Below are 54,936 nucleotides of genomic sequence, written 5' to 3' on the forward strand. Positions count from 1 at the left end.
GTGGCCGATCCCGCTCGCCGGGGCCCGTGGCCGTCGACGCACGTCCTGCGCGACACCCTGTCGCTGTCGGCGCGGGGCACCCGGATCGGGAACAAGGTGTGCCACCGCGCCGATCCGGCGGTGACGGTCGGCGTCGGCAACCACAGCGCGACCGGTGCCCTGGGCGAGCTCGCCCCCGAGCGGCCGCTGACGATCCTGCACGTGCCCGACCGCGGGCTGGCGCAGTTCACCCGCAAAGTCGCCAACGCGGGAGCCGCGTTCGCCGCCAACACCCGCCTGGACCCGGGCATCGGCTGGCACATGCGCGAGGACTACCGGCTCCTGCTCGACGGCGAACTGGCGCGAACCTGGGCCCGGCGCCAGCCGGACGCGGCCGCCGTCAGCGCCGGGCTGGCCGACGGAACCCTGGTCCGCGACAGCCGGCTCACCGACCGGCTGACCGCACTGCTGCCGACCGCGGTCGTCCCCGCCGCCCTGAAGGACGTCCTGCGCGAACCGTAGCGCCGGCGAGCGCGACCGCCGCCGGGACTGACCTCGGAAAAGCTTGGTTCGCCCGCCGGGTGGGTATTCCTGGCGGCATGGGTGCCTGGGGCAAGCGGCTCGTCGCGTTGGCTGTGGCAGTGGTGGTCCTCGCCGCCGCCGTCCTCGTCGGATCGGCCGTACACCTGTTACCCCAACTGCGGAACCCGTTCGCCGAACACACCGAAGAGCACTCCGGTCCGGTGCTGCTGCAGTCGATCGTCGAGCTTTCGCGCTACGAGGCCGCCAGCGGGTCGTTCCAGGTGGTCGTCGACATCACGACCAGTTCGATCCTGCCCAGTTTCCTCGCGGGCAGCCAGACCCTGTTCATCGGTGTCGGCAAGGACAACGCCTTCGTCGACTTCTCGCGGCTGAAGGGAGACGCGGTCAAGGTCTCCGAAGACCGCCAGTCCGCCACGGTCACCCTGGGGCACGCGCAGCTGGAGCCGGCGACCCTGGACGTGCACGAATCCCGCGTCTACGCGCAACAGCAGGGCCTGTTCACCAAGATCAACGAGTTCCTCGGCGGAAACCCGAACTCCCAGCAGGCCCTGTACGAACTGGCCCAGAAGGAAATCCAGGGCGCGGCCGCGAAGAGCCCGCTGATCGCCGACGCGGAGCGCAACACCCGGACGATGCTGACCGGCCTGCTGCAGTCGCTCGGCTTCAAGAACGTCACCGTGAACTACGCCGACGGCGCCACCGGCCCCTAGGGGTACAGCGCCCGGACCTCCGCGGGATCCGGTCCCTCCGGTCCGATCAGCACGACTGCGTCGTCGAAGCCGGCCTCCGCGTAGCGGTGCAGCACCTCGCGCGCGGGGCCGAGACTGTCCTTTCCGGACAGGGGGACGGCGCACACGACCGCCCGGCGGCCGCCGGCCGCGCGGAACCGTTCGTGGGCGGCGATGATCTGGTCCGCGCCGCGGCGGTACGCGGAGGCCAGCCAGCCGTCGAACTCGCGGGCGGCCCGCTCGACGTTGGCGCCCCACGAGCCGAGCAGCATCGGCGGCCGGCCGGACGCCGGGGGCGGCGCGAGGTCGGCGTGCTCGTCCCGCCCGTGCTCGAGCAGGTCCCGCAGCCGCGGCAGGTTCGCGCGGAAGGTCCGGAAGCGCTCGGCGTGGTCCCGGTCGAAGACGCCGTAGTCAAGGTCGGTCGAGCCGGGGCTGACGCCGAGGGTCAACCGGTCGCCGCACACGGACACGAGCGACAGCACCCGGTGCGCGAGGTCGGCCGGGTGGTGGAGCGGGACCTGCACGGTGGCCGTGCCCAGTTCGACGCCCTCGGTCGCCGTCGCGGCGACCGCCAAGGTGACGAACGGGTCCGGCACCAGAAAGCCGCGCCCGACGATCTGGGGCGTCCACAGGCTTTCGAACCCTTCGCCCGCAAGGCGCCGGGCCCATTCGGCGAGCGCGATCGGCGGGCCCGGGGCCAGGCGGGCGAGCGTCGCTCCCAGGCGCACGTCAGCGGGCCCGGCCCGCGGCGAACCGGGCGTACCAGCGCAGCGCGTCCGGGTCGTCGACGGAGGCGAGGTTCACGGCCTTCTCCAGTTCCCTGCCGGTCAGCAGTCCGTGTAGCGAGGTTAGCAGAGAGAACGGTCGGTATCTCGACACTGGCCCGAACCGGGCCGTGCGGGGCGACCGGGCTCACGCCGAAAACGCTTGCGACGACCATGCGCCGTCGGATTAAGCTGGCCGCGTGCCTCTCACCGTCCGTTTCGCCCGTGGCCGCCGGCCGCGTGGCTGCCAGGCGCCCGCGCGGCGCGTGCGCGGGCGGCGGGTGCGGTACGCGATCGGCTCCGAGGCGGGCCAGGTCGACGGGATGCGATGGCACCGTGCGCCGCGCGTCGCGTGGGGTCGCTGAGGGATCTTCTCCCCGGTGAGCCCGCGGGGTCGTGCGCTCCGGTGATCCCCGACCAGCCACGAACCACCCGGGACGTCCCGGGTCAGGAGCACATTCACCATGAACTTCTTCTTCCCGGCCGCGCCGGGGCCCTTTCCCGACGCCAAGGGGTACTTCGGTGCCTTCGGCGGCCAGTTCGTCCCGCAGGCGCTCGTCGCCGCGGTCGAGGAGGTCGCCGCCGAATACCGGCGGGCGAAAGCGGATCCCGCCTTCGCCGCCCGGTTCGACGACCTGCTCGCCCACTACGTCGGCCGCCCCAGCGCGCTCACCGAGGTGCCGCGCTTCGCCAAGCACGCCGGGGGCGCCCGCGTGTTCCTCAAGCGCGAGGACCTGAACCACACCGGCTCCCACAAGGTGAACAACGCGCTCGGCCAGGCCCTGCTGGCCGTGCGCATGGGCAAGTCCCGCGTCATCGCCGAGACCGGCGCGGGCTCGCACGGCGTGGCGACGGCCACCGCCTGCGCGCTCACCGGGCTCGCCTGCACCGTCTACATGGGAGAGACGGACATGCGCCGCCAGGCGGTCAACGTCGCCCGGATGGACCTGCTCGGCGCCCGGGTCGTCCCGGTGACGTCGGGGTCCCGCACCCTCAAGGACGCCATCAACGAGACCTTCCGCGACTGGGTCGCCCACGTCGAGGACACGCACTACCTGTTCGGCACGGTCGCCGGGCCGCACCCCTTCCCCGCCATGATCCGCGACTTCCAGCGCGTCATCGGCGTGGAGGCCCGCCGTCAGCTCCTCGAGCGGACCGGGCGGCTGCCCGACGCCGCGATCGCCTGCGTGGGCGGCGGGTCGAACGCGATCGGGCTGTTCCACGCCTTCCTCGACGACCCCGGCGTCCGCCTGATCGGCTGTGAAGCCGCGGGCCGCGGCGTCCGCAGCGGGCAGCACGCGGCGTCGCTCTCGGCGGGCGAGCCCGGTGTCCTGCACGGCTCCCGCTCCTACGTCCTGCAGGACGACGAGGGCCAGATCCAGGAGGCCTGGTCGATCTCGGCCGGGCTCGACTACCCCGGCGTCGGCCCGGAACACGCGCACCTGCACGACTCCGGCCGGGCCGAGTACCGCCCGGTCACCGACGACGAGGCGATGGCCGCGTTCCGCCTGCTCGCCTCGACCGAAGGCATCGTCCCGGCGATCGAAAGCGCGCACGCGCTGGCCGGGGCACTGCGGGTCGGCACCGAGCTCGGCCCGGACGCCGTCCTCCTGGTGAACCTGTCCGGCCGCGGGGACAAGGACCTCGACACCGCCGCTGTCCACTTCGGACCGGAGGGCGCGCGATGAGCCTGCTGACCGAAGCCTTCGAAACAGCCAAGAAGGACGGCCGGGCCGCGCTGATCGCCTACCTGCCGGCCGGGTTCCCCACCGTCGACGGCGGGATCGCGGCGCTCCGGGCGGTCCTCGACGCCGGTGCGGACATCGTCGAAGTCGGCCTGCCGCACAGTGATCCGGTGCTGGACGGCCCGGTCATCCAGACCGCCGACGACATCGCGCTGCGCGGCGGCGTCCGGATCGCGGACGTCCTGCGCACGGTCCGCGAGGTCCACGACGCGACGGGCAAGCCGGTGCTGGTGATGTCCTACTGGAACCCGGTGTCCCGCTACGGCGCCGAGCGGTTCGCGCGCGAGCTGGCCGCGGCCGGCGGCTCGGGCTGCGTGCTGCCGGACCTGCCGGTGGCGGAGTCCGCGGCCTGGCGGCGGCACGCGGCGGCGCACGAGCTGGCCACGGTGTTCGTGGTCGCGCCGAGCAGCACCGACGCCCAGCTGGCGGAAACCGCCGCGGCCGGCACCGGGTTCGTCTACGCGTCGGCGCTGATGGGCGTCACCGGCACGCGCGAGGCGGTGGACGAGGCCGCCGCCGTCCTCACGCGCCGGCTCCGCGCGGTCACCGCGCTGCCGGTGTGCGTCGGCATGGGGATCTCGGACGCCCGGCAGGCCGCCGAGGTGGCCGCGTTCGCCGACGGCGTGATCGTCGGTTCGGCCCTGGTCGAGACCCTGCTCGGCGCGCGCGACCAGGCCGCGTTCGAACGGCTCACGGCCCAGCTCGCGGCCGGGGTGCGCACCCCCACGGCTACGAGGCGATCAGTTCCGCGAAGCGCTCCGGGCTGACGTTCCCGCCGCTGAGGATCACGCCGACGCGCCCGGACGCGGCCACCTGGCCGCTGATCAGCGCGGCCAGGCCGGTCGCGCCGCTGGGCTCGAGGACGAGCTTGAGGCGTTCGAACGCGAACCGCATCGCCTCGCGCACGGCGTCGTCGGACACCAGCGCGATGTCGTCGACCAGGTTCCGGTTGATCGAGAAGGTCAGCTCGCCCGGGATCGACGCGGCCTGGCCGTCGGCGATGGTCCGCGGCACGGGGATCGCAACGCGTACGCCGGCGTCGAGGGACCGCTTGGTGTCGTCGCCCTCTTGGGGTTCGACGCCGACGACGCGGATGCCGGGCTGGACCGCCTTCGCCGCGGTCGAACTGCCCGCGATGAGGCCTCCGCCGCCGACCGGCACGGCCAGGGTGTCCAGCGGCCCGGCGTCTTCGAGCAGTTCCAGCGCCGCGGTGCCCTGGCCGGCGATGACGTGCGGGTGCTCGTACGGCGGGATCAGGGCCAGGCCCCGGTCGGCGGCCAGCGCCTCGCCGAGCGCGACCCGGTCGCCGGTGTAGCGGTCGTACGTGACGATCTCGGCGCCGTACCCCCTGGTCGCGTCCACTTTGGACTTCGGGGTGTCCTCGGGGACGAGGATGACCGCGCTGCTGCCGAGCTCGCGGGCGGCGAGCGCGACGGCCTGGGCGTGGTTGCCCGACGAGTACGCCGCGATCCCCTTGGCCAGTTGCTCCGGCGAGAGCCGGGAGGCGGCGTTGTACGCGCCGCGGAACTTGAAGGCGCCGATGCGCTGGAGGTTTTCGCACTTCAGCAGGACTTCGGCGCCGACGAGGTCGTCGAGCGTGCGGGAGCGCACCACCGGGGTCCGGTGGGCGACGCCGGCCAGCCGGGCGGCGGCGTCGCGGATGTCGGCGAGGGTCACGGGCGGGGTCATGCTTCTCCTGGGGCTCGGACGTCGGCGAGGTAGGTGTAGGCGGAGGCGCGGGAGATGCCGATACGGGCGGCGACCTGCGGCACCGCGCCCCGGATGGCGAACACGCCGCGCCGGTGCAGGCTGCGGAAGAGGTCGAGGCGTTCGTCGCGGCTCAGCGCGGCCCACGGCTTGTTCAGGCGCAGCTGGTGTTCGTCGACGATCGCGTCCACGACGGCCTCGACGTCGTCGCCGAAGGTCGTGGTCGGTGTCTCGGCGGCCGTGCCGACGTCGGCGAGCTCGCCGACGAGGGTCCGCAGCTGCCCCAGGGCCGTCACGTCGAGGTTCACGCAGAGGGCGCCGAACACCGAGCCGCCGCTGTCGCGCACCAGCATGGTCGAGGACTTGACGAGCTTCCCGGACGCGGTGCGGGTGACGTAGTTCAGCTGGTCCTCGGCGTCGTCCCCCCGCGCCAGCAGGCCCATGCCGATCTCGCTCATCGACCCGCCGACGCTGCGTTCGGTGACCGACCCGGCGATCGCCACCACCGACGTCTCGGGCCGGCGGAAGTCGTGGACGACGACTTCGCAGAAGGAGCCGAGGGTCGCCGCGATACCGTCGGCGACGGGAGCCAGCGCGGCGAGAATGGCGTCTCGCTCAGACATCGCGCACCCGGCCAAGGGCGTCACCACTGCTCACCAGACAGATTGTATAGCGCCTGGACGAAGAGTCCAGATGACGCGCGTCACCTCGCTTGCCGACTAGGTGACGAGTCCGGTGCACACCGTCTGCCGTCGGTACTCCGCCGGCGTCAAACCCGTCTCCTGTTTGAAAACATGCCCGAAGTGGGACGCACTGGAAAACCCCCACCGAGCCCCGATCGCCGCCGCCGGGACGTGCCTCAGCACGGGGTCGGCCAGGTCGGACCGGCACCGCTCGAGGCGCCGCTCGCGGATGTGGCGGGACACCGTGCTGCCCGTCCGCTCGAACAACGCGTGCAAGGCGCGCGGCGAGAGGAAGTGGGCGGCGGCGATCGGGCCGGGGCCGAGGGCCGCGTCGGTCAGGTGGGCGTCGATGTGGTCGAGGATCCGGTCGAGCAGCTCCTCGTGCGGGGGCCGGGCCGGGACGTGGTGGCCGAGCTCGGCGCGCAGCATCGTGCCGACCAGCGTCATCAGGGACCGGACGGCGGTGGGCCCGTGCACGCCGAGGGATTCGAGGTTGCGGTTGACGCTGAGCACCGCGCTCCACACCGTGTCGGTGAGGCCCGGCGCGCACGCGAACGGCCTCGCCGTGATCTCGGCCAGCGGGTCCTCCTGCCGGGGTGAGATCGCGGTCTTGGGAAAGCGGATGCAGGTGGAGCGGTAGCCGTCGCCGACGGTCAGCGCGGCCGGCTTGCCCGAGTCGTAGAGCGCGAACAGGCCCGGCTCGAGACGGGCGACGCGGCCGTCCTGCGCGATGCGGATCTCGCCGGCCAGCTGCAGGGTGAGCACGTAGAACCCGGCGTCGGCGGGCCGGATCGTCCGGTGGTCGCGGTAGGCGGCGTGCCGGCCGGAGGCCATGTCGACGAAGCTGACCCCGTGCAGGCGCCGGTCCCGGACCCGGCCGGTGAACTCCTCCGGCCGGTCGCAGTCGAATTCGAAGCTCAGCACGCTGCGCCGGACGGCGTCGGCCCAGGACGTGAACGCGATCGGGCGCGGTGCCACGCCGTCGAACTGCTCCGTCAGTGCGGTGAATGACGTCATCGTCGGCTCCACGGTCGGTCCGGCCCACGGTACCAACCGCGCGCTGGTTCGACAGGGTCGTGCGCGCTCGCGCCACCCGCGAAGGCGCGGTATTCCTAGAGTCGGGCCCGGCGGACATCTCAGTGTGGAGGAGCCACCATGACCTTTGTGCAAGGTTCGCACCACGTGACGCTTTCCGTGGCGGACGCGCAGGAAGACGTCGACTTCCACGTCAAGATCCTCGGGATGCGCTTCATCAAGCGCACGGTCCTGTTCGACGGCTCGCTGCCGATCTACCACCTGTACTACTCCAACGCCGCGGGCGACCCCTCGAGCGTCGTGACGACCTTTCCCTGGGCGCAGGCCGGGTTCTTCGGCAAGCGCGGCACGAACCAGGCGCGGGAGGTCCTGCTGTCGGTTCCCGGCCACTCGCTGGACTTCTGGCACGGCCGGCTGAGCGAGCACGGCGTCGAGGTCGCCGACGTCGAGCGGTTCGGCCGGCGCCGGCTCGCGTTCCGGCACCCGTCGGGCATCGAGTACTTCTTCGTCGGCAACGACGGCGACGAGCGCGTCGGCCACCCCGGCCACGGCGTACCGCAGGAGCACGCGATCCACGGCATCCACGGCGTGGGCGTGCACATGGCCACCCCCGACCGGATGGTCGAGTTCGCCGGCGAGTCCTTCTTCGCCCAGGACGGTCTCGCCGAGGAGGGCGACGTCCTCGGGCTGCGGATCGGCGACGCCAAGCACGGCAACCACCTCGAGATCACCGTCAACCGCACCGACGACCAGGGCACCTGGTCCTACGGCGCCGGGACCTACCACCACTTCGCGTGGAACGTGGCCACCCTGGAGAACCAGGACGCGGTGAAGTTCGAGATCGAAGGACGCGGCTACACCGACATCTCGGAGCTGAAGGACCGCAAGTACTTCAAGAGCGTCTACGTGCGCACCCCGAGCGGCGCGCTGTTCGAGCTCGCGGTGACCCACGCCGACGGCGGCTGGACCTGCGACGAGTCCCCGCACGAGCTCGGCAAGCGCTTCCAGCTGCCCGAGCAGTTCGAGCACCGCCGCGAGGAGATCCTGGGCCGGCTGGAACCGATCGACATCTGAGCCGGCCGCGATGGCCGCACCGCACGTCGCCCGGCGGGCACGAGATCCCCGGCCGGATCCGGGCCAAGTGGGGAGGGACCGCATGAACCAGCTGCACGTCAGCGCCGAGTTCGACGCGCTCATGGCGCGGCTCGACGCGATCACGCCCGTCATCGAGGCCACCGCCGAGGAGGGCGAGGCCCTCGGCCGCGTCCCCGACGAAGCCGCCGAGGCCCTGCACGGGACCGGCGTGTTCAGGGTCGGCATCCCCCGCGAGCTCGGCGGCTACGAGTTCTCCCCTCGCCAGGTCATCGCCACGATCGCCAAACTGTCCTATGCGGACGCTTCGGTGGGCTGGGCCGTCATGGCCCTGCAGATGGTCACCGGCACCACGGCCGCCTACCTGGGACCGGAGGCCGCCGCGGACCTCTACCCCGACGCCGGCGCCGGCGGGCACGCGCTCATCGCCGGGCAGGGCACCAAGCTCGGCACGGCCGTCCGGGTCGAGGGCGGCTACCGCATCAGCGGGCACTGGCACTTCGCGTCCGGGATTTCGATGGCGACCCACATCCACACCGCCGCGTTCTGCGCGGAGATGGGCGAGGCGCTGGTCTTCACGCTGCCCAAGGCCCAGGCGCGGCTGATCGACAACTGGGACGTCATGGGCCTGCGCGCGACCAGCAGCCACGACTACGTGTGCGAGGACCTGTTCGTGCCGGAGAGCCACGTGTACGGCATCGCCACCACGGAAACCCGGCACGGCGGCGCGCTCTACCGCATGGGACTGGCCAACCTGGCCGGGATCTGCCACACGGGCTGGGCCCTCGGCGTCGGCCGCCGGCTGCTCGACGAGCTGAAGGCGCTGGCGGCCGAGAAGACCGGCCGTCCGAACGCGACAGTGGACACCCAGCAGTTCTCCGCGGAGTACGCCCAGGCCGAAGCGAAACTGCGCGCGGCACGCGCGTGGGCGGCGGAGGTCTGGGCGGACTGCGAAGCCACCCTGGACCGCGGCGACCCGATGGACACCGAGCAGGAGACGCTGACCCGCCTGATGCTGAACAACGCCACGTGGTCGGTGCACGCGGTGGGCCAGACCGTCTACAAGTGGGCGGGGACGGCGGCCCTGCGGCACGGCACCCTGCAGCGGTTCTTCCGCGACCTGCACGCCGGCACCCAGCACGTCACCTCCGGCCCGCTCGTGCTGCAGAACTGCGGCAAGCTGCTCAGCGGCCTCGCGCCCGGTGCGCGCTGGGTGTTCCTCGACCTCGACGAGCACGCGGCCGTCCGGTGACTCCCGCGCTCGTCGAATGGGGCCTCCCGGCGGACGAGGCCGGGCTGGCGGTGCTCGCCGTGCACGGCCGCGGCCAGGACCCGGCGTTCATGCGGACGACCGCCGAGCGGCTGGGCCCGGTGCCGGTGCGGTTCTTCGCACCGCAAGCCCCGGGCACCACGTGGTACCCGCTCTCGTTCCTGGAACCGGTCGAACGCAACCAACCCGCCCTCGGCCGGTCGCTGCGGACCGTGGCAGCGTGCCTGGACCGGTTGGCCGAGGCCGGTTTCGGCCGCGAACGGGTGGTGCTGTGGGGGTTCTCGCAGGGCGCCTGCCTGCTGGCGCACCTGATGCTCACGGCGCCGCGCCCGGTCGCCGGGCTGGTGCTGTTCACCGGGGGCTACGCGGGCACGGCAGCCCCACCCGTGCCGGACACCCCGGTCCTGCACGGAGTTCCGGCCGTCCTGCGAAGCATCTCTGACGACCCGTGGGTGCCCCGGCACCGGGTCGAGGAGACCGCCGTACTGCTGCGCCGGGCCGGGGCGAAGGTGGATCTGCGCATCGCCCCGGGCACCGAACACGTCATCACCGACGAGGCCTGCGCGGCGGCGGCCGCCCTCCTCACCGCGGTGGCGTCGGGCCGGGATCCGAGCCCACCAGGTGCCCGGGGGCGTACCGCAGGTAGCGCCCGGTCCCGGCGGCCGCGTTGAGCCGTTCGGGTTCGGCGACGTCGCCCCAGCGGCCGGTCGAGATACGGGCCTCGAGGGCGTGCAGCGCGGCGATCGTCTCCGAGGCCTGGAAGGCGCAGTGCCCGGTGCCCTCGACGAACGCCTGCCGCAGCAGGTGCCCGTCGCCCACGCGCCGCGCGTACCAGTTTTCCTGCTCCACGGGCACGAGCTGGTCGGCGATGGTGTGGACGTTCAGCTCGGGCGCCCGCAGGCGCCCGGTCGGCACGGACGTCCGGGCGAGCGTGGCCACCGCACCCGGATCGGCCGTGATGTCCGCGTCCCGGGTCAGCTTCGCCAGGTCGGCGTCGAGGTTCAGCCCCGCGTGCCGGTAGAGGTCCCGGACCTGCGGGAGGTGACTGCTGCGGGCGAGCAGGGCCCGGTAGTCGGTGCCGCGGGTGGCCGCGCTGTTCCCGCCCGCGGCCAGCTCGACCTGGTGCCGGCCCGTCATGACGAAGCCGAGCACGAACCCCGTGAGCGTCTGTTCCTGTTGTGCCTCCTGGGTTTCGTAGTCCCGGGGTGCCGGTGGTGCGGCGCCGGTGTACCAGGTGGACACGTTCATCAGCGCGGCGGCGAGAGCGATCCGCGCCCGGCCGGCGGGCGTGGCCTGGGCGTCGCTCGTCACCTTCGCCAAGGTCGCGGCCGCCGCGGCGGCTTCGTCCTGGCTGCCGTAGCGGACCAGCTTGACCGGCTGCCCGGGCGCGAGCAGGTGCGAGAGCGCGTATTCGCCGTGGAGCTGGTAGTCGTCGAGGTTCAGCGCACCCGCGACCAGCCCGCAGGTCGTGAGCGCGCCGTCGATGCGGTCGTGGCGGTCCTCGGCCTCCCGCGCGCTCACGAGCCCGCCCATCGACGTCCCCCACGCGATGGTGCGTTTCGCCGTTCCGATCCGGGCCTCGAGTTCGCCCAGCGCCGCGAACTGGTCCCCGGCCGCGGACTCCAGCGCCCACCAGGACGGCCCCGAGTAGGACGAGCCGACGAGCGCGTAGCCCTCGGAGAGGAGGGCCGCCGCCGTGGCCCCGTCCGGCGCGTCCTGCGCGACGAGCGGGCCGAAACCGTGGCTGTAGAGGATGATCGTGCCGTTCCACGCCGCCGGGACGTCCGCGACCCAGGTCGCGCCGTCGGGCAGCTGTCCGCTGTGGTGTCCCGCGTCGGCGGCTTCCGCGGGAGAGGCGAGGCCCGCCGCCAAGAGCGTCGCGACCGCCACCGGGATCAGGCGCTTCACCGGTCCGCTCCCACGGCCCGGGTCACGGACGGATCCGCCAGGTCGACCTGGTTGCTCTCGCGCAGGGCGAGCACGCACAGCACGGTGACGAGGCAGCAGGCCGCGATCACCGCGGAGATCACGCCCGTGCCGGCGCCGGCGATCGCCGCGAACACGACGGGAGCGACCCCCGCGCCCAGCCCGGCGATCTGGTAGCCGAGCGACGCGCCCGTGTAGCGCGTGCGGGTGCCGAACAACTCGGTGCACAGCGCGGCCAGTGGCCCGTACATCGCCGGGTGGGCGACCGACTGGCCCAGCACTACCGCGAGCGTCAGCAGCACGGGCGAGCCGCTGTCGATCATGGGGAACAGCAGGAACGCGACCACGCCGGTGGCGATCGCCCCGGCGATGACGACGGGCCTGCGCCCGACGCGGTCGGACAGCGCCGAGTAGCCGATGATGCCGATCACCGCGCCGACCGAGGACACCGTGATCGCGTTGAGCACGGTCTGGCGCGAGAAGCCCGCGTGCACGGCGTAGGAAAGGACGTACGTCGTGAGGGTGCCCTGCGCGACGAAGGCCCCGAAGCCGACGCCGATCGCCAGCAGCAGGTTCTTGGGGTGGCGGCGCAGGACCTCCAGCAACGGCGTGCCGGAGCGCTCGCGGGAGGCCGCGAACACCGGCGTCTCGTCGACCTTCAGCCGGATGAACAGGCCGATCGCCAGGAGCACGACGCTGAGCAGGAACGGCACCCGCCAGCCCCACGCGAGGAACTGCGCGTCGGTGGTCACCGCGCCCATCAGTGTCAGCAGCAGCGTGGAGACCACCATCCCGCTGGGCGCCCCGGCGTTGGTGAAGCTCGCCCACAGCCCGCGACGGCTGGTCGCGTGCTCGGCCGACATCAGCACCGCGCCGCCCCACTCGCCGCCGACGGCGACGCCCTGCAGCACGCGCAGCACGACGAGCAGGACCGGGGCCCAGACGCCGATCTGCGCGTAAGTGGGCAGAACGCCGATCAGCGTGCTCGCGATGCCCATCATCGACATCGTGATCACGAGCATCCGCTTGCGGCCCAGCAGGTCACCGAAGTGCCCGAAGACGATCCCGCCGATCGGGCGGGCCAGGTAGCCGGTGGTGAACGTGCCCAGACTGGCGACCGTGCCGGCCACCGGGTCCAGGTTCGAGAAGAAGACCTTGTTGAACACCACCGCCGAGGCGGTGGCGTAGAGCAGGAAGTCGTAGTACTCGATCACGCTGCCGAAGTAGCTGGACAGCACCGCGCGGCGCAGCTGCGCCCGCGGTCGGAGGTTGTCTGCCATCGCGCCCCTGCCTCGTCGCCGACTGCGCGTGACCCGCGCCACGCCGCGACGAACGTTAAGCACCTTGATGACTGCCGTCAACAGTCTGCCCAACATGGATCAGGCTTATGCTCGCGGAGTGACCGATCTGGCCGTGCCGGCCGCCGCCGAAGGCATCAGCGCCGATACCCCGCGCCCCCAGACGCTGCTGCTCACGTTCCTCGGCGGCCACATCCTCGACCGCGGGATCCACGTCGCGACCGCCAGCGTGCTCGACGTGCTCGAGCGCGTCGGGGTCTCCGAGCACGCCACCCGTTCGACGCTGAGCCGCATGGCCCGCCGCGACCTGCTGCACCGGGTGCGCCGCGGCCGCCACGTCTACGTCGGCCTCACCGACCGGTCACGGGCGATCCTGCACGACGGCGAGCGGCGCATCTGGCGAGCCGGAGCGGTCGAGCGGCACTGGGACGGCACGTGGACACTGCTCGGGTTTTCGATGCCGGAGTCGTGGCAGCGCCAGCGCCACGCCCTGCGCTCCCGGTTGCTGTGGGCGGGTTTCGGCAGCCTGCAGGGCGGGCTGTGGATCGCCCCGGGCCAGGTCGACACGGTCCCCCTGCTCGACGGCCTCGGCGCCGACGGGCACGTCCGGGTCTTCCAGGCCCGCGCGCTCCCGCCCACCGAAGTCGCCGGGATCGTCCGGGAAGCCTGGGACATCGACCAGCTGGCCGGGCACTACCGCGCGTTCCTGGCCCGCTGGCAGGACCCCGAAAGCCAGGCGCCGGACAGCCTCGCCCGCGACCTGCTCCTCGAGTCCGACTGGCTGCGGACCATCCGCACCGACCCCCGCCTCCCCCGCGAGCACCTGCCCGCCGCCTGGCCCGCCGAACCGGCGCAGGAGCTGTTCTACGCCCTCAGCACGGAACTGAAGCCGGCCGCCCGGGCGATCGCCGCGGACATCCTCGACACGATCACCGACAAGCAGGCCGAAGAAGCGCACTGAACCGGTCCCCGGTGATCGGGCAAGGCCGGTTCCTCTTCCTACCCTCACGCACGACGGGATCTTGCCGCCGGGCTCGACGGTGCGTTATTCACAACCTGGAATTCTCCGAGTCGCAGAGGAGCTGCTCGTGAAGAAGGTGCTCGCCGTCGTGGCCGTGGTCCTGCTCGCTCTCGGAGGTCTGGCCGCGCCCGCCGCCGGCGCCGGCGCCGGGGGCAAGAAAGGCGTCAGCGTCAATCCCTATCCCGAGGCCGGGACCGCACTCGGCGATGTCGGGGCCCGGTGGTTCTACGACTGGGCGGCCGATCCGCAGGGCATCGCCCCCGCCAACGGGGCGGAGTTCGTGCCCATGATCTGGGGCCAGGGTTCCGTCAACCAGGACCAGCTCGGCCGCGCGAAAGCGTCGGGCAGCACCCTGCTCGGCTTCAACGAACCCGACATGGCCGGCCAGGCGAACATGTCCGTCGAGACCGCGCTCGCTCTGTGGCCCCAGTTGCAGGACACCGGGATGCGGCTCGGCGCCCCGGCCGTCGCCTATGGCGCGGACGTCGCCGGCGGGTGGCTCGACCGGTTCCTGAGCGGTGCCGCCGCGCGCGGCTACCGGGTCGACTTCATCCCGCTGCACTGGTACGGCGGGGACTTCTCGAGCGCGGCCACCGGGCAGCTGCAGTCCTACCTGCAGAAGGTGCACGACCGCTACCACCTCCCGATCTGGCTGACCGAATACGCGCTCACCGACTTCTCCGGCTCGACACCGCGTTACCCGACTTCGGCCCAGCAGACCGACTTCGTCACGAAGTCCACCGCGATGCTCGAAGGACTTTCGTTCGTCGAGCGGTACGCCTGGTTCTCGCTGTCGACGTCGACGGCACCGACCGGGCTCTACACCGGTGCGACGCCGAACGCGAGCGGCGTCGCCTACCGCGCAGCGGCTCTCACGGCCAAGGCCGCGGCCGACCACACCGTCACCTTCGTGAACCGGTCCGGGCAGAAGCTGTGGCTCGGTAGTTCGGTGAACGCCGACGGCTCGGCCGACTTCACCAGCCTCCCAGCCCTCGAAGACGGGCAGTCCGCGACGGTCACGATCCCCGAGTCGGCCGATCCCGGCCACTGGCGCGGGAAGTTCTTCGGCAGGCAGGGCTGCACCGGGACGTCCGGCCAGGACTTCCACTGCGCCGTCGGCGACTGCGGCGCCTTCGCCGACCACTGCACCACCGGCGAACAGCCCGCCAGCCTCGCCGAGTTCAACTTCGACACCGGCGACAGCCTGGCCCCCTGGTACGACGTCAGCTACGTCAACGCCTTCTCGGTGCCGATCACCATCGAACCCGTCGACGCGAGCGTCCCGCCGGGCTCGACGTCGTGCGGCACCGCCGGCTGCCCCGAGGACCTGCTGCCCGCCTGCCCCGCCGCCTATGTCGTCCACGGCCCGGACGGCGCGCCGGTCAGCTGCGTCAACCCCGACCGCGACGCGCCGACCGACTACAGCGACACGATCAAGTCCCACTGCCCCAAGGCCTACGCGTGGTCCAAACAGGACACCGAGCCCGGCAACCAGACGATGTACCAGTGCGGCTCCTGCCGCGGCTTCACCGTCACGTTCCACTAGCCCGGCAGCAGCAGCTCGTCGGGGTCCAGCCCCCGGTCGATGCCGTGCGGGGTGACGGTCTGGCCCGGCTCGAGAGCCAGCTTCCGCCGGTCGAGGGTCACGTCGACGACGTCCGGCTCGAACGACACGAACCCGGACACCCGCCCGACCTCGGGCCACGCTTCGGGGTACGACCAGGCGGCGCGCTTGCCCGCGCCGACGTCGAAGTAGCCGGCAAGTCCCTTGTACGGGCAGAAAGTCTCGCCCTCCACCGGCGCCAGCGCCGTCATGTCGATGTCTTCGCGCGGCACGTACCAGCGGGGCGCGAAGCCGGACTCGTAGAGCACGACCGGCCGCCGGGTCTCGGCGACGACGCGGTCACCCTCGCGCACCACGAGGTGACGTGAGGTCTGCCGGATGTCGATGCGGTGGTACGGGTCGGCGGCGTGCCCGACGATCCGCTCGTCCTCCTCGTAGAACGCGTCCATCGCCCGCCAGGCGAAGGCGACGCGGTCGCGCAGGACGTCCGCGTGGCCGGGGAGGCCGGGGTAGCGCCAGGCCGCGCGCGGCGCCTGCCGGCCCCCCGCCCGGACGGTGAACCATTCGGCGGGCCCCAGGTCGCGGTGGGTCGTCGTGCGGCCCTCGGCGTCGAGCACGCCTTCGCGGACGTCGGCGAGCGGGAAGTACGCCACCGGGTAGCGCCCGGGCTCGTGCAGGAGGACGACGTCCTCGCTGTCGGCCACCCACTCGCCGCCGAACCGCACGCGCATCCGCCGTCGCAGCGGCTCGGCGAACAGGAGCCGCTCGGGCAGCGGCTGCTCGGCCAGGAAGTGCCCCACCGCCCGCGTGGCCAGGGGTCCTTGCTGCCAGGCCAGTCCCATGACACTCTCCTAACCCTTATGACTTTGTTTGATGGTTAGACATGGAAGCACCCGTGCTATAACCTGTCAAGGACGAGTTGGGAGGTTAGGTTCACGATGACCGACGAGACACTGCTGCTGGACCTGCTGAACACGACGCCGGTGCGCGACGGCACCCCGGAGGACGACCTGGCCGACGAGCGGTCCGGCCGCGCGTGGCTGGCCGCCCACGGCCAGCCGGCCACCGAGGACGAGCACCGCGCACTGCTCGAGGCGCGGGCCGTGCTGCAGGGGATCGTGCGGGGCGACGACGTGCCCGCGTCGGCCGCCCGGTTCGTCGACGCCGTGAGCTACCGGGCGTCCTTCGGCGAAGACGGCGTCGAGTGGGTCCTCGACGTCCCGCCGGGCCGCTCCGCCGCCGCGCGGGCCGTGCTCGCCTGGGACGCGCTCGCCAAGTCGAGCCCCGGCCGGCTGCGCCCGTGCGCCAACCCGGAGTGCCGGCTGTTCCTCATCGACCACAGCAAGCCGAACAGCGCCCGCTGGTGCTCGATGGCGGTCTGCGGCAACCGCATGAAGGCCCGGCGGCACTACCAGCGTTCTCGCACCACGGCGGAGTGAAGGGGACGACCATGGCGCGCTTGGTGTCGCTCAACGTCGGACTGCCGAAGGACGTGGCCTGGCAGGGCCGGACCGTCCACACCGGAATCTTCAAGTACCCCGTCGACGGCAGGCGGCTGGTCCGCCGGCTCAACGTCGACGGCGACGGCCAGGGCGACCTGGGCGGGCACGGCGGCGAGAACCGCGCGGTGCTCGTCTACCAGCGCCGGTCCTACGAGTACTGGCGGGACTTCCTCGGCCGCGACGACCTCGAGAACGGCCAGTTCGGCGAGAACTTCACCGTCGACGGCCTGCCCGACGACGAGGTGCACATCGGCGACCGGTACCGCATCGGCGACGCCGAATTCGAGGTCACCCAGCCGCGCGTCACGTGCTTCCGCGTCGGGATGCGCCTGGGCGAGCCGCGGATGCCGTCCCTGCTCGTCGCGCACCACCGGCCGGGCTTCTACCTGCGCGTCATCACCGAAGGCCACGTCCGGGCGGGCGACGAGATCGTCCGCACCCGCCGCGGCCGGCACGAAATGAGCGTCGCGGACATCGACGCGCTCCTCTACCTGCCGGACCGCGACCAGGCCGCGCTCCGCAAGGCCGTCGACATCCCCGCGCTCAGCCCCGGCTGGCAGTCGTCGTTCCGCGACCTCCTCGCCTCGCGGCCCGCCGCCGCACCGACCGGGTGGCGCGGCTTCCGGCCGCTGCGCGTGGTCCGGACGGTGCCCGAAAGCCCGGCCGTGACGTCGATCCACCTGGCCGCCGACGACGGCGCGCCACTCCCCCGGCCCGAGCCCGGGCAGTACCTGACCCTGCGCGTCCCCGGCGCCGGTGACCCCGCTCCTGTCCGGAGCTATTCGCTGTCGGCGGCGCCGTCCGAGCACGAGTACCGCATCAGCGTCAAGCGACGGTGTCGTCAGCAGCTACCTCGCCACGCGGCTGACCGCGGGCGCGGTCGTCGACGTCGCGGCCCCGCGCGGCGACTTCGTCCTGGCCGACGGCGACCGCCCGGTGGTGCTGCTGTCCGCGGGCATCGGCATCACGCCGGTGCTGGCGATGCTGCACGCGCTCGCCGCGAGCCGGTCACGGCGGGACGTCCGGTGGGTGCACACCGTCCGCAACGCCGAGGAGCAAGCGTTTGCGGCCGAGGCGCACGAGCTGGTGGCCGGCCTGCCGCACGGCCGCGAACACGTCGGCTACACCGCCGAAACCGGCCGCCTGACGCTCGCCACGTTGTCCACTTTGGACCTTCCGGCCGACGGGGACGCGTACCTCTGCGGCCCGGACGCGTTCCTGACCGCGATGCGCGAAGCCCTGGTTGCCCTGGGCTTCGACCCGGCGCGCGTCCACAGTGAACTGTTCGGCGGGGTGTCCGCGATCAACCCCGGGCTCACCGGCGTCGTCCGCAAGAAACCGCACGCCCCGGACGGCGCGGAGGGGACGGGACCGGCGGTCACGTTCGCCCGCAGCGGCCTCACCGTGCCGTGGAGCGAGCGCTACCCCACCCTCCTGGAGTTCGCCGAGGCGTGCGACGTGCCGACGCGCTGGTCGTGCCGGACCGGCGTCTGCCACACGTGCGTGACCCCGGTGCTTTCGGGCCGGGTGGAGTACGCCCCCGACCCGCTCGAGCCCCCGGCGGCGGGCGAGGCACTGGTGTGCTGCGCCCGCCCCGGAGAGGACGTCGTCCTGGACCTCTGACTCAGCCGAGATCCAGCCGCATCAGCCACCGCACCCGCCGATCGGCGCGCGCACCGGTCGGCCGGATCCGCGCGAACCCGGCGGCTTCGAACAACGTCGTCGTCCCGACGTGCGCCGCGCTGGAGCTGATCCGCTCGCCCTCGGTGTCGACCGGGAAGCCCTCCACGGCGGGCGCGCCGCACGACCGCGCGTACTCGACGGCCCCGGCCAGCAAGGCCGCCGACACCCCGCGGCGGCGGTGCGACGCCTTCACCACGAAGCACACCACGCTCCACACGGGCAGGTCGTCGAGCGGCGGCATCGTGCGCGAGCGCTTCAGTCGCTCCATCCGCGACCGCGGCGACACCCCGCACCAGCCGACCGGCGTGTCCCCGTCGTAGGCCAGCACGCCCGGCGCCGGCTGCTCCGCACAGAGCCCCCGAACCCGGTCGGCCCGCGCTTCGCCGCGCAACGCGCTGTATTCGGCCGAGGTGATCCGGTAGGCGAGGCACCAGCACGCGCGCTCGTTCCCGCTGGGGTTGAGCAGCGCGGCGACGTCTTCGAAGCGCGAAGCAGGGCGGACCGAGACCATGGGCTCACTCTAGGGCGCCCACCCAGGCGATTTGTCGACCCAGGTCAAACCCGGCCCGCGACCCGTCGAAGAGAACGCGAGACCCGGCCGATTTCCCTGCTCCCTGCTGGGCCTCGCGACCATCACGTGCCTCGCCGGGACCTTCGCGCTGCTGCTCTACTTCGTCCCGGCCAACTCGGCGATGCTCGCTCCCGGGTTCCCGGCCGCCGAGGTCGCCACGGCACTCACGACCTGGAACGCGGTGAACCGGGTGCGGACCGGGCTCGCCGTCGCGGGCGCCGGATTCGCCGTCGTCGCCCGACTCCGGTCGGATGTCCCCGGCGATCACCCGGCCTACCCTGGAACCGGCTGACCGGGACCGGACCGGGCGGAGGGGTCGTGGAGCTGGAACTGCGCCACCTGCGCGCGCTCGTGGCCGTCGCGGACACGCGCAGCCTGACGCGCGCGGCCCGCGTGCTGCACGTTTCGCAGCCCGCGTTGTCCGGGCTCCTGCGCCGCGTCGAGCGCACCGTCGGCGGGACACTGTTCGTCCGCTCCCCCACCGGGTGCGAGCCCACGCGGCTCGGCGCGGACGTCGTCGCCGAGGCGCGGACCGTGCTGGCCGGTGTGTCCGCGCTGACCGAGCGCATCGCCGAACGGCGCGAGCCCACCGGGCCGCTGCGCGTCGGCGGGTACTGCGGCTTCCTGCACCTCGCGCTGTCGCGGTGGCTGCGCGACCGGCCGTGGAGCCACGGCGTGAGCGTGCACGAAGACCAGGACGAGACCGCCACCCTCGCCCGGCTCGCCACGGGCGAGCTCGACCTGGCGCTGGTCTACCTCCCGCCGTTGCCGGGCCCCGTGGTCCCGGACGGCATCGCGAGCCTCGTGGTGCACCCGCGGGAGCCGGTGTTCGTGATCCTGGCCCCCGACCACCCGCTGGCGTCGGGGAAATCGGTCCCGTTCGCCGGCCTCGGCGAGCACCCGTGGGCCGACGACCCGCCGGGCACCACGCGCTGGTCGGCCTACCTGCAGCGGGTTTGCCGCCGCCACGGCGTCGCGCTCGACCAGCCGCACCGGCCGCAGTGCCTGGCGACGCTGCTGGACCTGGTGCGCGCGGGGATGGCGGTCGCGCCGGCCCTGGCCACCCGCGAGGACCGGCCCGCGAGCATCGCCGTGCGCGCGCTCGAAGGCGCGCCCCTCTGGCAGGAGCTGCGGCTCTGCTACCGGCCCGGCACGCCGGTGGCGGCGCACGCCGAGGAAATCCACGCCGCCGTCGTCGCCAGTTACGCGAGCCGGGAGGGCTGCAGTGCCGCGTTCGACGACTGGTGGCGCGAACGCGGCCGCGAGCTGCTCACACGGTGACCCGCCAGTGCGAGTTCGGCGACGGGACCTCGAACCGCAGCGTCGGGCAGTCGTAGTCGGCGGGCCGCGGGTTCGCGGTCGGGCGCAACGGCGAGTTCGTCGGCGAGGCGTCGACCCAGTGCCCGGCGACGCGCAGCTTCAACGAGCTGGACTCGAACACCGCGCCACGCGCGTCGGAGCAGTAGTAGGCGTTGCCCGTCGCGGGGTTGCGCGTCGAGTACAGCTCGAAGATGTCCCAGCCTTCGTTCAGCGAGCTCTGGTCGCTGCCGCTCTGCGTGAACAGCGTGTCCCACGCGCCGGTCTTGACGTTGTACAGCGAAGCCGTCCAGCTGGTGCCGGTCGTCTTGACCTCCTGCACGGTGTAGGCCGGGTGCCCGCCGACCGTGCTGGTGTAGGTGGCCAGGAAAGCGCTGTCGATCGGCACGACCTTGGCCGGTGACACCGAACGGCACCAGTCCCAGGCCCAGACCTGCGCCGCCTCGCCCAGCCCGTAGGCGGTCACGACCTCGACGCACGAATGACCGGTGGGCTTCATCGTGGGCGCGTAGACGACGTCGTCGCGGTTGGAGAGCCGCAGGTTCGGCGTGACGCTCTGGGTGACGACCAGCCCGTCCGCGCTCGTGGCGAGCTGGGGTTCCGGTCCCCAGAACGTGTGCCGCTGCGCCGCCGCCTTCGCTTGGCGCTGCTGGAGGAACCGGTCGGCCATCGGCCCGGCGGCCGCCTTCGCGGCGGCGCCGGTCAGGCCGGGCACGGTGCCCGTCGCGGACGCCGGCGCGGCGACCGCGATCGTCGTCACGAAGGCGCAACAGAGAACGGCAAGCAGTTTCCGCATCGGCGCATCTCCTCGTCCTGAGCGGACGGGAGCCGCCCGCGGGACCCGGATGCTAGGCCGAGCTTTCCGTTGCGCGGCACCGACTTTCGGCGGGGCTGGACCGGTCTGGGCCGGTCGCCGCGGGTATGCGATCCGCCGCGCGGCGGTGTTATGCCGCCGTTGCGGCTAGCGGTCGGTGCCGCCGCACCCGGCGTCCGCCGGTCCCAGCCGCCTGACCGGGACGATGCGCGTCAACGCCACCGGCACCGGCGGGCCGGATCCGCTCAGCACCGTGGTATAGACCGTTATACGCGTGAGCTGAACGAGGGGCACCGTCGCGCAGCGGGGCGCCGTCGCCGCGACGAGCGCGACGGGGTCGTGGTCAGTTCAATGGCGCTGCCCCGCAGGGCAGCCGGCGCCTCCGATGCAGTGGGCGTAGAGCAGTCCGGTGACCCCCACCACGGCCAGTCGCACCGGAACCTTCGTCGAGCCGGACTTCTTCCTCGGAATGTGAACCGCCCCCTCGCCCATTCACATCAGTTGGTGAACTCGGCCGCGATCGTAAACTGAGGTGACCGAATCGGTCAACTGACGTGAACCGGCGGCCACGGACCGGCCTCATCGCAGCTAGACTCCGGTCATGCCGGAGGAGATCGCCGCGGGGACGCTCTCCGCGAAGCTGAACCACCTGTTCGGCGTCGTGCGGCCCGCCGACGGCGACGAGTACACCTTCGACGAGGTCGCCGAGTCGATCCGCGCCCAGGGCGGGCCGACCATCTCCGCGACCTACCTCTGGCAGCTGCGCAAAGGCCTCCGCGACAACCCGACGAAGCGGCATCTGGAAGCACTCGCGGGCTTCTTCGGCGTCCCGCCGGCGTACTTCTTCGACGACGCCGAAGCCGAGCGCATCGACGCCGAGCTCACGCTGCTCAGCGCGTTGCGCGACGCGCCGGTCCGCCAGATCGCCCTTCGCGCGCGCGGATTGTCGGCGAAGAGCCTGGAAGCGATCAGCGACATGGTCGACCGCGTCCGCGAGCTCGAAGGTCTCCCCGAACCGGCGGGTGAAGCGGACCGATGAGCTTCCGCGGGCGACGGCAGCTGCGGCACCGCTTCGCCGCGGCTCTGCGCGACCTGCACCTGCCGGCCACGTTCGACGTCCCGGCGCTGTGCGCGGCCCTGGGCGAGCGCCGCGGCCGCCCGATCCGCCTGCTGCCGCTGCCGGGGCTGTCGGAGGTGTGCGGGCTGTGGATCGCCACGGACACCACGGACCTGATCGCGTACGAGCAGCACACGAGCGCGCCCCACCAGGACCACATCGTGCTGCACGAGATCGGCCACCTGCTGTGCGACCACTACCCGGTATCGCTCACGCCGGCGGAGCAGATGCGCCTGCTGCTGCCGAGCCTGTCCCCGGAAATGGTCCGCCGCGTACTGGGCCGCGCGGGGTACTCGAGCGTGGAGGAGCGCGAGGCGGAGTTCTTCGCATCGCTGTTGGGCCAGCGAGCAGGCCTGACCCCGAAAGGCGACTCGGTCACGGACCGCCTGCGATCAGCCCTGGGCGACGGCGGCGACCATGGGTGACCTGATCCGCCGCTACGGCCCGGCCGTCCTGGCGTGGGCCCTCCTCATCGCCCTCCGCCCCGGCCCGGCCCCCGGTCGTCGGCTCGTGCGGTGCTGCGTCCTCGGCCTCGCCGTCTCGCAAACCGCGCTGACCCCGGCCGTCCGCGGCTTCACCCGGGCGGCCGGTGCGACCAACGTCGAACTCCTCGTCGCCCACCTCGCCATGGTCGTCGCGGTCTGGGCCGGTACTCAGGTCCTGCTTCGCCTGCACGGAAGCGAAAAGCGAGCCCGACGGCACACGGCGTGGACCGTCGCGGCGGCCGCCACGATGACCGTACTGTTCGTCCTGGCGCCCGACATGATGCCGCAGTCTCCGCTGGTCATGGAGTACTGCATCGCCTACGCCGTCGCACTGCTGCCCGAGTTCGCCGTGATCGGGCAGCTGTGCCTGCAGGACGCCCGCAAGGCCCCGGACCGCATCCTGCGCGCCGGGCTCGGCCTGGTCGTCGCCGGAGTCGTCGCCGCGGCCGCCTACATGGTGTGCCGGACCGTCGTCGCGATGACCGCCCGGCTGCCGTTCGGCTTCGACTCCGGCCGGGGTTTCCTGCTGAGCAAGGCGTTGCCGACGAGCGCGCACCTGCTCGTGCTCGTCGGCGTCGGCGTGCCCGCCGCGGCCGGGTGGCTGCGGCGCTACCGGCAGTACCGCCGCCTCGGCCCGCTCTGGCTCGCCCTCTACCGCGCCGAGCCCGGAATCGCGCTGGAACCGCCGCGCACCACCGTGTTGCCCACCCGGCTGCAGCTCTACCGGCGCGTCATCGAGATCCGCGACGGCCTGCTCGCCATCCGCCCCTACCGCAGCGGGTCCGGCTCCGGCGAGGCGCAGGAGGCCGCCGAGATCGCCGCCGCACTGCACGCCAAAGCGCAAGGGCAGCAACCGCTTTCGCCTGACACGACCGTCCACGGTGGACAGGACCTCGGCAGCGACACCGAGTACCTCTGCCGCGTCGCCGACGCCTACCGCGAACTCACCAGGACCGCGCCGGCCCTGCGCTGAGCCCGCTCGGCCTCGGTCCAGGCACGCTGTCGAGCCGGAGCCGTGGGCAGGCGCCTCAGGGACGGGGAAAGACGGTGCCGTCGAACAGCTTCCGGGCGGTGCGGATCACGGTCGACCGGCGGACGCGGGCCCCGTCGAACTCGATCGCCACGGCGAGCTTGCCGCTCGGGTGCTCGATCTGGACGGGCCCGCCGCCGGCTTCGAGCAGCTCGTGCCCGACGGCGCCGTCGAGCAGCAAGGCCGTGACGACGCTGACGCCGCCGAGGACGCCGATCGACGGGTGCGGCTTGACGGGGATGAACGTCCGGGTGCAGATCGCGCCGCCGTCGCCAGGCGCCGCGACGAGAGTGGTCTTCGGGATCGACGAGCCGCGCACGTCGCCGAGGCCCATCAGCTTCCCGGCCTCGACGCGCAGCGCGTCGATCCGCTCGGCGAGCGCGGAACCGGCCAGCTCTTCGACCGGCTCGTACCCGGTGATGCCGAGGTCTTCCGCGCGCGCCACGACCACCGGCATGCCGTTGTCCACACAGGACACGGCGATCCCGCCGACGTCGTCGCGGACGTTGCCGGTGGGCAGCAGGCTGCCGCACACGGACCCTTCGGTTTCGGTGAAGTCGAGCTCGACGGGGGCGGCGGTGCCGGGCACGCCCGAGATGGCCGTGTCCCCGCTGTAGTCGACCTCGCCGCCGGGCGTGGCGAAGGTCGAGACGGCGACGGTGCCGGTGTTGAGCAGCCGAACGCGCACGGTGGTGCGCTCCGGCCCGGCGGGCACGAGCCCGCGTTCGACGGCGAACTGCCCGACGCCGGCCAGGAGGTTGCCGCAGGTCTGACGGTCGGAGACGGTCGCCTCCTCGACGCCGAGCTGCAGGAAGAGGTAGTCGACGTCGTGGCCGGGATCGTCCGCTTTGGACACGACGGCGACCTTGCTGGTGACGGGCTGCGCCCCGCCGAGGCCGTCGAGCTGGCGCGGGTCCGGGGTGCCCATGATCCGCATCAGCAGATCGTCGCGCGCGGCCGGGTCTCCGGGGAGGTCGCCGGCGAGGAAGTAGGCGCCCTTCGACGTCCCCCCGCGCATGAGCATGCAGCGCACGCCGGTCATGCCTGCTCCTTTTCGTACTCTTCGGCGGTCAGGTACCGGACGCCGAGCGCTTCGAGCTTTTCGCGGAGCCCGTACCGATCCAGGCCGAGCTGACCCTGCGCGAACGCTTCCCTTGCGGCGGCTTCCTTTTCGAGCCGGGCCTTCGAGGCCTCGAGTCCGATTCGGACATCTTCACGGCGCACCCGCATGACGCCGTCGTCGTCGGCGAGAACGGCGTCGCCGGGCCGGATCAGCTGCCCCCCGATGACGACGGGCACGTTGACGGCGCCGGCGGTCGCCTTGACGGTGCCCTGCGCACTGACGGCGGCGGACCACACGGGAAAACCGAGGGCCCGCAGGTCGGCGACGTCCCGGACGCCGGTGTCGATGACGAGCCCCCGGACACCGCGGTACTTCAGGGCGGTGGCGAAGAGCTCGCCGAAAAGCCCGTCCCGGCAGGGCGAAGTGGTGGTGACGACGAGGACATCGCCTTCCCGGCACTGCTCGACGGCCGCGTGGATCATGAGGTTGTCCCCGGGCCAGCAGAGCACGGTGACGGCGGTGCCGCCGATCCGCGCCCCGTCCTGGATCGGCCGCAGGTCCGGCCCGAGCAGCCCGGAGCGCCCGAGAGCTTCGTGAACGGTGGCAACGCCGTAGTCGGCCAGCCGAGTCACCTGCTCGAGCTCGGCACGCGGCGGATCAGTGACGATGACGGGCTTCATACCGGATACGGTACGGTTCGGTCGACGAAATTGTCAACAATTTTGGTGCGCAAGCTTGCGGTCAAGTGGGCGCGAGGAGGCGAACGTTCCGCAGTGTCAGCCACGCCACCCCAGTCAGGCGCGAACCCTCCGCAGCATCGGCCACGCCACCCAGCCAGCCGCGAACTCCCCGCAGCATCGGCCAGGCCAGCCAGCCAGCCACGCGCGATTCCTCCACGGCACGAGCCACGCCACCCCAGTCAGGCGCGAACTCCCCGCAGCATCGGCCACGCCACCCAGCCAGCCACGCGCGGCTCCTCCGCGGCACGAGCCAGGCCGCCCAGCGAGGCGCGGCCCCTCGGCGGCGTCAGCCATTCCACTCCGCGTCAAGGGCGCAGGTGCGAGACCTCCGCAGCGTCGGCCGCCTTGAGGGCTTCGATCACGCTCGCCAAGTGCACCCGCGCGGCCTCGGCGGCTCGATCGGGGTCGTTCGCGCAGATCGCGTCGATGATCGCCAGATGCTCCGGGAGCGAGACCTGCGGGCGCCCCGGTCGCATCGCGAGGCGGAACTGGTGCCGCACGCTCTGGCCCCGCAGCCGCTCCAGGACCTGCGCCGCCGTCTGCTGGCCGCTGATCTCGCGGACGCGGCGGTGCAGCCGCTGGTTGAGGCCCGAGTACCCGACGACGTCCCCGCCGGCGACCGCCTGCTGCATCAGCTCACCGAGCTCCTTCAGCTCGCCGACCTCGGCGTCGGAGACGCGCTCCGCCGCCTTCGCCGCGCACAGCGACTCCAGCATCATGCGGACCTCGGAGATCTCGACGGCCTCCTCCAGCGACACCGCGCGCACCCGCGCGCCGCGGTTCTGCACCCGCTCGACCAGGCCTTCGTTGGTCAGCTCGATCAGCGCGGCCCGCACGGTCGCGCGGCTCGCGGCGAACTGGGCCGACAGGTCCGCCTCCACCAGCCGCTGGTTGGGCACGAACTCGCCGCGGACGATGGCGTCCCGGATGGCCGCCACCACCGAACGCTCCCCCGGCTGCCGGTCCGCAGCACTTTCGGTCATACCCCGACTCCGTTGGTAGGAAAAACGCCGTTTGTTGACAATTTTGTCGAGCACATCGTGTACTCGATCGTAGCTTGTAGAGAGGATTTTGCTATGTCCGGAACCATCGCGGTACTGGGACTGGGCGAGGCGGGCAGCGCGCTCGCCCGCGACCTGGCCGCCGCGGGAGCCACCGTCCGCGGCTACGACCCGCTAGTTCCCGCCACCCGCGGCGCGGTTGCCGACGCGCGCAATGCCACGGATGCGAGCACCGAACGCACCGCGGCGGACACCGCCAAACCCGGCACAACCGGCAACACCGGAGCGGACACCGCCAAACCTGGCGCGACCGGCAACACTGGAGCGACTTCCGCAGCAGGCACCGCCAAACCCGGCGCGACAGGCAACACGGAAGCGACTGCCGAGCCTGCCACCTGGGACATCGTGCTCACCGGCTCCGAAGCCGAGGCCGCCGATGGCGCCGACCTGGTGCTCAGCGTGAACAGCGCCTCCGCCGCCGCCGACGCGCTGGAAGCCGGGCTTGGCGGACTGCGGCCCGGCGCCGTCTGGGCCGATCTCAACACCGCCTCCCCCGGTACCAAGCGCAAGCTGGCCGCGATCGCCGCGGCGCGTGGGGTGCCCTTTGCCGACATCGCGATCATGGCGCCCGTCCCGGGGCGCGGGCTGCGCGTGCCGATGCTCGCCACCGGTGCGGCCGCCGAGGCCGTCGCGACGCTGTTGAACTCCTTCGGCGCCGCGGTCGAGGTCATGGCCGGCGACGCCGGGCTCGCCGCCGAGCGCAAGCTCCTGCGCAGCGTCTTCTTCAAGGGCATGTCGGCCGCCGTGGTCGAGGCGCTTCAGGCCGCGCGCGCCGCGGGCTGCGAAGACTGGCTGCGGAAGATCATCGTCGACGAGCTCACCGCCGCGAGCGCGTCCACTGTGGACAGGCTCGTCGACGGCTCCTTCAAGCACGCCGTCCGCCGGACTTCCGAGATGGCGGCCGCCGCCGAGATGCTCGGCGAGCTCGGCGTGCGGGCCGACGTCGCCGGCGCGGCTCGCGACCAGCTTGCGCGCATAGCTGATTCCTCGACGACGCCCGCCGCGGGCCGGGCGCCGGTCAGCGGCTGAGCGGGCTCATCGAGCGGAACCGCCGCACCAGACCGCGGTCGGCTTCACGATCGCGAGGACGAGCGTGGTCCCGGCCGGCAGCACGGCGAGCAGCAGCCCGAGGATCGACCCGGCCGCGACCAGCCCCGGGCTGAAGCTGCCGAACCCGACCACGTTGAGCACGACCGTCACGACGGCGTTCAGGATGGCGAACGCGCTGCCGACGATCGTGAGGATCCGGCCCATCGGCTTGCGCAGGAACAGGAGGATGCCGCCGGGCAGCAGCGTCCCGACGAGGATCGCGTCCTCGACCAGGGCGAGGATGAACAGCCAATGCACGAACCCGAGGCTGACGATCCCGATTACACCGGCGATCACGCCGAAAACCGCGAACAGCCCGCCGAGCACGGCCAGGACGCCGGCGATGATCGCGGTGACCCCGCTCGGCTTCGGCTGCATCCCGTAGCCGGGGTAGGGCGCCTGCGGGTACGGCTGAGCGAACCCGCCCGGGTACGGCTGCTGACCGGGGAAACCACCCGAAGGTGCGTACGGCTGGAGCCCCGCGCCGGGCTGGGCGGGGTACGGCTGCTGCCCCGGACCGGGCTGCGCTGGGAAACCACCGGAAGGCGCCGGATACGGCTGGGCCGGACCGGGCTGCGCGGCAAACCCACTCGACGGCTGCCCTGGATCAGGCTGCCCGGGGAAACCACTCGACGGCTGCCCTGGATCGGGCTGCCCGGGGAAACCACTCGAAGGCTGCCCCGGACCCGGCTGCCCGGGGAAACCACCCGAGGGCGCCGGATACGGCTGCGCCGGACCAGGCTGCGCGGGAAAGCCACCAGAGGGATACGGCTGCTGCCCGGGATACTGCGGATTAGTCATGACGTCCTCGGTCTCGGCTGACCGCCCCCACGGTGCGCCTTCAGGCCCCGGCGGCTCCGGCGCAGTCTCTCACGCGGCGTCCGTCCGGACCCGGGAGGCCGCGCCCGAGGGCCGGCCAAGCGCAGTCACGGGGCGCTCACGGTGGCGACCCCATAGTCACAACCTCGTCGCAGATATTGTCAACAATTTCTTCGACGATTAGTGTGCGAGTATCAAGCATGCGGAGCGACGAGGAACCACCTTGATCATCGACTGCCACGGCCACTACACGACCGCGCCTCCCGCCCTCGCGGCGTGGCGCGACCAGCAGATCGCGGCGCTGGACGACCCCGGCGCCGCCCCCGCGCGCGCCGACCTGCGCATCAGCGACGACGAGCTGCGCGAGACGATCGAACCGAACCAGCTGCGCCTGATGGACGAGCGCGGCATCGACCTGACGATCTTCTCCCCGCGCGCGTCGTTCATGGCCCACCACATCGGGGACTTCGCAACCTCACAAGCGTGGGCGGCGATCTGCAACGAGCTCTGCCACCGCGTCAGCACGCTCTACCCGGAACGGTTCGCACCGGCCGCGATGCTGCCGCAGTCGCCGGGTGTCGACCCGGCCACCTGCGTCCCCGAGCTGACGCGCTGCGTCGAGGAGTACGGCGCCGTCGCGCTCAACCTCAACCCCGACCCCAGCGGCGGGCACTGGACGGCGCCGCCGCTCACCGACCGGTCGTGGTACCCGATCTACGAGAAGATGGTCGAGTACGACATCCCGGCCATGGTGCACGTCAGTACCAGCGTCAACCCGGCGTTCCACACCACCGGCGCGCACTACCTCAACGCCGACACGACCGCGTTCATGCAGCTCGTGCAGGGCGACCTGTTCACCGACTTCCCCACGCTGCGGCTGGTCATCCCGCACGGCGGCGGCGCGGTGCCCTACCACTGGGGCCGGTTCCGCGGCCTCGCGATGGCGCTGGGCAAGCCGGAACTGGAAGACCACCTGATGAACAACGTCTTCTTCGACACCTGCGTCTACCACCAGCCGGGCTCGGACCTGCTCTTCGACGTCATCCCGGCGCGCAACATCCTCTTCGCGTCGGAGATGATCGGCGCCGTCCGCAGTGTCGACCCGCGCACCGGGCACCCGTTCGACGACACCCGCCGGTACGCCGAAGCCGCCAAACTGTCCGAAGAGGACTGGGCCGCGATCCGCGAGCACAACACCCGCCGCGTCTACCCGCGACTGGACGCGCTCCTCAAAGGACAGGGCCGGTGACGGCGCCCAAGACGCCCGGCTGGCTGGACTGGTGCGCCGGGCCGTCCAAACCGGACTTCACGCTGCCCCACGGCACCGTCGACGCCCACTGCCACGTCTTCGGCCCGCAGCGGGAGTTCCCGTTCGCGCCGCAGCGCAAGTACACGCCGTGCGACGCGAGCAAGGACCAGCTCTTTGCCCTGCGGGACCACCTCGGCGTCGCGCGCAACGTCATCGTGCAGGCGACCTGCCACGGCGCCGACAACTCCGCGATGGTCGACGCCGTCCGCTCGGCGCGGGGCCGGGCGCGCGGGGTCGCGACCGTCCGTCCCGGCACGAGCGAAAAAGACCTCCGGGAGCTCGACGAAGCGGGCGTGCGCGGTGTGCGGTTCAACTTCGTGAAGCGGCTCGTCGACGCGTCGCCCAAGGAGGACTTGAGCACGATCGCGAAGAAGATCGCGCCGCTCGGCTGGCACGTCGTGCTTTACTTCGAGGCCGCGGACCTGCCCGAGCTGGAAGGGTTCTTCGACACGCTCCCGGTGCCGCTCGTGATCGACCACATGGGACGCCCCGACGTCACGAAACCCGTCGACGGCAAGGAGTTCGACCGCTTCCTGGCGTTCGTCGACCGCAACGACGTCTGGGTGAAGGTGAGCTGCCCCGAGCGCCTCACCGTCACCGGTCCCCCGGCTCTCGACGGCGAACGGCACGCCTACACCGACGTCGTGCCCTTCGCCCGGCGCGTCGTCACCGAGTTCCCCGACCGGGTGCTCTGGGGCACCGACTGGCCGCACCCGAACCTCAAGGACCACATGCCCGACGACGGCCTCCTAGTCGACCACGTCCGGCAGGTGGCCGAAACCGCCGAGCTGCAACGAAAACTGCTCGTCGACAACCCGATGCGCCTCTACTGGCCCGGCGAAACCGCCTGAATCCCCCGAAGGGCATGCAATGCAGCACGCCAACGCGCTCAACCGGCTGAACCGCCTGCCGATCTCGCGGTTCCACAAGGTCACCCTGCTCGCCGTCTCGTTCGCCTACTTCTTCGAGTTCGCGGACATCAACAGCTTCGCCACCACCGCACCCAAGCTCATCAAGCTCTGGGGCGTGACGGTCGACCAGGTCGCCTACGTGACCTCGCTGTCGTTCGTCGGGATGTTCTTCGGCTCGATCGTCGCGAGCACGCTCGCCGACCGGTTCGGCCGCAAGAAGGCGCTGATGTGGACCACGGTGTGGTTCGGCGTCTTCTCGTTCGCCGCCGTGTTCTCCTGGGACGTCGTGTCGCTGGGCGTGTTCCGCGTCCTGACGTCGGCCGGGCTGTCGGCGATGACGGTCGTCGCGGTCATCTACGTCAACGAGCTGTACCCGGCGGCCAGCCGCGGCAAGTACCAGGCCTACGCGATCGTGATCGGCATCTGCGGCACGCCCGTGACGAACCTGATCGCCAGCGCGGTGGTGCCGATCACCTCGTGGTCGTGGCGGCTGGTGTACCTGTGGGGCGCGCTCGGCGTGCTGCTGGTGCTGTTCACCCGTCAGCTGAAGGAATCGCCGCGCTGGTACGAAAGCCGCGGCCGGCACGCCGAGGCCGACGCCGTGCTGCGGGAGATCGAGGAGCGCGTCGCGGCCGAGAAGGGCCCGCTGCCCGAGCCGGCGCCGCCCGTCGACGAGGCCCCGGTCTCCAAGGCGCCGCTGCGGTTGCTGCTCAAGAAGAAGTACCTGCTGCCCACGTTGCTGCTGACGGTTCTCTGGGTGACGCAGACGATCGGCTTCTTCGGCTACTCGAGCTGGGCGCCGACGCTGCTGGCCAAGGAAGGCTTCAGCGTCGAGAAGTCGGTGTTCTACGTGGCCCTCACGACGGTCGGCGCGCCGCTGGGCTCCTACCTGGCCGCGCTGGTGACCGACCGGTTCGAACGCAAGTGGTGCCTGGTCGCCTTCGGCGCGGTCATCGCGTTGTGCGGCCTGTTCTACGGGCTCACGTTCAACCCGGTCCTGATCGTGGTCTTCGGGTTCCTGGTGAACATGTTCGAGCGCGGCTACACGGCCTTGGGCTACGCGTACTCGCCGGAGCTGTTCGACACCCGGGGCCGCTCGCTGGGCACCGGAGTGTCGTACGGGCTCGGCCGGTTGTCGAACGCCGCCGGCCCGCTGATCGTCGCCGCGCTGTACAACGGCAGCGGGTACCAGAGCGTGTTCCTGTTCATCGCCGGGACGTGGCTCGTGGGCGCGGTGGTGCTGGCGGTGTTCGGCCCGCGGACCCGGCCGTCGCGGGTCCAGCGGACCGCCGCCGAGCCCGCCGCGGTCTGACTCGGGAGTCCGGGTCGTGCCGGTCGTCGAACATGCCTGCAGACGGGCGTCGCGTTGTTTCCGGGCGGCCGTCAGCTGGTTGCGGCGCGGCCCGCGTCGAAGCTGCGCAGCGCCGCACCGACCGCCGCCACGGTGACCTCGAAGATCTCGTCCTCCGACCTCCCCGCGCCGGTCAGCCGCTGGACATCGTCGTCGGTCACCCGGTGCGAAGCGTCCCGGACCAATGCCGCATACGTCCGCCACGGCTCCTCCAGGCCCTCCCCCGTCGCCGCCGCTCGGCGCAACTCCGGCGGCGTCGATGCCGGCTGCTCGAAAACGCTTTTGCGCAGATCGTCGGGGCCATCGGCGAGCAGGAAACCCGGGAACCGGTAACCCGCGCGATGCAATGCCCTGGTGCCCGTTTTCAGCTGGCCGTCCAGCAGCTCGAAACCGAACGCGTTGGCCAGGCGGTTGACGATGTTCCACACCAGGTTGACGTTCAACGCCTCCAGCACCGCATGCGGCGGCACATCGCGCAGGGGTGCGGGATCCGGCACGGCGTCGCGGGAGACGTCCTCGATGAATCCCTGCACCGCAAGCAGTTCCGGGCGGGCGCCGGCCGGGTGGTCGGGGTCGATCTCGCCGTGGCCCGCGATGCGGGTCAGCTCGGCGTGCGTCACCAGGCAGAACGGGCACTCGTGCACCCGGGCCGTGCTCATCGCCAGGTATTCGCGCTCGGCCGCCGTCCAGTACGAGGCGCCGCGCATCGCGGGTGCGGTCAGCTCCAGCAACGGGCGGGTCAGGAACCCCGGGCGGTACAGCAGCAGTTTGACGATGTCCGGGCTCGGCACGCCGGACAGCTTGCCCGTGACGGCCATGAAGAGCCGGGCTCGGCGCCGGTGGCCGTGGTCCAGGATGGACAGTCGCATCAGGACTCCAGTTCGCGCAGGCGAGCGGTGAGGAAGCGGTGGTCGGCCGGGGCTTCGGCCAGGTCGCGGGCGACGCGGTAGGCGGCGACGGCGTCCTCGGGCCGGCCGAGGCGGCGCAGCAGGTCCGCGCGAGCGGCGTGCCAGAGGTGGTAGCGGTCGAGGCCGCCGATCGCCTCGACCAGGGCGAGCCCGGTCGCCGGTCCGTCGGCCATCGCGACGGCCACGGCGTGGTTGAGCGCCACCACGGGCGACGGCGCGAGCGTCCGCAGCTGCGCGTAGAGGCCGGCGATCTGGGCCCAGTCGGTGTCGGCGGCCGCGCGCGCCTGGGCGTGCTGCGCCGCGATCGCCGCCTGCAGCTGGTACTGCCCGACCGTCCCGTGGCGCAGGGCCCGGCCGAGGACGCCGAGCGCCTCCGCGATCTCGGCCCGGTCCCAGCGGGTGCGGTCCTGGTCTTCGAGCAGGACGACGTCACCGGCGGGCGTGTAGCGGGCCGCCGAACGCGAGTCCTGCAGCAGGAGCAGCGCGACCAGGCCGAGCGTCTCCGGCTCGTCGGGCATCAACGCGGCCAGCAGCTTCGCCAGCCGGATCGCCTCGCGCCGGAGCCCGCGTCCCGAGGGTGACGCGTAGCCACGGGTGAAGACGAGGTAGATCACCGCCAGGACGCCGGCGAGGCGGTCGGGCAGCAGGTGGTCCGGCGGGACGCTCAGCGAGATGCCCGCGTCGCGGATCTTGCGCTTCGCCCGCACCAGTCGCTGGGCCAGCGCCGGCTCGGTGACCAGGAACAGCCGTGCGATCTGGGCCGCGGTCAGGCCGGCGACCGCCTGGAGCGTCAACGCCACTCGCGCGTCTTCGGCCAGGGCCGGGTGGCAGCACGTGAAGAGCAGGCTCAGCCGGTCGTCACCGACCCCGGCGAGCCGGTCGTCCGGCAGGGTCACCGTTTTCACCCCGCTCTCGCCCGCGGCGACCCGGGCGAGCTTCGCCTGCCCGACGCGGGCGCGGCGGATCCGGTCGACGGCACTGTTGCGCGCCGCGGTCAGCAGCCAGGCCGCCGGGTCGTCCGGAACGGTCGTCTCCCAGGTCCGCAGGGCCCGCGCGACCGCGTCCTGCAGGGCGTCCTCGGCCAGTTCGAAGTCGCCGAGCACCCGGACCAGCGCGGCGAGCAGCCGGGCGCGGTCTTCGCGGTAGACGCGCTCGACGACGTCGGCGGCCGCATCAGCCACGGACGGTCCGGTGGTCCAGCCCCGGCACCCCGGCGACGGGCCGGACTTCGATCGAACCCTGCGACGCCATCGGGCACAACGCGGCCAGCTCCAAGGCCTCGTCGAGGTCCCGGCAGTCGAACACGTACACCCCGCCGAGGTGCTCGTGGGTCTCGGCGAAGGGCCCGTCGGTGACGAGCGTCCGGCCGTCCTTGACCGTGACGGTCGTGGCGGTGTGCTCGCCCTGCAGGGGGTGCCCCGAGACGAACACCCCGCGCCGCCGGCACTCGTCGGCGAAGGCGTTCACGGCGGCCAGTGCCCCCTCGAACCCGGGGTCGCCCGGTTCGGGGCGTTCGCAGTTGTAGATCAGCAGCATGTACAGCACGTGCGCTCCTTCGTCCGGCACCGTCACCAGGGATGACGAACGGGAAGACGGTAACTCGACATCGCCGCCGAGGGCATTTTCACCAGGCCGGGTCGCGGAGGAGGCGGAGCCGGTCGGCTTCGGCCTGCAGACGCCGGGAGTGGGCGTGGGCCCGGAGCGCGCGCCGGGAGAACATCGCCGCCCGGCTCGGGTCGTCGGTGCGCGCGGACGTCTCCTCGTTGCCGACCGCCATCGCGGACCACGTCGCCGCGAGCGATTGGTAGAGCTGCCAGGTGGAGACCGGCTCGTCCACGTGAAGGCCTTTACCCCGGTCCCGCCAGGCTCAAACGCGGCGGGCCAGAAATTACCAAAGGTAAGTTCTGCGGCCGTCTTGACTTTACCAATGGTCAGGAGGAGAGTCCTCGCCACTGATTCGTCTAGACCAATCAGAGCTCCGGCGGACGGCCATCCCCAGGAGGAGACCCATGTCCCCCAGAATCCGGACCACCACAGCAGCGTTGACGAGCGTCGCGACCGTGGCCGCGACGGCCCTGATCCTCTCCGGCGGGGCCGCCGCGAGCCCCTCGGCCGCGGCGGCCGACTGCGGAGTGCTGTTCGACGACTTCCACTACGCCTCGCCCACCGACTCCGCGTTCAGCGGCGCCGGCTGGACCACCCGCAACGACGTCGGCAGCCCGGGCGTGCCCGGCGCGCGCTGGCTCACGAGCAACGTCACCTTCCCGACCGTGAACGGCGACCGCGTGGCCCAGCTCGCCGCCGGCACGGACGGGAGCGCAGCGGGCACCACGCACTCCGAGATGTACCAGAACCAGTTGCGGTTCCTCGAAGGCACGTACGCGAGCCGGGTCCGCTTCACCGACGCGCCGGACAGCGGCACCGACGGCGACCACGTCAACGAAACGTACTTCACGATCTCGCCGCTGCGGTACGACCGCGACCCGCTCTACAGCGAGCTGGACTTCTCCGAGTACCTGCCCAACGGTGGCTGGGGCGGCCCGACCGCCGACTACCAGACCAGCTGGTACACCTACTGGAACAACCCGACGTGGGACGGCCTGCGCACGTCCACCGCGCAGAACCGCAGCTTCGACGGCTGGCACGACATCGTCACGCAGGTGTCGGGCGGGCACGTGAAGTACTACATCGACGGCGTCCTGACCGCGGACCACACCACCGACGCGCAGGGCGACCCGGTGTACCCGCGGACGCCGATGTCGATCAACTACAACATGTGGTTCATCGACACGGCGGGCCACGCCGGCGGGAACAGCGTGTACACCGAGCAGGTCGACTGGACGTACTACGCGGGCAACCAGGTCGTGTCGCCCGCGGACGCGGTCGCCAAGGCCGGCCAGTACCGGACGGCCGGGACGTCCCATGTGGACACGGTCAACGGCTGCACCACGCCGACGAGCCCGCCGCCGACCACGACCACCAAGCCGACCACGCCCACGACCCCGGCGACGCCCACCACACCGTCCCAGCCCGCCGACTGCTCGACGGCGCCCGAGTGGGACTGGGGCACCGTGTACCTCGGCGGCCAGCGCGTGAAGCACAACGCGCACCTCTGGCAGGCGAACTGGTGGACCCAGGGTTCCGAGCCCGGGCTCACCGCGCAATGGGCCGACCTCGGCCACTGCTGACGCACCCTCCCGCCCCCTTCCGCCGCCCTCCCAGGAGTTCCCCGTGCGCAGAAGCACACTCGCCGCCGTGCTGGCCGTCACCGCCCTGACCGCCGGTGCCTGCGGGACCGACACCCCCGCCGCCCCCGCGCAGGGCGGCACGCTCACCGTCTGGCTGATGAACGGCGACCTGAGCGACAAGGCCACCGCGGCGATCGGCGCCGCCTTCGAGAAGGCCACCGGCGCCAAGGTCACCGTGCAGATCCAGGAATGGGACAACATCAACACCAAGATCAGCACGGCGCTGGCCCAGGACACCACGCCGGACGTCATCGAGATCGGCAACACCGACGTCCCGCTCTTCGCCGCCAACGGCGCGCTGACCGACCTGAACGCGCACCGCGCCGAGCTCGCCGCCGGGACCACCTGGCTGCCCGGCCTCGCCGGTCCGGCCACTGTGGACGGTCACCTCTACGCCGCGCCGCTGTTCGCCGGCAACCGCGCGGTCATCTACGACAAGCAGGCCTGGGCCGACGCCGGGATCACCGCGCCGCCGAAGACGTTCACCGAGCTCACCCAGGACCTCGACAAGCTCAAGGCCAAGCACCCCGCCCCCGACTACTCCCCCTTCCACTTCCCCGGCAAGTACTGGTACGGCGCACTGCAGTTCGTCTGGGACGCCGGCGGCCGGCTCGCCGTACAGAAGGACGGCAAGTGGGCCGGGGCCCTGGAAAGCCCCGAGGCGCACCAGGGCCTGCAGGCGTGGAAGGACTTCCAGAACACCTACTCCTCGGCCGCGTCCCGCAACGTCGACACCAAGGCACCCGACCAGGCCGCGATCTTCTCCTCCGGCGGTGCCGGCGCGATCCTCGACACGAGCGTCAACACGGTGGTCAAGAACAAGCCGGAGCTGAAGGACCGCCTGGGCACGTTCCCCTTCCCCAGCGCCACGCCCGGGAAGACGCAGCCGGTGTTCCTCGGCGGGTCCGACCTGGCCGTGGCGGCCAAGAGCCGCAACCAGGACCTCGCGCTCGCCTACCTCAAGGCCGCGACCGACCCGGCCGTGCAACGCGACGCGATCGTCGGCATCGACGGCTGGACCCCGATCTCGACCGAGCTGATCGACCAGGTGACGCCCGCCCTTTCGCCGGTCGCCGGCGCGTTCGCCACCGCCGCCAAGACGAGCGTCGCGACCCCGGCCACCCCGGGCTGGGCGACCATCGAAAGCGACAAGTCCATCAACACCTTCTTCGCCGACATCGCCACCGGGCGCCGAAGCATCGCCGACGCCGCGAAGGACTTCGACGCCCACCTGACCGAGGCGCTGAACGCCCACTGACCGGCGGTGTGGCCCGGCCGACTGCCGTCCCCAACCGGGCCACCCCGCCCCTTCCCGCGAAGGAGTCCCCGTGTTGCTCGAGAAAGCGCCGCCCGCGGCCCCGGAAAGACCGGCCACGCCACGCCGGCGACGCTCGCTGCTGCCCTACGGCCTCCTCCTGCCCGCGGTCGTCCTGCTCGGGCTCGTCCTGGGCTACCCGCTCGTGCGGCTCGTCGTCATCTCGACGCAGCAGTACGGCCTGCGGTCGCTGTTCACCGGGACGACGACCTTCGCGGGCTGGGACAACTACGCCGCGGTCCTCGGGGACGACCACCTGCTGCCGGTCCTCGCGCGCAGCGTCGGGTTCTGCGCGGCGCTCGTCGCGGGCACGCTCGTGATCGGGTTCGGCGTCGCGCTCCTGCTGCGGCGCCTGGGCCGCGGCATGCGCACCGCCGTCACCCTGTGCCTGATCGCGGCGTGGGCGCTGCCGAACGTGGCGTCCACTTTGGTCTGGCAGTGGCTCTTCCAGCCCGGCTACGGCGTGGTCAACTGGCTGCTGACGCGGCTCGGCTTCGGCGACCTCACCCAGCACGACTGGACGACGTCGCCCGCGTCGGCGTTCACCCTGGTCTGGCTGCTGGTCGTGTGGCAGTCCGTGCCGTTCGTCGCGCTCACGCTCTACGCGGGCCTTTCGCAGATCCCGCGCTCCTACTACGAAGCCGCCGCCCTCGACGGTGCCGGGCCGTGGCGGGTCCACCGCACCATCACGGTCCCGTTCCTGCAGCCGATCCTCGGGCTGGTCACGATCCTCTCGGTGATCTGGGACTTCACCGTGTTCAACCAGATCTGGATCCTCACCCAGGGCGGGCCGGGCGAAGGCACCACGACGCTGGGCATCTGGACGTTCACCCGCGCCTTCAGCCACAACGACTTCGGGCAGGGCGCGGCGATCGCCGTCGTCTCGGTCGCGCTGCTCGTCGGCATGACGGCCGTGTACGTGCGCCGGCTCGTCCGTTCCGGGGAGGACCTGTGATCCGGCGGTTCGGCCGCAACGCCACGGCGGTCCTCTTCTGTCTCGTGTGGATCTTCCCGGTCTACTGGATGGTGCTCACGGCGTTCAAGCCCGCGGGCAAGATCCTCCAGCCCACACCGGAGTTCCTGCCGTTCGACCTCACCTTCGGCAACTTCGCCGACGCCCTCGCCAAACCGGGGTTCGTGCCGGACCTCCTCAACAGCGTCGTGGTCGTCGTCGCGGTCGTCGCCCTGTCCGTAGTGGTCGCCTTCCTGGCCGCGACGGCGTTGACGCGCTTCCGGTTCTTCGGGCGGCGCAGTTTCCTGATCGGCGTGCTGGTGCTGCAGATGGTGCCGGTGCCCGCTTTGGTCATCCCGTTGTTCCTGAGCCTGAAGAGCGCGCACCTGCTGGACACGCTGTCCGGGCTCGTCCTGACGTACGTGGCGCTCGTGCTGCCGTTCACGATCTGGACGCTGCGCGGGTTCCTGCACGGCATCCCCGTCGAACTGGAGGAGGCCGCGATGGTCGACGGCGCGACGCGCGCCCGGGTCATGCGCTCGGTGCTGCTGCCACTCGTGCTGCCCGGGCTGATCGCGACCAGCGTGTTCGCGTTCATCACCGCGTGGAACGACTTCCTGTTCGCCTACGTGATCATGAAGGACAGTTCCGGCTACACGCTGCCGGTGTGGCTGGTGTCGTTCAGCACCAGCACGGGCACCGACTACGGCGGGCTCATCGCCGCGTCGACGCTGTTCGCGCTGCCCGTCGTCGTCTTCTTCGCGCTGGTGCAGCGCCACCTCGTCGAAGGCATGACCGCGGGCGCGGTGAAGGGCTGATGCTGATCCCCCACCCCGTGCGCCTGACGCGCCGCGCCGGTTCCTTCGCGCCCGCGGGCGGCCTGCGCGTGCTCGCGAACCACGGCGCCGAGCGGGCCGCCCGGCTGCTCGCCGGGTACCTGGCCCGGCCGGCGCTCCGGCACGGCCCCGCGATCCGCGTCGAGCTGGTACCGCAGGCGAAGCTGGGCCTCGAGGGCTACGAGCTGGACGTCACGCCGGTGAGCGCGCTCCTGACGGCGTCCACCGAAGCCGGGCTGCGCAACGGGGTCCAGACGATCCGGCAGCTGGTGCCGTTGCACAGCCCGCCGCGGCTGCCGTGCCTGCACATCCGCGACTCGCCGAGACTGCCGTGGCGGGGCGTGCTCCTGGACGTCGCCCGGCACTTCCTGCCGCTGGAGTTCCTGCGCGAGTTCGTCGATCTCCTGGCGCTGCACAAGTACAACGTGCTGCACCTGCACCTCACCGACGACCAGGGCTGGCGGATCGAGATCGACGGCCGGCCCCGGCTGACCGAAGTCGGCGCGTGGCGAGCGGAGTCGATGGTCGGGGCGGCGGGCAGCGACGTCTTCGACGGCGTCCCCCACGGCGGCTTCTACACCCAGCGCGAACTGCGCGGACTGGTCGCCTTCGCGGCCGACCGCGGCGTGCGGATCGTGCCCGAGATCGACCTGCCCGGGCACGTGCGCGCGGCGCTGGCCGCCTACCCCGAGCTGGGCAACCGGCCGGACACGCCGCTGCCGGTGTGGACCTCCTGGGGGATCAGCCCCGACATCCTCGGCGTCCACGACGGCGCGTTCGCCTTCTGCCGCGAGGTGCTCACGCAGGTCGCGGACGTCTTCCCGGCCCGGCACCTGCACATCGGCGGCGACGAGTGCCCCACGACGCAGTGGGCGGCGAGCCCCGTCGCGCGGGACAAGGCCACCGAGCTGGGGCTGCGGGACACGGCCGAGCTGCACCCGTGGTTCCTCGGCGAGCTGCACGGGTTCCTGACCGGCCTCGGACGGCAGGCCGTCTGCTGGGACGAAACCGGCCACGCCGCCGGCCGGCTGCCCCCGGAAATGGTCGTCACGGCCTGGCGCGACGCCGCCGACGGCGCTTCGGCCGTCGCCCGCGGCCACCAGGTGGTGATGGCGCCGCACACGTCGACGTACTTCGACTACCGGCAAAGCGAAGAACCCGGCGAACCCCCGCGCGAGGACGTCACGACCCTCGAGGACGTCTACCGCTTCGACCCCCTGGCGGGCGGGCTGCCGGTCAGCGACGGGACCCGGCCCGGCGTGCTCGGCACACAGGCCCAGCTGTGGACCGAGCACGCGCCGACCCCCGACCACGTCCGGCACCTGGCGTTCCCGCGGCTGTGCGCGCTGGCCGAGCGCGCGTGGTCGACGCCGGGACGCCGTTATGCTGAATTCCGGGAGCGCCTGGCCGGTCACCTCGAACGGCTGCGCGCCCTGGACGCCCTGCCCAAGGAGCGCGTCCGGTTCGCCGGCGCGGTCCCCGTATCCGGGAAGACGGTGCCTTGACCCCTGCGACATCCGGGGCTCCGCCCCAGGCCGGGGGCTCCGCCACCCAGAGCCCCCGAAAAAAGGGTGAAGAACCGGCGGACCGCCCGCCGACGGTGAAGCGCGACCGCGTCCGGCGGCACCTGCTGAAGGTGATCGAAAACGCCGGCCCGGGCACCGGGCTGGCCTCCGAACGCGACCTGGCCGCCGAGCTGGGCGTGTCCCGCCCGACCGTGCGGGCGGCCATCGACGAGCTGACCCGCACCGGGCTGCTGGTCCGCCAGCGCGGCCGCGGCACGTTCACCAGCCCGCAGAAGGTGACGCAGGAGCTCGCGACCGGGCTCGCCGTGCCACCCGCGGAAGGGCACTGGACCAGCCGGGTGGTCGCGTTCGCGATCGCCCCGGCGCCGCGGTCCCTGGCGGCCGAGCTGGAGCGGGACGCGGGAACGTCCGTGCTGCGCGTGACGCGCGTCCGCCACGTCGACGACGAGCCGATCGCGATCGAACGGCTCGCCCTGCCGGCGTCGCTGGTGCCCGGGCTGTCGCCCGCGGACCTGGAGTCGGGCAACTTCTACCGGCTGCTGCGCGAGCGGTTCGGGATCGTGGTGCAGGACGCGGTGCAGACGATCGAGCCGGCCGTCACCAACCCCGAACAGGCCGAGCTGCTGGAAATCGCCGTGTACGCGCCGATCCTGCACATCGAACGCCTGACGCGCGACACGACCGGGCAGGTGGTCGAGCTGACGCGGTCGTACTACCGGGGTGACCGGTACCGGATCACGTCGAAACTCCGCTTCGACGCCGAATCGGGCTGACACACATCCGGAAAATAAATCTTCGCCGAAACCCCTGCCACGCGCTTTTTAGCGTCCACTCATTACTCGAACGAGTGACGCCGTGACGGCAACCGGGTGATCACCGGCCCCGAAACCCCTCGTCACAAGGGGTGCCGATGATCGCGTGCCGATGACGAACTGCGCTGTTGGCTTCGCCTTTTCGGCGCCCGGGTGAGAGCTCTTCAGGAGTCTCACCCGGGCCGCATAGGATTTTCCTTCGGCCGGGAAACGATTCCCGGAAACCTCCGTCGCACAAGAATCGAGGACCGTTCATGCGAAGACGCATGCCGGTAGCAGCCTTGCCCCTGGTGCTCGTCGCGGCCACCGCCGTCGCGCTGCCCGCCACCGCCGAGGCCGCCACCGTCTCGGGGCTGACGAAGTCCGTGCAGGGCACCGGTTCCCCCACCGACCACGGTGCCACCGCGAACTGGGTCATCGGCTACGACGACCAGGCCACCGGGACCGGCGCCGCCACCATCACCGACGCCGTCGGCGCGGGCCAGGCGTTCCAGTCCGGTTCGCTGCACGCGCCGCCCGGCTGGACGCCGTCGTGGTCCACCGACGGCAGCACCTTCACCGGCACCGAACCCGCGTCCGGCGTGACCGCCGTCCGCGCGACGGACCCGGACGCCGGACCCGACGCGACGTCGGTGTCCGGCGCGCTCACCCCGCCCGTGCAGGCGGTCACGACCGCGACCGGCGGCGACGGCTTCACCCCGATCCTCCACCGCACCCCGTCCGGCGCGCTGCAGGCCTGGAACATCTACCACCACCTGGGCGCGACGTCGCCGAAGGTCGTGTGCACCGACCTCGCCACCGGCCAGCGGTGCCCGGGCGGCCCGTGGCCCAAGGTGCTCAACACCGCCCCCGGCCCGCTCGGCACCCTCGGGGCCGGCGACATCGCCAGCACCATGGTCGAGCAGTACGTGCACGACCCCGCCACGCCCGCGCGGGTCTACTACCCCGCCGTCACGGCGTCGTCCGTCGGCGTCGGCTGCCTCGACCTGGCCGCGGCGGCCAACTGCGGGTACTGGGCGCTGTCCCCCACCGGCGGGTCCCCGGCGGTGAACAGCATCGGCGGCTTCGTGGAAAGCGGCGGCAACCTGTACGGCACCGTCAGCTCCGGCGCCGTCGTCTGCTGGACGATCGCCAGCAGGAGCGCCTGCGGCGGCCAGCCGTACGCGCCGATCGTCCCGGCCGCCACCCAGCCGTACGTCTACGGCGCGCTGACCGTGGTGGCGGGCAAGGTGTTCGCGTCGACGTCGAGCCCCGGCACCGCGCAGCAGCCGTCCCTCGGCTGCTTCGACCCGGCGACGGCCACGGCCTGCGCCGGCTGGGCGGCTCCACGGCCGACGGGCCCGGCCGGCAACTACAGCTACAACGACTACACGGCCTTCGACCCGAGCGGCGCCCCGGTGGGCGCGTGCGCGACGACGACCGGCGGGCCGGACGTCACGACGTGCTACGCCCTGGACGGTTCCGCGCTCGCGGCCCCGCCGGGCCCGGCCGCGCTGCCGGCCGGGGTGTACGCCTTCCCGCCGGAGGTCGTCACCGATCCCGTCGGCCACGTCCGCACCTACCTGCCGATCTGGAACGGCGGCTACGCGGGCGCGGCGCTCTGCCACGACTGGACGACCGGCGCGGCGTGCGCGGGCCTGCCCGGCCCGATCACGCACCCGTCGGTGAACGGCGGGGCCACCCGGGACTACGGCTACACCTACGACCCGCCGTCCGGGTGCCTGATCGGGCTGGGCGACGCGGGCGTGCTGTTCTCGATGGACCCGGCCACCGGGGCCACCCCGTGCGTCCGCTCCGGCGGCCAGGTGACGCTGCGGCCGGCCGATTTCTCCTGTGACGGCGGGTCTTCGCACGTCCAGGGCTACACGGCGGCGCGGCTCAGCGGCGTCGACCCGGCGAACGTCGACTTCGCGGCGTCGCGGGTGACGGTGGTGGACCAGGCCGGCGCGACGGTGCCGACCCCGGGCTTCGCCCCGGACGGCTCGGTCGACCTCACCGGCGTCTCCGTGGCCGGCCACCCGTCGATCACCGTGACGACGACCCTGTTGCTGCACAACGGAACCGGCTTCAGCGGGTCGCTGGTGGTCGGCTACGCGGGCGACGCTCCGCAGGTGTGCTTCCGCACGACGATCTCCGCGGACTGCGCGGTGGCGTCCGTGGCGGACACGGCGACGGGCACCGACTCGACGGGTGCGTTCACGTCGAACACGGTCACGCTGCCGGTCGCGCCGGGCGCGTCGTGCACGCCGAAGGTCAAGGTGGAGAAGGAGATCTGCACCTCGACGTCGGCCGCGAAGTGCGGCCCGGGCGGCGCCGGACCGTGGGCGAAGCAGACGGGCGTGGGCCTGCTGGGCCTGCTGAACGCGACGGCGTACTGGCGGATCACGGTGACCGACCTCGGCCCGGTCGGCATCACGTCCGCACAGGTCGTGGACACCGTGGAGCCGTCGTGCCGGACGGGCCCGTTCTCCCTGGCGGCCGGGCAGTCAGAGCAGGTGTACTGCTCGACGTACGCACTGCTGAGCCTGTTCCCGATCACGAACCAGGCGAAGGCGAGCTACGTCCCGGCGAACGCCCCGGCGGGAACACCGCCGTCCCACACGGGCTGGTCCTCGGCGACGGCGTGTTCGCTGTTGTGCGTCCTGTAGGGGGCTGAGGTGACGGCCCGCGGGGACGCTCCCCGCGGGCCGTCCGCGCGCAGCTCACACCGTGACGGGCGCCCGCTCCCCGGCGACGGCCTCCGGCCGCACCGCCGGCGCCATCAGCACCGCGCACAGCGGGACCGCCATCGCGATCGACGCCAGGACGAACACCGGGAACAGGAAGGAAAACACCTCGAGGCCCGCCGGGTCCGGGGCGTTCATGTCCATGTGCATGCGGACCGCCGCCATGCCCGTGTAGTGCATGCCCGTCACCGCCGCGCCCATCACGAAGCCCGCCAGCAGCCGCAGCGAGAGGCGGTCCAGGAAGACCGCGAACCACAGGGCCGCCGTCGCCGCGACCACCGCGATCACCACCGACAGCGCCACCAGGCCGCCGTCGTAGGTGAAGTCGCCCTTCACGCGCAGGCCCGACATGCCCGTGTAGTGCATGACGTTCACCGCCAGGCCCGTGATGACGCCGCCCAGCGCGAGGCGCCACCAGCCGAACTTGGCGCGGCCGCCCACCACCACGAGCCCCGCGAACACCGCCGTCACCGACAGGATCGCCGAAAGCACCGTGCGGAAGACGTCGTAGCGGACCGGCATCCCCGGGGTGCTGAACCCGAGCATCGCGACGAAGTGCATCAGCCAGATGCCGACGCCGCCGATCGAGACCGCCGCCAGCACCAGCCAGCGCATGCGGTGGGCGGGGCTCGCCGCGTGGCGGGCCTGGACCGCGCAGGCCAGCCCGAGCGCGCAGCCGACCACCGACGTCAGGTACGCCAGCACGAGCAGCCAGTGCCCGAGCGCGAAGTGCTCCATGATCAGTCCTTCCCGGTGCTAGAGGTCGCGCAGCCCGTGCAGCACGCGTTCCATCAGGTCGTGGCGCTCGTCCCAGGTGGAGGTGTCGGTGAGCGTGTCGCGGACGATCACCAGGTTGTCCTGCATCAGGTCCGACACGAGCACCCGGACCACGCCGAGCGGCAGCGCCAGCAGCGCGGCGATCTCCATCAGCGACCGGGGCCGGGCGCACAGCTCGGTGACCTGCGCCAGCGCGCTCGACGAGTGGTAGAGCGCCTCCGCCCGGCCCGCCGCCGTGGTTTCGACGAGGGCCTCGACGGCGATCTCGACCGCCGGTGCCGTCCGGCCTTCGGTCCACGCGTAGGGCCGGGCCAGCGCCGGGCTCCGGCGCGGCTCGTCCCCGGCGAAGCCGGACGGCTGGTCGGTCACCGCCGGTCCTGCGCCACCTCGCGCGCGGGCACGTCGACCTTCTGCCCCACCCGCTCGACCAGCATCGTCATCTCGTAGCCGACCAGCCCGATGTCGCAGCCGGTCGAGGCGAGGACGACCAGGTTGGAGCCGTCGCCCACGCTCATCAGCAGCAGGAACCCCTGCTCCATCTCGATCACCGACTGCACGACCCGGCCGGCGGTGAACAGCTCCGCGGTGCCCAGCGACAGGCTCGACAGCCCGGCGGCGATGGCCGCCAGCTGGTCGGCGCGCTCGCGGGGCAGCGCCTCGTCGGCCGCCACGAGCAGGCCGTCGGCCGAGACCAGCACGGCGTGCGCGACCCCCGAGACGTCCTGGACGAACCCGTTGACCAGCCAGTTCAGCGTCGCCGTCCGCTCGGGCGGCGCGGCGGGGCCGGGGAACGGCAGGGTCCCGCTGAGGGCCCGGGATTCGGCACGTCTCGGGTGCACGTCGGGAAGTTCCGTCATCGCGGATCCACTTCGTCCTTTCCGGATTCTTCGGCGCGGGCCGCGGTCTCCTGCCGGGCCGCGCGCATCCCCTGGTAGTGCCGGGACAGGCTGGTGCGGACGGCGGCGGCGTCCCGGAACGCACCACCGGTCTGCGCGCGCACGCGCGGGAAGACGGCCCCGGGAGCGAGCTGCGCCCCCGGCCGCCGGGTCGGCAGCCCGGCCTCGGTGAGCTGCTGCGCAACGGCGGGCTTGAGAGCGCTTTCGGCGGCCTGCCGCGCGCGGTCGGCCGGGGTGTCCCATTCGCCGACCGCGGGCTTTTCCGGCCGGGCAGCCGGCTTTTCGACGGAGGTGGGCCAGTCGGCCGCCGGGATCGCGCCCGGTTCGTTCGACGCCGGAGTGTGCGCGGCGGCCGGGGTTTCGTCGGCGGAGGCCGGTTCCGCGGTTGCGGCCTGCCCGGCGCGGTGCGCGGCGGAGGTTCCGTTCCCGAGGGCAGGTTCGGACGCGGCAGGCGGCTCGGCCGGGCGCGCCGCGGAGTTGCCGTTCCGGTGCGCCGGATCGGTTACGGGCTTTCCGTTCCGGCCCACCGGATCGGCCGCGGAAGTTTCCTCCCGGCCGGGCGAATCGGCCACGGCGGGCTGCTCTCCCGGGGAGAGCCGGGCGGCCGGACCACTGCGCTCCGCCGCCGGCTTCGGCCATTCCACCGCCGGGGACTTGTCCCGCTGCGGCCACGCCGGCTTCGCGGCCGGCTCGGTGAACCAGCTCGTCACCACCTGCTCGAAGATCGGCGTCGAGGCCTGGGCCGGCACCACCGGGGGGCGGGCGTGGCCGTTGCGGGACGCGGCTGCCGTGGCGATGCGGCCGGCGCCGATCGGGCGGGCCAGGTCGGCGATCACCAGTGCCCCCGGCACGTGCACGCTCGCCGTGACACCCGCGTGCCGCGGGCCCGTCCCCGTCGCGCGCAGCCGCACCGTGACGCCGTGCAGGGCGGCCAGCCTGCCGACCACGAACAGGCCCATCCGCCGGGTCGTCTCCGGGCCGACCGTCGCCGCCGCGGCGAGGCGTTCGTTCACCGACGCGAGCTCCTCGGGCGTCATGCCGAGGCCCTGGTCGACGACCTCGATGAGGAGCCCGCCGTCGGCGCCGCGGTCGGCCGTCAGCGCGACCTTGTGCTCCGGCGGGGAAAACCGCGTCGCGTTCTCCAGCAGCTCGGCGAGGATGTGCACGACGTCCGCGGCCGCTTCGGGCTGCACCGAGCTGCGCGGCGCGTTGCCCAGCGCCACCCGGCGGTAGTCCTTGACCTCCGACGTCGCCGCGCGCAGCAGGTCGCGCGTCGGCACCGGCTCCCGCCCGTGGCGCACCGGCCGGCCGCCCGCGAGCACGTGCAGGTTCTCGCCGTTGCGGCGCAGCCGGGTGGCGATGTGGTCGACGCGGAACAGCTCGTCGAGCCGGTTCGGGTCCTGTTCGCCGGCCTCGAGGTCTTCGATGATCGACAGCTGCTGCTCGACCAGCGACTGGCTCCGCCGCGACAGCGTCATGAACATCTCGCTGACCTGCTTGCGCAGCTCGGCCTGTTCGACGGCGAGCCGGACGGCCTGGCGGTGCATGTCGTCGAAGGCGTGGGCCAGCTGCCCGATCTCTTCTTCCGTGTGGATCCCGGCCGTGGGCACCGCGCGCCAGTCGACTTCCGTGCCTTCGCGGACCTGCCGGACGGTCTCGGGGAGCTGCTCGTTCGCCGCGCGCAGGGCGGCCGCGCGCAGCCGGCGCACCGGCGTGACGAGCGACCGCACGACCAGCAGCGCGATGGCGAGCGCGCCGAGCAGCGAGCCCAGCACCAGGGCCGTGTCGCGCAGGGAGTCCGAGCGGGCGTCGTCGGCCGCGGAGGACACGTCCGAGGACAGCGACGCCGCGACGTCGTTGAGCACATTGGTGACGCCGGTGGTCTCCGCGGTGATCGAGGGCAGGAAGGACGCGAGTGCCGCGCCGCCGTTCGCGGGATCCTGCAGGGCTTCGCGGCGGCTGTCGCCGGTGCTCATCGCCGCGCCGAAGCGGGCCAGGAGGTCGCCCTTCAGCCGGTGCTCCGCCTGTTCGCCGAGCACCTCCTGCTCGGCGACCGTCTGCACGACGGCCGCGCGCAGCGACGCGTCCTCCGGGCTGTTCTGCGCCGCCCGCGCGTAGGTCTCTTCGGTGGCCAGCTCTCCGCGGAGGTGCACCAGCAGCCGCGTGGTCTCCGCGGTGTCGCCGCCGACGTCGGCGGGCACGATCGCGGGCACGAGGTCGCCGAGGGTCGCGATGATGTCGTTGTAGCCGGCGGCTTTCGTGCGGACGTCGCCGCCGCCGGCCCCGGCCGCGCGGATCCCGGCGAGCTTGCCCAGCGCCGTGTTGAGCGCCCGGCCGGTGTCGGCGGGCAGCGGCGCGAAGCCGGTGTCGCGCTGGATCGCGGCCACCTTGGCGTCGACGGCGGCGGTCAGCGTGTTCGGCGCGCCCGCCGGGACCGCCACCGCGGCGACCATCTCCTCGCCCAGCGAGGCGGTCAGCTCGACCGTGTCGCGCAGCACCGGCAGGCGGTCGCGGGCCGCGCTGAGCTCGGTGGCCCGGTCGAGCTCGCCCTGGATCCGGACTTCGGCGAGCGCCACCGCGACCAGGACGGGCAACAGCAGCACGACGCTGATCTTGGTGCGGACGCTCCAGTTCGCCGGCCACCACGCGGCATCCGCCGGCAAGCGGGGCGTGGATCTGCTTTCGTGCATGGCGAAACCGCTCGATTCCCAGCCGCGTGCGGCCGATGTCGAACTCGGACAGGACGGGAGGGCCCCAGGGTCCGATCACCCCTCGCTGATCGAGCCGACCAGCAGAGAACAACACGCGCCGCATGCTTGTCAACCCTAAGGAGCGGCGTTTCGGAAAGCCGGATTCGAATTCATCACGATCATTGCGCGCGGTTCACGCATCGTGTCCCGGCGGTCGCTGCTTGCACACCGTACAAGTGATGTTCGCCCAGCTCCGGGCCTTACCGCGCGGCAATCGACACCCCCTTCGCGCTGTCGTCGGAATTACCCACAAAGACCACCGGAACCATTTCGTGGCGAACTCGGCCATTGATCGGGTGGTTTGTTATTAATTCCCTCACCCCGCCCGGATGAGACTCCCGACCGGGAAGGCGGCAGAATCGCGGCCGTGACCGATGTGGACGACTCCGGAGACGGCACGACGCCCGGCAAGCGCGTCGGGTGGGTCGAGCTGTACTTCGACCTGGTCTTCGTGTTCGCGGTGGGCCAGGTGGCGCACGGCATGGTGGCGGACCCGCACTGGATGCGCGCCGCGGCCGCGCTCGGCCTGTTCGCGACGCTGTGGTGGACGTGGATCGGCTTCGCGGTGCTCTACAACCGCCGCGGCGACGACAGCCGCGCCGCCGACCGGCTGGTCGTCCTGGCCGGCACGATCCCCTGCGCGATCGCGGCGACTCAGGTGCACCACGCCTTCGAGGGGCACCCGGAGATCTTCGCGGCGGCGATGGCGGCGGTCCGCCTGATCCTGTCGGCCGCGCACCGCTGGCCGGCCCGGCCCGGCCTCGACCAGGGCCGGATCACCTGGGGCTACCTGTTTTCGGCCGTGCTGTTCGGGATTTCGGTGGTCGTCCCGCACACGTGGGCGCTGTGGGCGCTCGCGCTGCTGCAGGAGGCGGGGTTCCTGCTGCTGGGCGACCGGCCGCGCCGGCGCCGCGGCGAGCACCGGGAGCGGCCGACGCGGGCGGCGCGCTGGCGGGCGTTGTGGAAGCCGCCGCACGACCCGAACCTGGCGGTCGACTCGGCGCACCTCGCCGAGCGCTTCGGGCTGTTCATGATCCTGCTGCTGGGCGAGCTGGTGATCACGGTCGGCACGGCGGCCCTGGAGCGCCCGGCCGACGACCTCGCGTACTGGTCGTCCCTGGTGTCGGGGCTGGTGATGGCGGGCGCGCTGTGGTGGCTGTACTTCACGTCGGCGGCGCAGATCTACGAACGCATGCTGGACCTCTCGGGCGGCAACCCGGCATTGGCGTATTCGTTGTACGCGGGCGGCCACCTCTTCCCGGCGTTCGCCCTGCTGCTCATCGCGGCGGGGGTCAACCTGTCCCTGCACGAGTCCCCGCCCCAGTCGGCGGCCTGGTTCACGACGGCCGGCGTGGCGATGTACCTGGGCGGCACGCGCGTGTTTTCGACCGGCCGGATCCCGAGGTGGTACACGGGCCCGCTCCGCGCCGCCGCGCTGGCCGCGACGGTGTGCCTGGCGCTGCTGGGCCGGATTCTCCCGGCGCCGGCCGTGGTCGCGGTGATCACCGCCTGGGCGGTGGGCGCGACGGCGGTGGCGGCGGGCATGCGCCACCGCGCGCGCACCAGCCGGTTCGGCGGCGACCCGGTGGCGTTCCTGCGACGCATCGAGGAGGAGCGGCAGCGCCGGGCCGGCTGACGCCGGCTCGCCACCTTCCGCGGGCCTAGTTCGGGATCTCCGTCGCCCGTTCCCAGCCCGACGGCAGTTGGCAGACGTTCAACGCGTGGTCGAGGCCGCTCCCGGCCAGGGCCCGCCGCACGACGCGGTTCTCGCCGGTGATGATGCGGAGAGCGGTGTTCTCGCGGACCGTCCGGACGTGGATGTCGGCGAGGACGGAAAGCCCGGCCGCGTCCAGGAGGTCGACCTCGGACAGGTCGAGCACCAGGACCGGGAACCGCCGGTGCGCCCACGTGCTGAGCACCGACGCGAGCTCGACGGCGCTGTCCTCGTCGAGCGCGCCGCTGATCCGGACCATCACCGCGCCGAAGTACGGCCGGATCACCTTGATGTCGAACGCGCTTCGCTCGGCCGGGGGAGGCGGCGACGCCATCGGGATCGCCGTCGCGGGGTGCTGCACGACTAACATCTTGAGTACGCCTTCAGTCGCGGTTGGCGCGCCGAGCGGTGTCCACTGCCCGCTCGGGCGCCGGCAAGTCGAGGGAGGGGCGGCTGCTCCTGAACCGCCCTTCGCAGCCTAATACTTGATCCAAACGGCGCAACCCCGCCAACGGCCGAACCGACAGTCACCCACAGTCGGCCGAAAGCGCGTATTCCCGGCGTCCGCACCGAAAACCACGTCCGCGGGCGCCCGCACTTGACAGCCCGTGCGGGTGACCTTCATGCTCGATGACGTCTCAGGGTTCCTGATATAAGGAGGTGTCGGCGTGCCCCGCCCCCCGGCCGACTTCGGCCTCGGCAGCTGGCCTGCCCGGCGTGCGCGGATCTCCCCCGGCCGCACGGCGCTCGTGCAGGCCGGCCGTTCGCTCACCTACGCGGAGCTGGCCGGCCGCGTCGAACGGCTGGCCGGCGCGCTGGCCGGGCTCGGCGTGCGGCCGGGTGACCGCGTCGCCTACCTCGGTGTCAACGACGTCACCGTGTTCGAAACCCTCTTCGCCACCGCTCGCTGCGGCGCGCTCTTCGTCCCCCTCAACTACCGCCTGTCCGCCGCGGAAATCCGCTACATGCTCGACGACAGCGGCGCTTCCGTGCTCGTGCACAGCCCGGACACCGACGAGCTGCTGACCGGGACGCTGCCCGGGACGCTGCGGCACGTCGTCGCGACGCACCCGGCGTCGTGCCCGGCCGGCGGGCTCGACTACGAAGCGATCGCCGGCGACCCGCCCGCCGCCGAAGTCCGGCTCGACGACCCGTGCCTGCTGCTCTACACCTCCGGCACCACCGGCCGGCCGAAGGCGGCGGTCCTCACCCACGGGAACCTCACCTGGAACACCGTCAACCAGCTGGCCCACCTCGACGTGCTGGGCACCGACAAGGCGCTGTGCATCGCGCCGCTGTTCCACTGCGTCGGGCTGGGCCAGATCACGCTGCCGACGCTGTTCAAGGGCGGCAGCGTCGAACCGGTCGCGAAGTTCGACCCCGGCACGATCCTCGGCCGGATCGGCGACGCCGGGATCACGAGCTTCTCGGCCGTGCCGACCATGCTCGACATGCTGTGCCGCCACGAGGCGTGGGACCGCACGGACCTGGGTTCGCTGACGTGCGTGCTCTACGGCGGATCCCCGGTGGCCGAGCGCGTGGCCCGCGCGTGGCTCGACCGCGGCGTGAAGCTCCTTCAGGGCTACGGCATGACCGAAGCCTCGCCGGGCGTCTCGATGGCCACCCACGAAGGCACGCTCGACCACCCCGTCGCCGCGGGCGTGCCGCACTTCTTCACCGACGTCGCCGGGCTCGGTCCCGGCCTCACCCCCGAAGCGCTCGGTGAGACGCCCGCGGAGCTGCTCGTGCGCGGCCCGCACGTCTTCGGCGGCTACTGGCACCGGCCCGAGGAGTCGGCGGCGAGCTTCGTCGACGACTGGTTCCGCACCGGCGACGTCGTCCGCGTCGAAGCCGACGGCTGGGCCCACGTCGTCGACCGGGTCAAGGACCTGATCATCTCCGGCGGCGAGAACGTCTACCCCGCCGAGATCGAAGCGGTCGCCGTCCGGCTCGACGACGTCGACGCCTGCGCCGTGGTCGGCGTCGCCGACGAGCGCTGGGGTGAGACCGGCGTGGCCTTCGTCGTCCGGCGGCCGGGCGCGCGCCTGGACGAAGCCGCCTTCCGCGCCCACCTCGAACAGCACCTCGCGCGCTACAAGGTGCCGAAGCACGTGCAGTTCCTCGAAGCCCTGCCCGTCAACGCCACCGGCAAGATCCGCCGCGTCGAGCTCCGCGCGCGAGCCGCCGCGACCTTCACGAACGGACCCGCATGATCCCCTCTTCCCTCTGCCTGGAGCAGTACGGCGAGATCGCCGTGCTGCGGCTGGCGCGGCCCGAGAAGCGCAACGCCCTCGACGACGCCACCGTGCTCGGCCTCGAGGCGTTCTTCGGCGCGCCGCCGCGCGAGGTCAAGGCGGTCGTGCTCGACGCCGTCGGCGAGCACTTCTCGGCCGGTCTCGACCTCGCCGAGCTGACCGAGCGGGACGCGTTCGAAGGCCTGGAGCACTCGATGATGTGGCACCGCGCGTTCGAGCGGCTCGAACGCGGGCGCGTCCCGGTGGTCGCCGTGCTCAAGGGCGCGGTGGTCGGCGGCGGCCTGGAGCTCGCGGCCGCGGCGCACATCCGCGTCGCCGAGTCCTCGGCGTTCTACGCGCTGCCGGAGGGCCAGCGCGGCCTGTTCGTCGGCGGCGGCGCGTCGGTGCGGGTGCCGCGGCTGATCGGCGCGCACCGGATGGCCGACATGATGCTCACCGGCCGCGTCCTCGACGCCGACGAAGGCCACGCCGCCGGGTTGTCGCACTACCGCGCCGAAAACGGCCTCGAGCTGGCGCTGGAGCTGGCCCGCAAGATCGCCGCGAACTCGCCGATCACGAACTTCGCCGTGCTGCAGGCGCTCCCCCGCATCGCCGAGGCCAACCCGGCCGAGGGCTACCTGATGGAGTCGCTGATGGCCGCCGTCGCGAGCGGCAGCGCCGAGGCCAAGGACCGGATGCGGGCGTTCCTGGACAAGCGCGCCGGGAAGGTCGGCCGATGACCGGGATCGGCCGGTACCTGGACTGGCTCGCCGCCCGGGGCCACGAGTTCGACGGCTACGCCGCGCTGCACCGCTGGTCGGTGACCGATCTCGACGGCTTCTGGTCGTCGGTCAAGGACTTCTACGGGGTGCGCTTCCACTCCCCCGCCCGCGCGGTCGTGCCCGACCCGCGGATGCCGGGCACCGAGTGGTTCCCCGGCGCGACCCTCAACTACGCCGAACACGCGCTCGGCGGCCCGTCGGACGACGTCGCGGTCATCTCCTACTCGCAAACGCGCGAGCGCACCGAGCTGACGTGGGGCGAGCTGCGGGACCAGGTCGCCCGGGTCCGCGCCGGGCTGCGCCGGCTCGGGGTCGGCCGCGGCGACCGCGTCGTGGCGTACCTGCCGAACATCCCCGAAGCCGTGGTCGCCTACCTCGCGGTCGCGAGCCTCGGCGCGATCTGGGCGTCCTGCGCACCGGAGTTCGGCGCCCGTTCGGTGGTCGACCGGTTCGGCCAGATCGAGCCGCGGGTCCTGCTGACCGTGTCCGGCTACCGCTACGGCGCCAAGGACGTCGACCGCCGGGCCGAGGTCGCCGAGATCCGGGCCGGGCTGCCGACCGTCGAGCACGTCGTCCACGTCCCCTACGGCGACCACGACCTGCCCGGCACCTGGAGCGACCTGCTCGCCGAAAGCGATCCCGGGTTCGAGCCCGTCGGCTTCGCGCACCCGCTGTGCGTGCTGTTCTCCTCCGGCACCACCGGCAAGCCGAAGGCGATCGTGCACGGCCACGGCGGGATCCTGCTGGAGCACCTGAAGAACCACGGCCTCAGCTGGGACCTGCGCCCCGGCGACCGGATGCTGTGGTTCTCCACGACCGCCTGGATGATGTGGAACGCGCTCGTCTCGGGGTTGCTCACCGGCGCGTCGATCGTGCTCGTCGACGGCAACCCGCTGCACCCGGACCTGGCGTGGCAGTGGCGGCTGGCCGCCGAAACCCGCGCGACGCTGATGGGCGTGAGCCCGGGTTTCCTGATGGCGTGCCGCAAGGCGGGCCTCGACCCCGCCGGGGAGTACGACCTGAGCGCGCTGCGGCAGCTCGGCGCGGCGGGCAGCCCGCTGCCGGCCGAGGGCTACCACTGGGTGCGGGACGTCTTCGGCCCCGACGTGCTGCTCAACGTCGGCAGCGGCGGCACCGACGTCTGCACCGGGATCGTCCAGGGCGGCCCGCTGCAGCCCGTCGTCGCCGGCGAGATCTCCGGGCCGTGCCTCGGGGTCGACGCGAAGGCGTTCGACGAGCACGG

55 protein-coding genes and 1 pseudogene (2 of these 56 cut by a window edge) are annotated in these 54,936 nt (G+C 72.4%); 33 read left to right on the forward strand and 23 right to left on the reverse strand.

Translation table 11 applies throughout. From position 1 onward, the window contains the following. Both ACYVLJ_RS44425 and ACYVLJ_RS44430 read left to right on the forward strand, forming a co-directional pair. On the forward strand, positions 1–501 hold the 3' portion of the coding sequence (locus ACYVLJ_RS44425) for a glycosyltransferase family 2 protein (protein WP_460443228.1). 414 nt of this gene lie to the left of the window's left edge; 501 of the gene's 915 nt are visible here — the last part of the coding sequence; the start codon falls outside the window, past its left edge; it ends in the stop codon at positions 499–501. A 77-nt stretch (positions 502–578) separates the two neighbouring features. Continuing rightward, positions 579–1,232, forward strand: a complete 654-nt coding sequence (locus tag ACYVLJ_RS44430) for a DUF4230 domain-containing protein (protein ID WP_460443229.1) — start codon at positions 579–581, stop codon at positions 1,230–1,232. Here ACYVLJ_RS44430 and ACYVLJ_RS44435 read toward each other — a convergent pair. Together ACYVLJ_RS44435 and ACYVLJ_RS44440 are read right to left on the reverse strand one after the other, a co-directional pair. Beyond that, positions 1,229–1,978 (reverse strand): LLM class oxidoreductase, encoded by a 750-nt coding sequence (locus tag ACYVLJ_RS44435; protein ID WP_460443230.1) that lies wholly within the window; start codon positions 1,976–1,978, stop codon positions 1,229–1,231. The two genes, ACYVLJ_RS44430 and ACYVLJ_RS44435, sit on opposite strands and share 4 nt — an antisense overlap. A gap of 1 nt (position 1,979) precedes the next feature. Beyond that, positions 1,980–2,129: a hypothetical protein gene (locus ACYVLJ_RS44440; protein WP_460443231.1), complete on the reverse strand. Its 150-nt coding sequence runs from the start codon at positions 2,127–2,129 to the stop codon at positions 1,980–1,982. An 85-nt stretch (positions 2,130–2,214) separates the two neighbouring features. Between ACYVLJ_RS44440 and trpM the strand changes: the two genes are divergently transcribed. The 3 genes from trpM to trpA all read left to right on the forward strand — a co-directional run bounded on the left by trpM (position 2,215) and on the right by trpA (position 4,526). Beyond that, positions 2,215–2,379 (forward strand): tryptophan biosynthesis modulator TrpM, encoded by a 165-nt coding sequence (gene trpM / locus ACYVLJ_RS44445; RefSeq protein WP_451976386.1) that lies wholly within the window; start codon positions 2,215–2,217, stop codon positions 2,377–2,379. A gap of 99 nt (positions 2,380–2,478) precedes the next feature. Further along, entirely contained in the window at positions 2,479–3,702 is a 1,224-nt protein-coding gene (gene trpB, locus ACYVLJ_RS44450) for a tryptophan synthase subunit beta (RefSeq protein ID WP_460443232.1), read from the forward strand. After that, positions 3,699–4,526, forward strand: a complete 828-nt coding sequence (trpA, locus tag ACYVLJ_RS44455; RefSeq protein ID WP_460443233.1) for a tryptophan synthase subunit alpha — start codon at positions 3,699–3,701, stop codon at positions 4,524–4,526. The genes trpB and trpA overlap by 4 nt, the downstream gene beginning before the upstream one ends. Here the strand turns inward: trpA and ACYVLJ_RS44460 are convergent. The 3 genes from ACYVLJ_RS44460 to ACYVLJ_RS44470 form a co-directional block, all read right to left on the reverse strand. Then, on the reverse strand, positions 4,489–5,448 hold the full coding sequence (locus ACYVLJ_RS44460) for a PALP domain-containing protein (protein WP_460443234.1): 960 nt from the start codon (positions 5,446–5,448) through the stop codon (positions 4,489–4,491). The genes trpA and ACYVLJ_RS44460 overlap by 38 nt on opposite strands. Next, the gene (locus ACYVLJ_RS44465) at positions 5,445–6,089 is read right to left on the reverse strand and encodes a helix-turn-helix transcriptional regulator (RefSeq protein WP_460443235.1); all 645 of its coding nucleotides are present in this window, start codon (positions 6,087–6,089) and stop codon (positions 5,445–5,447) included. The genes ACYVLJ_RS44460 and ACYVLJ_RS44465 overlap by 4 nt, the downstream gene beginning before the upstream one ends. 96 nt (positions 6,090–6,185) lie before the next feature. Then, positions 6,186–7,166, reverse strand: a complete 981-nt coding sequence (locus ACYVLJ_RS44470) for a helix-turn-helix domain-containing protein (RefSeq protein WP_460443236.1) — start codon at positions 7,164–7,166, stop codon at positions 6,186–6,188. Between the two features lie 138 nt (positions 7,167–7,304). Between ACYVLJ_RS44470 and ACYVLJ_RS44475 the strand changes: the two genes are divergently transcribed. From ACYVLJ_RS44475 to ACYVLJ_RS44485, 3 genes are all read left to right on the forward strand, one after another. Continuing rightward, positions 7,305–8,258, forward strand: coding sequence for a VOC family protein (locus tag ACYVLJ_RS44475; protein ID WP_451976369.1), 954 nt, complete (start codon positions 7,305–7,307; stop codon positions 8,256–8,258). Positions 8,259–8,340: 82 nt separating this feature from the next. Further along, a complete protein-coding gene (locus ACYVLJ_RS44480) occupies positions 8,341–9,528 on the forward strand; it encodes an acyl-CoA dehydrogenase family protein (RefSeq protein ID WP_460443237.1) in 1,188 nt (395 codons plus the stop codon). Then, a complete protein-coding gene (locus ACYVLJ_RS44485; RefSeq protein ID WP_460443238.1) occupies positions 9,525–10,217 on the forward strand; it encodes an alpha/beta hydrolase in 693 nt (230 codons plus the stop codon). Before ACYVLJ_RS44480 ends, ACYVLJ_RS44485 begins: the two co-directional genes overlap by 4 nt. On the opposite strand, the gene ACYVLJ_RS44490 is transcribed toward ACYVLJ_RS44485, so the two are convergent. Continuing rightward, positions 10,129–11,454, reverse strand: a complete 1,326-nt coding sequence (locus ACYVLJ_RS44490; protein ID WP_460443239.1) for an alpha/beta fold hydrolase — start codon at positions 11,452–11,454, stop codon at positions 10,129–10,131. The genes ACYVLJ_RS44485 and ACYVLJ_RS44490 overlap by 89 nt on opposite strands. Beyond that, positions 11,451–12,752 carry an MFS transporter gene (locus ACYVLJ_RS44495; RefSeq protein ID WP_460443240.1) on the reverse strand — a complete coding sequence of 434 codons (1,302 nt, stop codon included), beginning with the start codon at positions 12,750–12,752 and terminating at the stop codon, positions 11,451–11,453. The genes ACYVLJ_RS44490 and ACYVLJ_RS44495 overlap by 4 nt, the downstream gene beginning before the upstream one ends. Positions 12,753–12,870: 118 nt before the next feature. Here ACYVLJ_RS44495 and ACYVLJ_RS44500 point away from each other — a divergent pair, with 118 nt between their 5' ends. Continuing rightward, positions 12,871–13,731: a PaaX family transcriptional regulator gene (locus tag ACYVLJ_RS44500; RefSeq protein ID WP_451976354.1), complete on the forward strand. Its 861-nt coding sequence runs from the start codon at positions 12,871–12,873 to the stop codon at positions 13,729–13,731. A gap of 127 nt (positions 13,732–13,858) precedes the next feature. Next, positions 13,859–15,337 (forward strand): glycosyl hydrolase, encoded by a 1,479-nt coding sequence (locus tag ACYVLJ_RS44505; protein WP_460443241.1) that lies wholly within the window; start codon positions 13,859–13,861, stop codon positions 15,335–15,337. Here ACYVLJ_RS44505 and ACYVLJ_RS44510 read toward each other — a convergent pair. Further along, positions 15,334–16,197, reverse strand: a complete 864-nt coding sequence (locus ACYVLJ_RS44510) for a DUF427 domain-containing protein (protein ID WP_460443242.1) — start codon at positions 16,195–16,197, stop codon at positions 15,334–15,336. The genes ACYVLJ_RS44505 and ACYVLJ_RS44510 overlap by 4 nt on opposite strands. Before the next feature lie 96 nt (positions 16,198–16,293). Here ACYVLJ_RS44510 and ACYVLJ_RS44515 point away from each other — a divergent pair, with 96 nt between their 5' ends. From ACYVLJ_RS44515 to ACYVLJ_RS44525, 3 genes and pseudogenes are all read left to right on the forward strand, one after another. Beyond that, positions 16,294–16,794, forward strand: a complete 501-nt coding sequence (locus tag ACYVLJ_RS44515) for a CGNR zinc finger domain-containing protein (RefSeq protein WP_460443243.1) — start codon at positions 16,294–16,296, stop codon at positions 16,792–16,794. Positions 16,795–16,805: 11 nt separating this feature from the next. Then, a pseudogene (locus ACYVLJ_RS44520) lies at positions 16,806–17,384 on the forward strand (MOSC domain-containing protein); the annotation flags it as partial. A 229-nt stretch (positions 17,385–17,613) separates the two neighbouring features. After that, entirely contained in the window at positions 17,614–18,480 is an 867-nt protein-coding gene (locus ACYVLJ_RS44525) for a flavin reductase family protein (protein WP_460443244.1), read from the forward strand. Position 18,481: 1 nt separating this feature from the next. On the opposite strand, the gene ACYVLJ_RS44530 is transcribed toward ACYVLJ_RS44525, so the two are convergent. Further along, on the reverse strand, positions 18,482–19,051 hold the full coding sequence (locus ACYVLJ_RS44530) for a GNAT family N-acetyltransferase (RefSeq protein WP_451976339.1): 570 nt from the start codon (positions 19,049–19,051) through the stop codon (positions 18,482–18,484). 31 nt (positions 19,052–19,082) lie between these two features. Between ACYVLJ_RS44530 and ACYVLJ_RS44535 the strand changes: the two genes are divergently transcribed. Both ACYVLJ_RS44535 and ACYVLJ_RS44540 read left to right on the forward strand, forming a co-directional pair. Further along, positions 19,083–19,403 carry a hypothetical protein gene (locus ACYVLJ_RS44535; RefSeq protein WP_460443245.1) on the forward strand — a complete coding sequence of 107 codons (321 nt, stop codon included), beginning with the start codon at positions 19,083–19,085 and terminating at the stop codon, positions 19,401–19,403. 26 nt (positions 19,404–19,429) lie between these two features. Further along, positions 19,430–20,392: a LysR family transcriptional regulator gene (locus ACYVLJ_RS44540; protein WP_460443246.1), complete on the forward strand. Its 963-nt coding sequence runs from the start codon at positions 19,430–19,432 to the stop codon at positions 20,390–20,392. Here the strand turns inward: ACYVLJ_RS44540 and ACYVLJ_RS44545 are convergent. Continuing rightward, on the reverse strand, positions 20,382–21,224 hold the full coding sequence (locus tag ACYVLJ_RS44545) for a carbohydrate-binding protein (protein ID WP_460443247.1): 843 nt from the start codon (positions 21,222–21,224) through the stop codon (positions 20,382–20,384). The genes ACYVLJ_RS44540 and ACYVLJ_RS44545 overlap by 11 nt on opposite strands. 619 nt (positions 21,225–21,843) lie before the next feature. Here ACYVLJ_RS44545 and ACYVLJ_RS44550 point away from each other — a divergent pair. The 3 genes from ACYVLJ_RS44550 to ACYVLJ_RS44560 are packed head-to-tail and all read left to right on the forward strand — an operon-like array spanning position 21,844 to position 23,817. Further along, positions 21,844–22,281, forward strand: coding sequence for a helix-turn-helix domain-containing protein (locus tag ACYVLJ_RS44550; protein WP_451976331.1), 438 nt, complete (start codon positions 21,844–21,846; stop codon positions 22,279–22,281). Then, positions 22,278–22,784, forward strand: a complete 507-nt coding sequence (locus ACYVLJ_RS44555) for a hypothetical protein (protein WP_451976328.1) — start codon at positions 22,278–22,280, stop codon at positions 22,782–22,784. Before ACYVLJ_RS44550 ends, ACYVLJ_RS44555 begins: the two co-directional genes overlap by 4 nt. Continuing rightward, on the forward strand, positions 22,777–23,817 hold the full coding sequence (locus tag ACYVLJ_RS44560) for an MAB_1171c family putative transporter (protein ID WP_460443248.1): 1,041 nt from the start codon (positions 22,777–22,779) through the stop codon (positions 23,815–23,817). Before ACYVLJ_RS44555 ends, ACYVLJ_RS44560 begins: the two co-directional genes overlap by 8 nt. Before the next feature lie 55 nt (positions 23,818–23,872). Here the strand turns inward: ACYVLJ_RS44560 and ACYVLJ_RS44565 are convergent, their stop codons facing one another. From ACYVLJ_RS44565 to ACYVLJ_RS44575, 3 genes are all read right to left on the reverse strand, one after another. After that, positions 23,873–24,916 carry a 2-methylaconitate cis-trans isomerase PrpF family protein gene (locus ACYVLJ_RS44565; protein WP_460443249.1) on the reverse strand — a complete coding sequence of 348 codons (1,044 nt, stop codon included), beginning with the start codon at positions 24,914–24,916 and terminating at the stop codon, positions 23,873–23,875. Beyond that, the gene (locus ACYVLJ_RS44570) at positions 24,913–25,617 is read right to left on the reverse strand and encodes an RraA family protein (RefSeq protein WP_460443250.1); all 705 of its coding nucleotides are present in this window, start codon (positions 25,615–25,617) and stop codon (positions 24,913–24,915) included. The genes ACYVLJ_RS44565 and ACYVLJ_RS44570 overlap by 4 nt, the downstream gene beginning before the upstream one ends. A gap of 365 nt (positions 25,618–25,982) precedes the next feature. Then, positions 25,983–26,660 (reverse strand): GntR family transcriptional regulator, encoded by a 678-nt coding sequence (locus ACYVLJ_RS44575; RefSeq protein WP_451976316.1) that lies wholly within the window; start codon positions 26,658–26,660, stop codon positions 25,983–25,985. Between the two features lie 93 nt (positions 26,661–26,753). Between ACYVLJ_RS44575 and ACYVLJ_RS44580 the strand changes: the two genes are divergently transcribed. Further along, the gene (locus ACYVLJ_RS44580) at positions 26,754–27,767 is read left to right on the forward strand and encodes an NAD(P)-dependent oxidoreductase (protein WP_460443251.1); all 1,014 of its coding nucleotides are present in this window, start codon (positions 26,754–26,756) and stop codon (positions 27,765–27,767) included. Between the two features lie 6 nt (positions 27,768–27,773). Here the strand turns inward: ACYVLJ_RS44580 and ACYVLJ_RS44585 are convergent, their stop codons facing one another. Beyond that, positions 27,774–28,205 (reverse strand): hypothetical protein, encoded by a 432-nt coding sequence (locus tag ACYVLJ_RS44585; RefSeq protein ID WP_460443252.1) that lies wholly within the window; start codon positions 28,203–28,205, stop codon positions 27,774–27,776. 664 nt (positions 28,206–28,869) lie between these two features. Here ACYVLJ_RS44585 and ACYVLJ_RS44590 point away from each other — a divergent pair. The 3 genes from ACYVLJ_RS44590 to ACYVLJ_RS44600 are packed head-to-tail and all read left to right on the forward strand — an operon-like array spanning position 28,870 to position 32,178. Next, positions 28,870–29,895, forward strand: a complete 1,026-nt coding sequence (locus ACYVLJ_RS44590; RefSeq protein ID WP_460443253.1) for an amidohydrolase family protein — start codon at positions 28,870–28,872, stop codon at positions 29,893–29,895. Continuing rightward, positions 29,892–30,806, forward strand: a complete 915-nt coding sequence (locus ACYVLJ_RS44595) for an amidohydrolase family protein (RefSeq protein ID WP_460443254.1) — start codon at positions 29,892–29,894, stop codon at positions 30,804–30,806. The genes ACYVLJ_RS44590 and ACYVLJ_RS44595 overlap by 4 nt, the downstream gene beginning before the upstream one ends. Before the next feature lie 19 nt (positions 30,807–30,825). Further along, positions 30,826–32,178, forward strand: a complete 1,353-nt coding sequence (locus ACYVLJ_RS44600) for an MFS transporter (RefSeq protein WP_460443255.1) — start codon at positions 30,826–30,828, stop codon at positions 32,176–32,178. 71 nt (positions 32,179–32,249) lie between these two features. Here ACYVLJ_RS44600 and ACYVLJ_RS44605 read toward each other — a convergent pair whose 3' ends face one another. The 4 genes from ACYVLJ_RS44605 to ACYVLJ_RS44620 all read right to left on the reverse strand — a co-directional run bounded on the left by ACYVLJ_RS44605 (position 32,250) and on the right by ACYVLJ_RS44620 (position 34,962). Next, positions 32,250–33,086 (reverse strand): carboxymuconolactone decarboxylase family protein, encoded by an 837-nt coding sequence (locus tag ACYVLJ_RS44605; RefSeq protein WP_460443256.1) that lies wholly within the window; start codon positions 33,084–33,086, stop codon positions 32,250–32,252. Next, on the reverse strand, positions 33,086–34,306 hold the full coding sequence (locus tag ACYVLJ_RS44610) for an RNA polymerase sigma factor (RefSeq protein ID WP_460443257.1): 1,221 nt from the start codon (positions 34,304–34,306) through the stop codon (positions 33,086–33,088). The genes ACYVLJ_RS44605 and ACYVLJ_RS44610 overlap by 1 nt, the downstream gene beginning before the upstream one ends. Further along, the gene (locus tag ACYVLJ_RS44615; RefSeq protein ID WP_451976294.1) at positions 34,299–34,670 is read right to left on the reverse strand and encodes a YciI family protein; all 372 of its coding nucleotides are present in this window, start codon (positions 34,668–34,670) and stop codon (positions 34,299–34,301) included. The genes ACYVLJ_RS44610 and ACYVLJ_RS44615 overlap by 8 nt, the downstream gene beginning before the upstream one ends. 79 nt (positions 34,671–34,749) lie before the next feature. Beyond that, positions 34,750–34,962: a hypothetical protein gene (locus ACYVLJ_RS44620; protein WP_460443258.1), complete on the reverse strand. Its 213-nt coding sequence runs from the start codon at positions 34,960–34,962 to the stop codon at positions 34,750–34,752. A gap of 172 nt (positions 34,963–35,134) precedes the next feature. Between ACYVLJ_RS44620 and ACYVLJ_RS44625 the strand changes: the two genes are divergently transcribed. From ACYVLJ_RS44625 to ACYVLJ_RS44655, 7 genes are all read left to right on the forward strand, one after another. Next, positions 35,135–36,313 (forward strand): carbohydrate-binding protein, encoded by a 1,179-nt coding sequence (locus tag ACYVLJ_RS44625; protein WP_460443259.1) that lies wholly within the window; start codon positions 35,135–35,137, stop codon positions 36,311–36,313. A gap of 43 nt (positions 36,314–36,356) precedes the next feature. After that, on the forward strand, positions 36,357–37,631 hold the full coding sequence (locus tag ACYVLJ_RS44630) for a type 2 periplasmic-binding domain-containing protein (protein WP_460443260.1): 1,275 nt from the start codon (positions 36,357–36,359) through the stop codon (positions 37,629–37,631). A gap of 70 nt (positions 37,632–37,701) precedes the next feature. Continuing rightward, positions 37,702–38,643 carry a carbohydrate ABC transporter permease gene (locus ACYVLJ_RS44635; protein ID WP_460443261.1) on the forward strand — a complete coding sequence of 314 codons (942 nt, stop codon included), beginning with the start codon at positions 37,702–37,704 and terminating at the stop codon, positions 38,641–38,643. Further along, complete coding sequence (locus tag ACYVLJ_RS44640) at positions 38,640–39,458, forward strand: carbohydrate ABC transporter permease (protein WP_460443262.1); 819 nt, start codon at positions 38,640–38,642, stop codon at positions 39,456–39,458. Before ACYVLJ_RS44635 ends, ACYVLJ_RS44640 begins: the two co-directional genes overlap by 4 nt. Beyond that, on the forward strand, positions 39,458–40,981 hold the full coding sequence (locus ACYVLJ_RS44645; RefSeq protein WP_460443263.1) for a beta-N-acetylhexosaminidase: 1,524 nt from the start codon (positions 39,458–39,460) through the stop codon (positions 40,979–40,981). The genes ACYVLJ_RS44640 and ACYVLJ_RS44645 overlap by 1 nt, the downstream gene beginning before the upstream one ends. Before the next feature lie 95 nt (positions 40,982–41,076). Next, a complete protein-coding gene (locus tag ACYVLJ_RS44650; protein ID WP_451976272.1) occupies positions 41,077–41,775 on the forward strand; it encodes a GntR family transcriptional regulator in 699 nt (232 codons plus the stop codon). A 293-nt stretch (positions 41,776–42,068) separates the two neighbouring features. Next, complete coding sequence (locus ACYVLJ_RS44655; protein WP_460443264.1) at positions 42,069–44,462, forward strand: DUF7617 domain-containing protein; 2,394 nt, start codon at positions 42,069–42,071, stop codon at positions 44,460–44,462. 54 nt (positions 44,463–44,516) lie between these two features. Here ACYVLJ_RS44655 and ACYVLJ_RS44660 read toward each other — a convergent pair whose 3' ends face one another. The 4 genes from ACYVLJ_RS44660 to ACYVLJ_RS44675 are packed head-to-tail and all read right to left on the reverse strand — an operon-like array spanning position 44,517 to position 48,903. Further along, positions 44,517–45,278: an MHYT domain-containing protein gene (locus tag ACYVLJ_RS44660; RefSeq protein ID WP_451976263.1), complete on the reverse strand. Its 762-nt coding sequence runs from the start codon at positions 45,276–45,278 to the stop codon at positions 44,517–44,519. Between the two features lie 18 nt (positions 45,279–45,296). Next, positions 45,297–45,686, reverse strand: coding sequence for a DUF742 domain-containing protein (locus ACYVLJ_RS44665; protein WP_451976260.1), 390 nt, complete (start codon positions 45,684–45,686; stop codon positions 45,297–45,299). Then, complete coding sequence (locus tag ACYVLJ_RS44670; protein ID WP_451976257.1) at positions 45,683–46,174, reverse strand: roadblock/LC7 domain-containing protein; 492 nt, start codon at positions 46,172–46,174, stop codon at positions 45,683–45,685. The genes ACYVLJ_RS44665 and ACYVLJ_RS44670 overlap by 4 nt, the downstream gene beginning before the upstream one ends. After that, on the reverse strand, positions 46,171–48,903 hold the full coding sequence (locus ACYVLJ_RS44675) for a sensor histidine kinase (protein ID WP_460443265.1): 2,733 nt from the start codon (positions 48,901–48,903) through the stop codon (positions 46,171–46,173). Before ACYVLJ_RS44675 ends, ACYVLJ_RS44670 begins: the two co-directional genes overlap by 4 nt. A 427-nt stretch (positions 48,904–49,330) precedes the next feature. Between ACYVLJ_RS44675 and ACYVLJ_RS44680 the strand changes: the two genes are divergently transcribed. Next, positions 49,331–50,599, forward strand: a complete 1,269-nt coding sequence (locus ACYVLJ_RS44680; protein WP_460443266.1) for a low temperature requirement protein A — start codon at positions 49,331–49,333, stop codon at positions 50,597–50,599. Between the two features lie 25 nt (positions 50,600–50,624). Here the strand turns inward: ACYVLJ_RS44680 and ACYVLJ_RS44685 are convergent, their stop codons facing one another. Beyond that, a complete protein-coding gene (locus ACYVLJ_RS44685; protein WP_451976248.1) occupies positions 50,625–51,047 on the reverse strand; it encodes an STAS domain-containing protein in 423 nt (140 codons plus the stop codon). A 298-nt stretch (positions 51,048–51,345) separates the two neighbouring features. Here ACYVLJ_RS44685 and ACYVLJ_RS44690 point away from each other — a divergent pair, with 298 nt between their 5' ends. The 3 genes in view from ACYVLJ_RS44690 to ACYVLJ_RS44700 are tightly spaced (each overlapping or abutting the next) and all read left to right on the forward strand, a layout consistent with a single transcriptional unit that may run on beyond the window. Further along, positions 51,346–52,890 (forward strand): acyl-CoA synthetase, encoded by a 1,545-nt coding sequence (locus tag ACYVLJ_RS44690; protein WP_460443267.1) that lies wholly within the window; start codon positions 51,346–51,348, stop codon positions 52,888–52,890. Continuing rightward, a complete protein-coding gene (locus ACYVLJ_RS44695) occupies positions 52,887–53,651 on the forward strand; it encodes a crotonase/enoyl-CoA hydratase family protein (protein WP_460443268.1) in 765 nt (254 codons plus the stop codon). The genes ACYVLJ_RS44690 and ACYVLJ_RS44695 overlap by 4 nt, the downstream gene beginning before the upstream one ends. Continuing rightward, positions 53,648–54,936, forward strand: the 5' portion of a protein-coding gene (locus tag ACYVLJ_RS44700) for an acetoacetate--CoA ligase (protein WP_451976239.1). It continues 586 nt past the right edge of the window; the window shows 1,289 of its 1,875 coding nt (coding positions 1–1,289); its start codon is at positions 53,648–53,650; the stop codon falls past the right edge of the window. The genes ACYVLJ_RS44695 and ACYVLJ_RS44700 overlap by 4 nt, the downstream gene beginning before the upstream one ends.

Source organism: Amycolatopsis stemonae (assembly GCF_054781455.1).

Excerpts from the sequence above, each read along its gene's own strand:
- ACYVLJ_RS44430 (WP_460443229.1), top strand. The coding sequence starts at position 579 with ATGGGTGCCTGGGGCAAGCGGCTCGTCGCGTTGGCTGTGGCAGTGGTG.
- trpB (WP_460443232.1), top strand. The coding sequence starts at position 2,479 with ATGAACTTCTTCTTCCCGGCCGCGCCGGGGCCCTTTCCCGACGCCAAG.
- trpA (WP_460443233.1), top strand. The coding sequence starts at position 3,699 with ATGAGCCTGCTGACCGAAGCCTTCGAAACAGCCAAGAAGGACGGCCGG.
- ACYVLJ_RS44460 (WP_460443234.1), bottom strand. The coding sequence starts at position 5,448 with ATGACCCCGCCCGTGACCCTCGCCGACATCCGCGACGCCGCCGCCCGG.
- ACYVLJ_RS44465 (WP_460443235.1), bottom strand. The coding sequence starts at position 6,089 with ATGTCTGAGCGAGACGCCATTCTCGCCGCGCTGGCTCCCGTCGCCGAC.
- ACYVLJ_RS44470 (WP_460443236.1), bottom strand. The coding sequence starts at position 7,166 with ATGACGTCATTCACCGCACTGACGGAGCAGTTCGACGGCGTGGCACCG.
- ACYVLJ_RS44475 (WP_451976369.1), top strand. The coding sequence starts at position 7,305 with ATGACCTTTGTGCAAGGTTCGCACCACGTGACGCTTTCCGTGGCGGAC.
- ACYVLJ_RS44480 (WP_460443237.1), top strand. The coding sequence starts at position 8,341 with ATGAACCAGCTGCACGTCAGCGCCGAGTTCGACGCGCTCATGGCGCGG.
- ACYVLJ_RS44495 (WP_460443240.1), bottom strand. The coding sequence starts at position 12,752 with ATGGCAGACAACCTCCGACCGCGGGCGCAGCTGCGCCGCGCGGTGCTG.
- ACYVLJ_RS44510 (WP_460443242.1), bottom strand. The coding sequence starts at position 16,197 with ATGGGACTGGCCTGGCAGCAAGGACCCCTGGCCACGCGGGCGGTGGGG.
- ACYVLJ_RS44515 (WP_460443243.1), top strand. The coding sequence starts at position 16,294 with ATGACCGACGAGACACTGCTGCTGGACCTGCTGAACACGACGCCGGTG.
- ACYVLJ_RS44530 (WP_451976339.1), bottom strand. The coding sequence starts at position 19,051 with ATGGTCTCGGTCCGCCCTGCTTCGCGCTTCGAAGACGTCGCCGCGCTG.
- ACYVLJ_RS44545 (WP_460443247.1), bottom strand. The coding sequence starts at position 21,224 with ATGCGGAAACTGCTTGCCGTTCTCTGTTGCGCCTTCGTGACGACGATC.
- ACYVLJ_RS44550 (WP_451976331.1), top strand. The coding sequence starts at position 21,844 with ATGCCGGAGGAGATCGCCGCGGGGACGCTCTCCGCGAAGCTGAACCAC.
- ACYVLJ_RS44555 (WP_451976328.1), top strand. The coding sequence starts at position 22,278 with ATGAGCTTCCGCGGGCGACGGCAGCTGCGGCACCGCTTCGCCGCGGCT.
- ACYVLJ_RS44560 (WP_460443248.1), top strand. The coding sequence starts at position 22,777 with ATGGGTGACCTGATCCGCCGCTACGGCCCGGCCGTCCTGGCGTGGGCC.
- ACYVLJ_RS44565 (WP_460443249.1), bottom strand. The coding sequence starts at position 24,916 with ATGACCGGCGTGCGCTGCATGCTCATGCGCGGGGGGACGTCGAAGGGC.
- ACYVLJ_RS44570 (WP_460443250.1), bottom strand. The coding sequence starts at position 25,617 with ATGAAGCCCGTCATCGTCACTGATCCGCCGCGTGCCGAGCTCGAGCAG.
- ACYVLJ_RS44575 (WP_451976316.1), bottom strand. The coding sequence starts at position 26,660 with ATGACCGAAAGTGCTGCGGACCGGCAGCCGGGGGAGCGTTCGGTGGTG.
- ACYVLJ_RS44580 (WP_460443251.1), top strand. The coding sequence starts at position 26,754 with ATGTCCGGAACCATCGCGGTACTGGGACTGGGCGAGGCGGGCAGCGCG.
- ACYVLJ_RS44585 (WP_460443252.1), bottom strand. The coding sequence starts at position 28,205 with ATGCAGCCGAAGCCGAGCGGGGTCACCGCGATCATCGCCGGCGTCCTG.
- ACYVLJ_RS44600 (WP_460443255.1), top strand. The coding sequence starts at position 30,826 with ATGCAGCACGCCAACGCGCTCAACCGGCTGAACCGCCTGCCGATCTCG.
- ACYVLJ_RS44605 (WP_460443256.1), bottom strand. The coding sequence starts at position 33,086 with ATGCGACTGTCCATCCTGGACCACGGCCACCGGCGCCGAGCCCGGCTC.
- ACYVLJ_RS44625 (WP_460443259.1), top strand. The coding sequence starts at position 35,135 with ATGTCCCCCAGAATCCGGACCACCACAGCAGCGTTGACGAGCGTCGCG.
- ACYVLJ_RS44645 (WP_460443263.1), top strand. The coding sequence starts at position 39,458 with ATGCTGATCCCCCACCCCGTGCGCCTGACGCGCCGCGCCGGTTCCTTC.
- ACYVLJ_RS44655 (WP_460443264.1), top strand. The coding sequence starts at position 42,069 with ATGCGAAGACGCATGCCGGTAGCAGCCTTGCCCCTGGTGCTCGTCGCG.
- ACYVLJ_RS44660 (WP_451976263.1), bottom strand. The coding sequence starts at position 45,278 with ATGGAGCACTTCGCGCTCGGGCACTGGCTGCTCGTGCTGGCGTACCTG.
- ACYVLJ_RS44670 (WP_451976257.1), bottom strand. The coding sequence starts at position 46,174 with ATGACGGAACTTCCCGACGTGCACCCGAGACGTGCCGAATCCCGGGCC.
- ACYVLJ_RS44675 (WP_460443265.1), bottom strand. The coding sequence starts at position 48,903 with ATGCACGAAAGCAGATCCACGCCCCGCTTGCCGGCGGATGCCGCGTGG.
- ACYVLJ_RS44685 (WP_451976248.1), bottom strand. The coding sequence starts at position 51,047 with ATGTTAGTCGTGCAGCACCCCGCGACGGCGATCCCGATGGCGTCGCCG.
- ACYVLJ_RS44695 (WP_460443268.1), top strand. The coding sequence starts at position 52,887 with ATGATCCCCTCTTCCCTCTGCCTGGAGCAGTACGGCGAGATCGCCGTG.